Source organism: Neobacillus sp. MER 74 (genome assembly GCF_023714155.1).
This window is the reverse complement of sequence record NZ_JAMAUV010000029.1, coordinates 1-48,814: the sequence shown is the minus strand read 5'-3', so window position 1 is coordinate 48,814 and position 48,814 is coordinate 1. Positions and strand designations below refer to the sequence as shown.

The following is a 48,814-nucleotide window of genomic DNA, read 5'->3' as shown; positions in this document are numbered from 1 at the left end:
ACCTCTTTTCTATTCATGTAATGTTTGTTTGGTCACTTACATTATACAAGAATTTGGGGAGGTACTCCTTTTTTCATGCCTTGAAACGCTTGAGAGACAAGGGATTGGAAATATGAAATTCATTCAATTAATAAAAACTTGTAAGAAACCACTATAGTAAATTTTAGAAACTTGAATGGTATTGTATAAATCTTATAATGAACCTTGGACATCTCTGATGATTATTTTATCATAATCTAATCAAAAGGTAATTAAGCATGAAATGTGCACTTTTCTTAAATACGTGTTTAATGATAAACTGGCTTGTTAAAGAGCGGGTACTACGTCAATATTTTAAAGTAAAATCATACTGTGATTTGAAAGTGGATCCGAAGATTTTAAAACTGAAAATTAAAGAATTAGTTGCCAAAAAATCAATATGAAGGCTCATATGGAGTTGTTTCATCGAGCTCTAGAAGATGATTGTTTATTAGACGAATTTAAAACATTCTAAGAAGCACATAATAGGTGGAATGATTTACGAAGTTCTTTAATGAGTGTCGCAAGCATTCTATTATTCTAAATTTATTTCCAAAAAATTCTATAAAGTAAGGATTCACTAGTAATCAATGATTTTCTAGTTTGGGGTGCTAGGCTATAAATGATCAACAAAAAGTGAAGGGATCGAAATATGAGAACTAAGAATTCAATAAAAAACACTGCATATGGAATTGCCGGCCAATTGATTGGGACTATACTTAGTTTTATAAGTCGAACTTTGTTTATAAATATATTAGGAGCAAGTTACTTAGGTATAAATGGCCTATTTACTAACATACTATCAATGTTATCTTTAGCTGAGTTAGGTGTAGGTAGTGCAATAATTTATACTATGTATAAACCATTAGCAGAAAAAGATCAAACAAAAATTAAAGCTCTTATGAGATTTTATGCTACGGCATATAAGATGATAGGGTGTATTGTTGCGTTACTAGGACTTATATTATTACCATTTTTAGATTACTTAATTAAGGATAAACCTAATATTCCTAATTTAACGGTAATTTATTTGATGTTTCTAACTAATTCAGTAGTTACTTATTTTTTTGCATATAAAAGATCAATCATAACTGCAGATCAAAAAAATTATCTTAATACAATTAACCAAGTTAGATTTATGTTTATTCAAAATATTATTCAAATAACTTTATTAATATTAACAAAGAATTACATTTTGTATTTGTCTGTACAAATAATATGTAGTTTTATATCCAATGTTTCAATTTCAAAAAAAGTTGATAAGATTTATCCCTTTTTAAATATAGGAAAAAAAGAGTATTTAGATAAAGATAATAAAAAAGAGATATTCAAAAATATAAGGGCTATGATGTCACATAAAATAGGTGGCGTTGTGGTTAATGGGACCGATAACCTATTAATATCAACATATGTTGGGGTATATTTTGTTGGCTTATATTCAAATTATATTATGATAATTAGTATAATAAATTCATTTATTTATCAAGCTTTTACGGCAGTCACCGCTAGTATAGGCAACCTGAATGCATTAGAAGGTAAAGAAAAGTCTTACAAGATATTTAATGATGTTTTTTTTATTAATTTTTGGTTATATGGATTTTGTAGTATATCACTATGGATATTACTTAATCCCTTTATAGGAATGTGGATAGGAAATAAATATATTATGGATAATTATATTGTACTTATGATTGTAATAAACTTTTTTATAACTGGTATGAGGCAAACTGTGATTGCATATAACAGTACTTTAGGTTTATTTTGGAATGATAGATTTAAACCTTGGTTTGAGGCCATCATTAACTTAATTGCATCTATTATATTGCTAAATAGATTGGGTATAGTAGGTGTATTTTTAGGTACATTCATAAGTACTATTACAACTTCATTTTGGGTAGAACCATATATACTGTATAAGCATGCCTTCAAAAAAGGACTTAATATATATATGAAAAAGTATGCATTGTATACACTTGTTACAATAATTGCTGCTATATTAACTCAATTGGCATGTTCTGTAATTACTACCTATACATTTATTAGCATAGTTGGAAGAGGGCTAATCTGTTTTATAATTCCAAACTTAATATTTGCAATGTTTTTTTATAGAACAAGTGAGTTTATATATTTAAAGAAAATATTGGTTAGTTTAACTTCCAAATTTGTGGTACGAATAAGGTAGCTCATTCCTAAATTGTTATACTTAGAAATTTACCTCATATTGAAGAGGCTCTATTTTTACATTTAATTATTACGACTTACATTCCATATCTGTTGAGTAAACATATTTACTCAGTTTACCAATCTCTAAAAATGATGAAATAAATCAAAATATAGAGAAAGAGTGATTTTTTTGAAATACAGGATCAAATATATATGGTTATTAATAAACATACCTCGCACTTTCCAGCATTAGTTATGATGTATTTGAGCAAATCAAAAGATAAATATAATTTTTAAAGATATAGAAAGGTGGATAAGCATAAAACAACCTAAAATATCAAATTCGAGGTTGAGTCATCTTAATTGGTTAATGATTACCTATCCTGAATTCCGGAATGTATACTATTTGAGGATTAAGAAACATAATTTTTATTTCACAACTACTAAAAATTTTTTATAAACCATTAAGCTCCTTATATATTTATACTGATGATATAGGTGAGGGACTGTTTATTCAACATGGATTTAGCACAATCATTATAGCAAAAAGGATTGGAAAAAATTGTTCTATAAACCAACAGATAACAATAGGACACGGTAATACAGGAACACCAACTATTGGAGACAATGTTTTGATAGCATCAGGTGCAAAAGTTATCGGTGATATAATCATTAATGGAAATTCTAAAATAGGTGCTAACTGCGTTGTTTCTAAAAACGTACCTTCTAATTGTACTATATTTGGAATTCCAGGAAAGATTGTTAAGAGAAATGGAGAACGCGTTGATATTGCATTATGAAAAGTTTTCAAAGTATGTATTAAAAATAACAATAATCCCTATGAGTATTATATATATATATCCAAATACCCACAATTAGCCCTTTTGAGGGTTGTATTGTAATAAAGCAATATCCTTGAGAAATATGAAAGATAATGGAATTATCGAGGATGTAATGGTATGGGAATTAATGAATTAGCTTTTTAGATACCGATCTGCAACCTCCAATTGTTAACATATCTAACAATTGGAAGAGCCCTTTGTTTAAAACGAACATGGTAGAAAAGACTTTAAGCATTTATGGCTCGAGATTCCTCCCGTGTTTCTAGGTACAAGTTATTCTTTTATAATGTGGAATTCAACCGGCATAACCCATATCAATTAATTTACTTAAGTTGGGAAATATAACTTTTAACCAAATTTTAGTAAGAGGAAAATCATCTATCATTAGTAATATCCAATAATTTGGAATTGGTAGTACGTATATACTATGGTGGAAGTTTGATTTATAATATTATTTGGCACTTAATCATGAATAATAATATAGTAAAAAGTTATAAAATTAAGGACTTTAAAGATTTAATATTAGACTTTAAATAAAATCAGAGTTATAAGATCTAAGTTATTATACTCATTTAAAGGTGGAATAAAAATTGAAAATTGCTGTTGCAGGAACTGGATATGTTGGCTTGGTAACAGGTGTTTGTTTAGCAGAACATGGGCATTCCGTTTCTTGTGTAGATATAGATAGTAGAAAAGTGGCGTTAATGAGTTCAGGGATTTCTCCTATTTATGAACCAGATCTTGAAGAATTAATGGTAAAAAACATGGAAAAGCTGAACTTTACAACAAATTTCAAAGAAGCGTATAGAGATGCAGATGTAATTTTTATTGGAGTCGGAACTCCAGAAAAACATGATGGTTCAGCTAATTTAAAGTATGTCTTTTCAGTTGCTGTGCAGATCGCTCAGAGTATAGAAAAAGATTGTGTAGTTGTTGTGAAATCAACTGTACCCATTGGTACAAATGATAAAGTTGAAGATTTAATAAACACCAATCTTGTTCATAATGTCAAGGTTTCGGTTGCTTCAAACCCTGAATTTTTATCTCAAGGTACAGCGGTAAAAGATACATTACATGCTTCTAGGATTGTGGTCGGTGTAGAAGATCCAGATGCAGGTGAAGTTTTAAAAGATATATATAAAGACTTTGGTGCCCCAATTATAGTAACCAATCGTAAGAGTGCTGAAATGATTAAATATGCATCCAATGACTTTTTGGCTCTAAAAATCTCCTTTATTAATGAAATTGCTAACCTTTGTGAAATTATCGGAGCGGACATCGAGGATGTTGCCCATGGAATGGGATATGATAATCGGATCGGAAACAGGTTCTTAAATTCAGGGATTGGTTACGGCGGTTCTTGTTTTCCTAAAGATACAAAAGCCTTACACTGGTTAGCTAATTTCCATGACCATGAATTAAAGACTATAAAAGCTGCGATTGATGTAAACGAAAACCAAAAGCTAAAATTAATAAAGAAATCTAGAAAGTATTTTGATAGTTTGAAAGGATTGAATGTAGCTGTTCTAGGATTAACTTTTAAACCGGGTACGGATGATTTAAGAGAAGCACCTTCGTTAGTGAATATACCAATCTTACTTGAAGATGGTGCTAATGTAAAAGCCTGGGATCCTGTTGGTATTGAAAATTTCCAGAAATTATACCCTGAGAATATTACTTACTGCACATCTATTGAAGATACTCTAAAGAATGCAGACGTTTGCTTTATCTTTACTGAATGGGAAGAAGTTAAAAATTTCAATTTATCCAATTATGAAAAACTAATGAGAAGTCCAATTATACTCGATGGTAGAAACTGCTATGACCTTTCTAGTGCTAAAAGTGCAAAGGTCATCTATGATTCCATTGGAAGAGAAACTATTATTAGTTTGGAGGTCTCATTAGTCTAGTACCTGTTAATTTTTCGGAGAAATTTTAAGTTATTATAATAGTATTTTATTTTTTACACCCTTGTCTAAATAAAGGCAAGGGTGTTTTTATTCTAATGTGAGGCTTCAACACTAACATTGTTAAAGGTCATGATGATAATAGTTGTTAATAAATTCTTATTTTTATCAACTGCTACTAATAATGGGCTGCAAATGTAAAAGATATTTAAAGAGACAAGCACAACATTTTCGATTATCCTTGCAGTTTTAAAAATTATAAGGGATTGAACATATTTTAAGCTGATTATTTAAACGCTTAAGAAATTATAATATATTGTTCTTCGTTACTTAAATGTAGCAGTGCCCAGTTCAGAAAGAGTAGCTAATGTTACCATCCTGAAACAACTCTAATTCATATTGTGCTCCAAATCTATTGGGTAAGCTCGTTAAAGTGTTTATTTTGGGTCCGAAGTAAATTCAGAATCTTGTAAATGTATAATAGATTACCTCTATGTCACGCCTTAGCTAATTAAGAGTACCACAAAGTATTTATAATAAGGCAAAATTCAATTGACTGAATGTTAGCTTATTCGTAGGATTTCTAAAATGTATAGAATATTAGATATCTTCCACAAAGAGGCATGACAGGAAAGCATAACCTCATACGCCCTTAAAGTGTTGGTAAGTTCTCTCAATCCTTAGCCATATAACATTTCAATATGGAAGGGATAGTAATAAGGAGCTGCTTGGACCATGCACATCTTATGGTAAAATGTTAAGTAGCGATTTACTCCTTTTTTTCACTATCCTGCACCAATCATTAATTATTTGAACTCAATTTATCAAGATTAACTCTATATCATGGGTTATGACAACCTGCAAATAAGCGAGTATTCGTGTGAAAAACGCATAAAAGTAGAATGGAAAAATCTCTATAAACATTAGTAAATACTGATATAATTTTAAAGAATTAAGAAGGGCTTGGTATATTCTCGTGATTAGAAATAAAGAAGATTTATTAAACTTTTTAAACGAAGATAAGAGGGCTTTAGGAAAATCGTGTAAAAAAATGCCTCGTTTATTTGGAGATGATGTATGGAAATTTGAAATTGTGCTGAGAAAACACGAATATTACTCTAATATAACACCTACCATAAGAACGAAAATAATGAAAAAAATCTATGGTTATTTACACAGAAAACTAGGTATTAAACTAGGATTCTCAATACCAATTAATGTTTTTGGACCGGGATTAAGGATAAATCATTATGGTTTAATTGTAGTTAACGATGATGCAAGAATTGGAGCAAACTGTGATATTCATCAAGGAGTAAATATAGGTCAGAATAGGTATAAAGGTGATGTCCCCACAATAGGAGATAATGTATGGATAGGTCCTGGCGCTAAAATATTTGGAAAAATTACAATTGCAAACTCGATTGCGATTGGCGCAAATTCAGTAGTAAATAAAAGTTTTTTTGAAGAAAATATTACTATTGTAGGCAATCCTATAAGAAAAGTTAAAAATACTGGTACTAATTAAAGGAAAACAATAGCAAGTATAAAATACTTTTAGCAGATAAAACAGAAAATCTTAGATTTCATTTTCTACTATTATTAAAACTAACCTATCAATTATCGATAGATAAAAGGTTTGATGACATTCAACTGGATTGAAACTGAATATTGAGAGGATGATTGGATGTTAGGCTTCTTTCAGTTTCGGGAAGGATACGTTCATCCTGGAAAGAGAATCACAACTCCATCAACTTTATATACAAACATCATCTTTTTAGTACAATGGCGATACCATTTTATTTTTTTCACTATAATTATTATCGCTATTCTCTATCCATTCTATAATTGCACTCTAAATGGTTGATGTTCCTCTTGGTAAGTTTATGTTCTTCCCATTCAAAGGGAGAAAATTCAGTGATGCCCCCCTTGCCTACTGAATTAAGAGTAAGGGGAATATTTGTTAATAGGAAGGGAGGTTTAGCTATGAATGTTAGAAGATGGTGGATACTAGCAGCGATTCTATGGATGTCTTTAATCTTTTGCTTCACACAACTTCCTTATTTTACTGGAGAAAAGACTTCCGAAGCTATTCAAACAGTAGTGGTGAAAGAACATAAAACTATTAACACACCAGTTGGTGACAATGAAGATATTAATGTGCTTAACCTTATTGTACGGAAGGCTACGCATGTTACTGTATTCGGCATACTTGCTCTATTATTGTTTAAATTTTTTGAAATTTATCGATACTCTTATATAGTCTCTTGGTTATTAACCTTTATTTATGCCATAACAGATGAATACCATCAATCCTTTATGCCAGGTAGAGTAGCCTCGTTGAGGGACGTATTATTTGATTCAGCTGGAGCATTAATCACTTTATTAATGGTTTATTTCATTATTCGTCAAAAAAGAAATAAGATGATAGGATTTTAAAATTAGCATTTGCATATATTTTTTATTAAAATGTATAGAAAATAAAAAATCCTTAAGGTCCTTTTGATATCATTAGGATCTTAACGATTTAAATAAGCAAGGCATAGTGGAAACTATTAATTGATTATATAGCATTTTAGATATTATCACAAAAGCAAATTAATAACTAATTTAATCCAACCGAAAAACGCAAACCATAATGGAACACTTAAAGACGTTCCCCACAATAATCCTAATAAAAGATTCCCTTGCTTGTCCATGAAATCCACTCCTATTGTTAGTTGTAGATAAATCTGGTGATGCACGGTTCTGTTTTTTAGTATATGTAAACGCTTTCGGTCTTTCTTTTCTATATGTTACCCAAATAAGGATGGATAATAAAGTAGAAATATGCAAATAATAGACAAAATATTTCGACAAATGTATTTGATAAACTTTCCCATAGGGAAGGCAAAACCTATTAATCAAATTAGTATTTATCATAAATAAGACACTGCATTCCTTTAGTGAAAAATTTTACGTAGTATAAAATAGACGATTGCCCATAAAGGAATTGATAAAAGGATCCCCCAAAGGCAGCCCTTACCAAAATTTTTCCCATCTTCTTTTTCTGCCATGTTATCACTCCACTTCGAAACAGGTTGCTTACCACTATTTAACCATGTGTGGGTGAACGGTTATATCTAAATCGTTCGATGATTAGCTACAAATTATTCTTGATCATGTCGAACAGGAATAGGAATTGGAAGGCTGGGTTTTTGTCACATTATTAACATATAAATAGGTTAATAGGTCTATTTATTACTAGAAACAATTGGTATACTATCAATATAAGCACATAGTTCGTACGAAAGGGCAAACCCATTGAAAAGTGGAGGCGCAAAACTAAAGGGGCTAAGGTTTTTACAACTATGCCAGCCAGCTACCGAATATGATCACCTTACTACGGATTATGAATATACTCTGGGAGGTTACACTATGGTTATCTTTATTGCAGGTTTATTTGTTGGATCGTTCTCTATGCTTACAGTAATGAGTCTTATGGTTGCAGCTAAACGGGGAGACCGACTCCTTGAATCACAACAATAATTGAAAGCGTTTTCCAAACAATCTCAACTTAGGGTAAGCGAAATCTCTAATTTAGATGTATTAACATATGTCGGTCAGTTAAAGTGATAAATTTTGTTACAATAACATCTACTAAATACTGAACTATTACACATTAAAAGGAAAAAATGAAGGAGAACTGATATCAGTTCTCCTTCGTTTTTTCCTTTATAGCTTTGTGTAAAATTTTTAAATAGTATATTAAAAATGAGTGGATATTAGATCTTTTATTTTATCCTGATCAATTACCAGTTGATAGTTATTAGCCTTTAAAATGTCATCATACATTCTTTTTCCAACACCAGGAATCTGATGATATTCCAATTGAGTATTCGGTTCAAAGTCTTTTGCTGCGAGTCCAAGACTTAACATATCGGAAGTTGACATATTGCTTGCTATCACAAAATCAGGAATGGATTTTACAAGTGACGGCAAATTATTGATATTACTTGGACTAAGTGCTTTCTTAGCAATTCCTTTTAATGCTTCCTCTTGGAGTTTTTGACGACCATATTCTCCATTTTTTAGAGAATAGCGTTCGTGGACAACCTCAGCGACCATTTTTCCATCAAAAGCATGTATCCCAGTACTTATTACTTTATTTTTATTTTCACCATACCAAGGATGTGTTAATTTGACATCAAATGGGACATTCATATCAATCCCACCAACCGCATCAACCATCGCTTGAAAGCCGCCATAATTGGTTTCTACGTAATAATTGATTGGAACACCGGTTAATTCTCCAACTGCTTTGACAGCAGCTTCTACCCCTTTTTTGGCCCCTTTTGTTGCCTGCATAATATATTGGACACTCGTAATTTTAGTATATCCATAGCCATCTAAATGAACACGGGTATCACGGGGAATGCTTATTGCATCATATTCATGCTTCGTTAAATCAACATGGACAAGCATCATTGAATCCGAATGCCCTATATTTTGACCTTTTCTTTCATCGGAACCAATTAATAACAAATTAAATACAGGTTCTTTTATATCTACACTTTTATTTACCTGCTGTTCATTATTCCCAGAACTTACAACCGGAACTGATGTAAAATGATTACTTGGTTGTAATTGATAATATCCGTACACTACGCCTGCGATAACGAGTAATAGGATACCCAAAAGGCTAAAGCCTACTATTTTCCATTTATTTTTACCTTTTTTTTTCATATTTCCTCCGATATTGGTAGAGAGTTTCCTCTAAATTAACTAGGTTTATAGTCATGAAAATATTTTACTGTTTTTGGATATTGGATTCAATATAAATTATTGGAAGTGTCAGTGCTTCCAATAGTTTACTAGATATACAATACTTAGTACCGCCATATCGTACAACTGTTCCTGTATTTCGGCACCAGTTATCTGCCCTTTCGTACGTGCACTCATTCACTTTAACTTCCTCAGAAAGTGCCTATACCAAGTGAACTAATTAAAGATTGATGAAGAATAGCAGGAGGTATTTTATATGACCGCGAAAGCCTTAAATATTGGTTTGAAAGGTCTTGAAGGTTATCTTGTGCTGGCAGAGGTAAGGATAAATCCTGTTGAGGCAAAATGGTCAAGCAACCGGAATACTTATCCTTGGACCTTGATTCTTTGGGCTTTCAGCTACTTGCGTCGGGATAAAGGCCCGTTGCTCTCATTTTCTTCCGGGTATCCAGCGGGCGTTGAATGAACTCTTGATTTTCAGGGGATGAAAATAGAAGAAAAGGATACCTGTTGTTACCCAAGCTGACTTGAAAAACTAGAAACCATACAAAGGTACCTTTACTTATTAGGCCAGTGGGGTCAGACCCACACCTAACTCAATAAGAGCATTTTTGAATTGCCAAGTACAAACCTTTTAAGAAAACAAAAAGTGCCTTTCATACTTTCTCTAATGAAGAAAGCTCCCCTTCCAATTTTGGAAAAGGAACCTATCTCCAAATTCAGAGGGGGGAGGGGTGGATGATGACAAGTGCACCTACATGACGCCCTACTCACCAGGAACACTTGAAATGCAAAGAAGTTTTACAATCGAATCTGTTTTATTAACCCAATTGTGGGGGGTTGTTGAGTCTAGGAAAATACAGTCAAATGGATTCAATTCATGTTCCTCTTTGTCAAAAAGGATTGTAAGTTTCCCTTCTAGAACGTAAAGAAATTCTTGCCCCGAATGTGAATAAGATTCTTCACTATTAGCGCCTGGATTAAGCATAACTAATATAGGATTAAATAGTGGATTTTCAATGTTACCTGATAAATCCTTGTAAAAAAAAGGGTTCTGAAGGGTGTTAGTTATACTAATTACGTTTCTCATAACAGTTGTTTCTGCTTTCCTATTCCTATCAGATTCTGAAAAGAAGTAGCTTGGATTGACTCCAAGTGCTTCAGAAACTTTTTTCAATGATTCAAGCGTTATGGATGACTTTGAACGCTCCACTTGAGATAAAAAGCTAATTGAAAGATTAGTATGATCTGCTATTTGTTTTAAGGTTAACTTTCGCTCTTTTCGTAAACTCTTTATTTTTACTCCAATATCGTTCACTTTTTCCCACTTCCTTTACTGACATTTGTTAAGATATTTTTCAACTGAAATAAATGTATTTTAATGGTCAATTTGTTAATTTCAGGACAACAAAAATATTATAAAACTCCTTATAATTAGGTTTGGTATTCCTATCCAAATCCCTAATTAAAAGGAGTACGCATCGATAGGATAACACAAAAGCCACAAATAATGAACTATTAAAATTGAAAAATTAAAGTGACACTGTAATGTTAAATTTAGAATGGGAGATTTTTTTTAAAAATATTCAAAAAATTGTATTTACAGAGAATATTAAGCGTGCTATTATCATAAATAATTGAAGTGGTACTTCAATTTTAGATTTTATCAAGTAATCTATTACTAAATAAAATTGTATACGAGGAGAATGAAGATGAATTTTCATGGCATTTTGGTACCTTTAGTTACCCCTTTTAAAAGCGATAAAAGCTTGGATGTAGAAAACTTAAAACAATTGACTAAAGCCTTTATAGAAAAAGGCGTAACAGGCTTGGTGGCGTGTGGAACCACTGGTGAATATTACGCCTTAAACGAGGCAGAACGTGAAAGCGCTCTAAAAACCGTGGCAGAGGTCGCCAAAGGTCGGGTAACTTTGATTGCCGGTATCAATGATTTATCAACCGAAGGAGCGGTTAACCGTGCCAAACAAGCCAAAGAATTGGGCTATGAAGGCTTAATGTTAGCACCTACTCCTTACAGCCTTCCTGACCAAACTGGTGTGATTGCCCATTACGAAACTGTGGCAGCGGCAACTGATTTACCCATTATCATGTACAACTTTCCTGCTCGCATTGGCATTGAAATTGAATACGACACGGTGGTGCATTTGGCAAAAAATCCAAATATTGTTGCGATTAAAGAAAGCAGTGGAGACTTTAGCCGCGCTTTACGCTTGCTGCAAACCCCATTTGAGAATTTTGAGGTGATTTGTGGTTGTGATGATCAACCTGTGGATTTTTTCTTTTGGGGTGCGAAAAGCTGGATTGCTGGTGCAGGTAATGTGTTCCCAGAAGAGCAAGTCGCCCTGTTCGATGCAGCGCAAGCTGGTGACTGGGACACAGCGCGACAAATCATGCGAAATATCTACCCTGCTATTTACTCAATGGAGTCCGGCAACTACAACCAAAAAGCCAAACTAGGCTGTCTCAAAGGTGAAATCGAAGTTGGTTCGGTACGCCTTCCTTTAGCTGATTTATCAGAAGAAGAAAAAGCAGAATTCCTTGCTTTCTTTAAAAAATAATCTGGAGGAGAGACAAATGGCCGTAAAAAAAGAACAAGTCTTTGCCCTCGCCAAAGAAGGCAAACTTTGGGCAGGCAACCTAATTGATGGTTTTACAAGCACAGCTGGAAAGTTAGAAAACCGCACCCCCATCGACAACAGTTTAATTGGCTACATTGCAGATGGTGATGCACGGGATGTTGATGCTGCTGTTAAGGTAGCTAGAGACACATTTGAAGCAGGTATTTGGAGCCAATTATCCCCCAGTGAGCGTAAAAAAGTGATGATTCGCTGGGCACAATTGCTTGAAGATCACAGCGAAGAATTGGCCGCCTTGGATTGTGTGGATGCTGGTAAACCTATTACCGAATGTTTGAATACCGACATGCCGGCAACCATCGATACATTTTATTGGTATGCCGAAGCCATTGATAAACTCTTTGGCAAAGTCGCACCTACGGGTAACGATGCTTTGGGTTTGATTGTCACTGAACCCATCGGCGTGGTCGGTGCAGTGTTACCTTGGAACTTCCCTGCTCAAATGTTTGCATGGAAAGTGGCCCCCGCTTTAGCCACAGGAAATTCTGTGATTGTGAAACCTGCTGAATTAACTTCACTTAGCGCTTTCCGCATGATTGAACTAGCTTATGAAGCTGGCGTGCCTAAAGGCGCTTTAAGCTTAGTGTGTGGTTTGGGCGAGAAAGTAGGCGAACCATTGGGCCGGCACATGGATGTGGACATTGTCTCATTCACGGGTTCAACTGAAGTGGGCAGGTATTTTTTGAAGTACTCAGCAGAAAGTAACCTCAAAGAAATTGTCTTAGAGTGTGGTGGCAAAAGCCCACAAGTGGTGTTTGAAGACGCTGAATTGGATGCGGCTGTTCCGCATATTCTATCTGCCGCCTTCTGGAACATGAGTGAAAACTGCAGCTGCGGTTCACGTTTAATCGTGCATGAATCCATTAAAGATAACTTATTGGAAAAATTAATATCCGGCTTAACAAGCTGGAAAGTGGGTAACCCCATGGATGAGTCGGTTGCTATCGGCCCAATGGTTGAAGAAGCACACTTTATGAAAGTGAAATCATTCTTGGAAATCACGCCTCAAGAAGGTGGCCGACTAGTTACTGGCGGCAAAATTCACAGTGATGTGGGAAGCGGCTGGTACATTGAACCCACTATTTTTGACAATGTGACCGCCAACATGACCCTGTTCCAGAACGAAGTCTTTGGTCCTATTTTAGCGGTTAGCACTTTCAAAACCGAAGAAGAAGCCATTGCCCTTGCCAATAATACCTCTTACGGTTTGGCTGCTTCTTTTTATAGTTCAAATGTACAGCGTACGATGCGCGTGGCACGTGCGATTAAAGCCGGGACAGTTTCTGTGAATGGCTTTAGTGAGGGTGATATCACCACCCCCTTTGGCGGTTTTAAACAATCTGGCTTTGGTGGCAAAGACAACGGTTTAGAAGCTTTTGAACAATATGTTCAGACAAAAGTGATTTGGTATGTTAATTGATCTGAATTAACCTATTAGGAGGCGGAAATATGGTGAAAACAGATAATAAGTTGTTAAAAAAAGTTGTCGCTGCATCTATGGTTGGATCTATAGCAGAATGGTATGAGTTTTTCTTATATGGTACTGCTTCTGCGCTAGTTTTTGGAGAATTATTTTTTCAACAAACCGGAAGTGCTATAGACGGCATCCTGGCTGCATTTGCTCTTTATGCAGTGGGCTTTTTAGCCAGACCAATCGGAGGACTAGTATTTGGTCATTATGGCGATAAAATTGGGCGTAAAAAATTATTACAGCTTAGTTTAATTATCGTTGGAATTACTACCTTCTTAATGGGATGTATTCCAACATTCAATAGTATTGGTTATTGGGCACCTATCTTACTGGTTTCTTTACGTTTAATTCAAGGTTTTGCTTTTGGCGGAGAATGGGGAGGAGCTGTTATTCTAGTATCTGAGCACAGCCCGAATGATAGACGTGGTTATTGGGCAAGTTGGCCGCAGGCAGGAGTGCCATTGGGGAATTTAATAGCCACAATTATCCTTTTAATTTTATCTAAAAACTTAAGTCCCGAGCAATTTATGGGCTGGGGTTGGCGCGTAGCATTTTGGTTCTCTGCTGTTGTAGTACTAATTGGTCTTTGGATTCGTAAAAGTGTAGATGATGCCCCTATTTTCAAAGAGGCACAAGAAAAACAAGCTCAATTGGAAAAACAACAATTAGGAATTATAGAAGTGTTTAAATACCATAAAAAAGCAATTATTGCTGGTATTGGAGCTCGTTTTGCAGAAAATATCTTATATTATATGGTTGTAACTTTCTCCATTAGTTATTTAAAACTAGTGGTCCATAAAGATACTACACAAATTTTATTACTAATGTTTGGTGCCCATGCTATTCACTTTTTCTTTATTCCATTAATGGGACACTTAAGTGATGTTTGGGGACGGAAGCCAATCTATCTTACAGGAGCTGTTTTAACTGCATTCTGGGGATTTATTGGGTTTCCAATGATGGATACAGGAAATGATTGGATCATCATGGCTGCCATAGATCCTGGTGCCTGTCACGCCCCGATATTTGTCGAAGATTGATAGGTTATTATAGTATTAGAGATGGAGTTGCAACAAAGGATTAAGGAGACTTTATAGGCAGCAATAAAAGGAGTAGAAGCTCATTTAATTGAATAACCTCTACTCGGTGAAGCAATCAATCCAATATTGCTGTTGTTATTCCTTGATCCCCCATTAATTCGACCCATTCCTATGGTCCTTTATTAGAGGTAAGGATAATTGAACTTCGTTCATATAAAATGGTTGATTAGATGAAAGAACAGAATAGCTTCCCGTTGATCCATAGCCATGATTACGGTCAAAGGAATTTACCACCTGTGCCATCTCTTGTTCCACTCTTTGACAACGAATTTACCAGGTCGTGCCAATCTCTTTACCAATAGAAAACTCCTCTCATTACTGTTATGCAATGGGGAGGAGTTTTTTTGATTTTAAAACATTAGTTAGGCCCTGAAGAACTCTATTATGATTTTCCTTGTTTCTTCGTTAAATTCGGTGTCTGTCAGGCCCTTCTGTGTACTATTCTTCCTTAAACTCATCAATCATTTGACGCAAATCTTTGACAGCCAGTTTGACACTCTCTTTTTTATCTTGATGAAATCCAGCTCCCGTTAAAGAATCATGGCATAGAAGGGAACTTGTTGCGAAGCTTTTGTAGCCATCAGGAATGGCGAAAATATCTACCGAAATGCTTAACCTCGTGCCGGTGTAAATTTTAATTGTCTCTAGTTCATCACATTTAAACTTTGTTACCACTCTCATTCTAAAATCCCCTCCGCCCTTATGGTAATCAGTTTCATATGCTTCCATGGTCAAGTATACGTTAAATAACTACCTCACGAGGCTTCACAATTTGACAATAATCAAACTCTTTTGGAAGACTAGGGGAAGGCCACGGGGAGGGATCTCGTGGCCGCCGCATTAGTCGAGAGTTGTATAAATTTAGTCAATTATACGCAAAGCATTTTCTAATCTTTGTATGGTTCTTCTTCAAAGATACGTGCGAAATCAATGGTTTTGCCAAGTTCTGCTGAAAAGTCTAAATAAGAAATGCCTAATCCTCCTGCAAGTTTAGTGAGGGTCATTAAGGATGGACTCTTTTTGTTTGTTTCCAGATCACTCATATATGATCGGTCTAATTTGCTGCAATAAGCAAACTCTTCTTGGGACATGCCTGCAGCAATCCGTAAGCGTTTAAGTGGTTCTCCTATGTAAATGGCCTTTTCTTTTTTCAAGGAAATTCTCCTTTTTAAGTCCATTACATAACTAGAAACAAAATCACTCCACGGGCTATAGCCGACAATAACCCGCGAATTAGAAATTTATTTTTAAAAGATAAAACATATCAAAATAATTAATACAGCAGCAGCGGTAAGCATGTAGTTTAATATGATACCTGTATCCCTGCTGTCATTCTTAAGTTGGTCATATTCCGTTTTCAGGATGTTGCTCTATTTCCTTTAACATTTCAGAAGCTTTCATATTCAATCCATGCGCAATCACAACGATAGTGTCGAGGGACGGGTTTTTCAGATTTCTCTCAAGCAGGCTGATATAGGAAGGATGTCGATCACAGCGGTCGGCCAACCTCTCTTGGGAAAGTTTCTGTGCATTTCTTAATTTCCTTAATACATTTCCAAAGCGAGCAGCTGAATTATTATCCAAAGAGTTACTCCCTTTCTATCATTTAGTTGAATAGATTGTAATTTTTATTTTTGGTTATCCTCTAAGTTACTAAAATTATATTTTCCTGTTTTTTCTTTGGTTAACTGATGCCCTTTTGGGGATTCGAAATAGAAAAGGATTGGTCCTGGTTGGTTTCCTCTTTTCATAGATATCTGCATTAATTTATTAGCTTTGTGAATCTTATTATTAAAAGAAGTTAATCTGGAATCAACGATAATGGAGTGACCGTTACTTAATTCGACCTCTGTCTGATTTCTTCCCATCGCTTTTGTTCGTACAATATGCTCGGGGTTGAACCAAATACAATCGGCATTATTTGGTGAATTATTTGGAAACAGGCAAATACCCTGGTAAGGATTGACGATAATTGGACATCTCGACCGCTCACCAAGAATAATCTTAGCACTGCCCATTGCTCCTCTAAGGTCGTATCCTATGTATATTAGAGTGTCATCTAATATTTGTAAGGGTGATCGATTGACCAGGAAAGACGCTCCTCCTGCCATAACTCGTGAACACAGTTTTCCATATCCATCATATTCTCCCGTCAGTAAGATCATTTTCTTTTCAATAAAATAGCTCTTTTGAATAAAAATAGTCTTCCTCCCCTTTAATCTAATAGATTGGAAAAAAGGCTTACCTACTATTGTAACTGTTATATACTGCCTAATGGAAAGGAAGACTGTGCTTGCATCTGTATGGATGGAAAATCCTTGATTACCTTGGCAGCGTGCGGGTAGATTGCTCTCTTAGCAAGTAAGATTCTTTTCCTTATTTGCTCAATTGAGATTCCGTGCAGTCCGTAGTGATCTTGTTTGTCTCTCGTATTCATTAAATAATAAATAGGCCTTTATTACCACGTACTATAGTACGTAAATTCGACGCAATTTGACCATTTTCGTGACAATTAAGTGACAGAGTGGACCATGGGAGCGGCTCTGGTGGCATTCTCCATATACAGTTAATGATTCTTGTTCAAACCTAGACTAAACTCAATTTCCGCATCACATAAATCATACTTTTTATTCCGGTGCCTGTCACGACCCGATATTTGTCGAAGATTGATAGGCTGTTAGATACAAATAAAATGATAGAATGAAGTTGCAGCTGAATATTGTTGGGGTGGTTGGTTGTTACGCTTCTTTCCGTTTCGGGAAGGAGGTGATAATCATGGAAACATTTCTTGAATTTCTACGAGAAGTTCTGAAGGGTGTCATACGTGAAATAAGTGCGTATTTCTTTCGGAAAAATGTTCTAGAAAACAGGAAAACCACCCTACGCCGTCACAAGCCAAAGGGTGGTCCGAAAACATAAAATAACATAAACAACCATCACCCTGACGGTAGCAGTTGCATGGAGAAGTGTTAGAAGCACTTCTCTTTTTTATTATATACCCATTATACATAAAAATATTCCGGATGAGAAGGTGAAAATTCCCTGCAATGAGCCGGCAAATTAATTCCTGTGCCTGTAAATCCAGGTACCTGTCACCGCCCGATATATGTTGAGATTTGTAGAATAAATCCTGTGCCTGTCACGCCCCGGATTTTGTCGAAGATTGATAGGTTTTTAGATAGATATGAAATGATAGAATGAAGTTGCAGCTGAATATTGTTGGGGTGGTTGGTTGTTACGCTTCTTTCCGTTTCGGGAAGGAGGTGATAATCATGGAAACATTTCTTGAAATTCTACGAGAAATTCTGAAGGGTATGATACGTGAAGTTAGTGCGTATTTCTTTCGGAAAAAAATTCTAGAAAACAGGAAAACCACCCTACGCCGTCGCAAGCTAAAGGATGGTTCAGATAAAAAATAAACTTAAACAACCATCACTCTGACGGTGGAAGTTGCAATGGAGAAGTGTTAGCGCACTTCTCTTTTTTATTATATATCCATTATACATAAAAGTATTCCTATAGAGAAGGAGAAAGTCCCCTGTCAAGCCGCCACACTGTCTGAATGCAAAAATGCAATCATCCTTTTGCAAACAACTAGGGGGAATAATTTTTTGTCTATTTTTCTTATGGATTTGAAGGGTTTTCGATTTTTTTGTAGAAATTTAGTATTTATTAACCCTTATTTTCGACTTCGACTAACTACTGTTTATCCGCCAAACTTTACTTCTTATAATTAATCTCTTGATCTACTGCTTTTAACATTAATTCTAATTATTCTCTTTTTAAGGTCTTTTATATAAATATCTCGCTTATTGGAGGTTTTTTTTATGACGGTAAAAGTATCAAGTATCGGTTTAAAAGGATTGGAAGGCTATCGCGTGCAGGTTGAAGTCAGAATCAGGACTGGTACGGAGTCGATGGTGATTGTTGGGCTGCCGGATGCCTCGGTAAAAGAGTCGAGGGAGCGGGTGGTAGCGGCACTTGGTCATTTTAATGTCGATGTTACTGACCAGAAGGTGGTAGTGAATCTCTCCCCATCAGAACAAAAGAAAAACGGACCTCTTTTTGATTTGGCAATTGCCATTGCTGCCTTGAAGGAGCTTAATATGATTAATGGGGAAATTCCAATCGATGCCGCGTTTATTGGTGCCCTGTCTCTTGACGGCATGGTGGTAAAGGCAGAAGGGATGCTCCCAGCGCTAATCTCAGCTAAAGGGCTTGGTTTAAAGAAAATTTATCTCCCCTTTGATCCTACATTACCAATCGATATGCTGAAGGATTTGGAATGTATTGTGGTTCAGCACATTGAAGATGTAGTTCAGCATTTAGAAGGTCAAGAATTGCTGCCTTTCCATATTAATCTCCCTATAAATGAAACCATGCCTCTCTTTTCTAACTCACCTCAAAAGGACTTCCAACATGTTATTGGCCATGAACAGGCCAAACGAGCGCTTGAAATTGCTGCTGCTGGTGAACATAATGTGCTTATGAGTGGACCGCCTGGATGTGGGAAAAGTTTGCTGGCTGAAACCTTTCCTTCAATATTACCTACGCTTACGAATCAAGCCCAATTAGAAGTCATGAGTTTATATCAGCTTGCCGGAGAGAGGAGAAGCCTCCATCAAAATGCCCCATATCGACACCCGCATCATTCCGCATCGTCGGTTGCTATTATTGGAGGTGGTTCTTCACCAAGGCCAGGGGAAATTTCACTCGCGCATCGAGGCGTATTGTTTCTTGATGAAATTGCCGAGTTCACGAAAAAGACAATCGATATGTTAAGGCAGCCGCTTGAAACCAGCCAAGTAACCATCAGCAGAGCACATTCCACCGTGACGTACCCTTCGAATTTTATCCTCATCGGTGCCATGAATCCATGTCCGTGTGGGTATTTCGGTTCCAATCATCATTACTGCACCTGTTCACAAAAGCAAATTCAAACCTATCGAAATAGAATATCGGGACCTGTGTATGATCGGCTAGATATTCTTTTATCGTTACAGACGATTAACTTAGACCAATCAACGATGGGCCAGGAATCTTCCATTGATATTCGTCAGCGGGTTGAAAAGGCACGTCAACTTCAATATCATCGCTACCAAATGGAGATCACGAACGCCAAGGCCCCGTTTGAAGTCATTACTGCCACAAGTCCGTTAACAAGTGACCAGCAGAGGATGCTAACAAACGTGGCTATTAAGAAGAACTGGAGCAATCGTATGCAAATCAAAATTATTCGACTGGCGAGAACCATTTCTGATTTGGCGGGGGAAGAACATATAACGGATACATCGATTTGGGAAGCCATGACACTAAGGCGCCAAGGTCTTCATAAACAACAATCTATCGCGAGGGAAACGTAAATGTCACGCGAGAAAAGAATCTGGATACCCAATCGTTTTTATCATATCGACTGCAGGGGCAACCGGCGTGATCCACTATTTCGAAATGCAACTGATTTTCATGCTTTTTTGCACATCCTCGATCAACTTCATGAAAAAACACCTTTTGAAATTGCCTCTTATTGTTTAATGACCAATCATTATCACCTACAGATACGTTCACCAGAAATCCCTTTTTCAAAGCTGATGTCCCTACTCAACAAACGGTATGCAAACTATTATAATACCAAGTACCGTTTAACAGGGCATGTGTATGAAAAACGCTATTATGATAAAGTGATTGAAGATAAAGAAGGGATGCTTGCGGTCAGCCGCTACATCCATTTAAATCCTGTTGAGGCAAAAATGGTTAAACAGCCTGAATACTACCCTTGGAGCAGCTTTTATCTCTATAGGTATCAGAGCACGGTGCCGCTACGATTTATGAAAATGGATTGCCTCTTAGACTATTACGAAGGAACATTAGAACAGAAGAGGGAGAAGTATTGTAAAAGTTTATTTAATAAATAAATTTGTTGCCCTCTTAACACCCGATATTGGGGATTCCATAAACAACAAACGAATGCGATGAAGCCATGAAAGCCTATGTACAGTTTTTGTGTTAACCCAATAAAAGGGTCATTCCTCCTCTGTTTTAACTTGATGGCTAGGGGGACAGATTCCAACTCAAGCAGTGATGCTCCGTTTCGGAATAGTGCCAGTGAATACTAAATGGTAAAATAGAAGAAAACAATGTAGGTGAGGAAATGAATTTGTGTGAAAGCTGTAATTCGGCTGATGCGAAAATAGTACTTAGTCTGGAACCGATAAGCATGCATTTATGTACCAATTGTTATAATGAGCTCATGGCAAAAGATCTTGATTTGAAATTAGGGCAGCTGCCGGAGACTTTTTCATTGAAGGATTATCAGCGGATTACTCGCATATTTCATGTGGAAAGACGAATTGATCCATTAGGGATCTACATGGAAGCATCAGAACTCATTGAATTTGGCTATAAATTTGCGGTACATGGTGAATTAGGATGTGATCAGCAAGAACTACTAACCAAATTAATAGACAAGACGCGAAAAGGAATCTCAAAGCAACAAGTGAAAACCGAAGTTTTTCCCAATGGACAGATCTACAATTCCATCATCGATGATCAAATTACAGGGATGATTGAGTATGATGAGACTTCTGAAGATACGCCACTTGTTATTATTGATGGAAAGCCCTTCACCTGGGAGGAAGTTGGGAAGATACTAATGTCATACGAAGGCTTTCAGATAAAGTTCAAGATGTTCGATATGACAGACGATATTGAAAAGTAAAGTTCTTTCTAGTTCCTTAACAACTAACTGTGCAAAGTTTTCCGTTGCGATCGAGCTGACCCACCATATAAAAAAATTGCTTGTGGAATGGTGAAAAGGCGGGGTAATTACAGGAATTATGTATATCAATGAGAAACCCCTCTAATTTTGTAGAATAGAGGGTTATTTCCTGCGAAATTGATACTTTCCTCACGACAAATTTTGTGTTCACTTTGTAAGAGAAATTCTTATTAATCAATCTCTGTGGCTGTTTCAACCAAACGTTTGATTAGTATAGCCTTTTTGTTATTTCGTCGAAAGGGTGTCGCAACTTGACTTTTCGATAAGAAACGACTAATTTTTTGTTACTTTTCTACAAATTATTTTTGGCTTATTTAGCTTCGGGACATATGTACCAAGTGATGAAGCTGTTTTAATCAAACGTTTGGTTAATAGAGAAATTTGCTGAAAAATAGGTAAGGATTGCTTTTTGTGTTCATCTCTAACTATGAGAAACATCCCTCTGTTTCACAAAATTCCACTCCAATAAAAAGCACCAACTAGGTGTACTTCAGAGAAACAATGATATGTCATTCTTCCTCTTCGAACTCTCCAAAAAATATTTTTATCCCCTGTCCTTTTTCATTAATAAGCTAATTAGTTTTGATAAGATGGAAACGAGTGTAGTTGATCCTGTGGATGTTGTTCTGCTTTAATAGGTTAAACAATTGGACAAAATCATATTTTATTGGATATTAACCCTTTTATGAAAACGCTATAATTATTCCTGAAGATAAAGGAGGGGTTAGTATGCAAATGAAAACTAAAATAAATGTGAGAAGAAATGAGCAAAATCCTCTAATTACACCACAGGATGTGAAGCCTTCTCGGAGTGATTTTACAATTGAATGCGTTTTCAATGCTGGCGTGGCGAGATATAAAGATGAAGTGATCCTGCTGATCCGTGTGGCTGAGAGGCCGGTGCAGGTAAATCCTGAGGTTTTACGAGTTCCAGTTTTAGTGGAGAAAGATGGAGAGTATGTTGTGGATGTTTTAGATATTGATAGAAATAATCCTGCCTATGATTTTTCTGATCCACGTAAAGTGAAACAAATTGACATCGATACGTATGTATTTTTAACATCAATGTCGCATTTACGAATGGCTAGAAGTAAAAATGGTGTGGATTTTGTGGTGGAAGAAAAGCCATTTTTATTCCCAAGCAATCGCTATGAAGGTTTTGGATGCGAGGACCCGCGTATCACCTTAATTGATGAGACTTACTATATTAACTATACAGCTGTTTCTGAAAAAGGGATTACCACTGCTTTAGCGAAAACGGAGGATTTTGAGACGGTTGAAAGAATGGGAATTATTTTTGCCACTGAAAACCGTGACGTAACGATTTTTCCAGAGAAGATTAACGGGAACTACTTTGCCTTACAACGCCCAGTTCCAAAGCAAATTGGCCGTGCTGAGATGTGGACGGCGACGTCGCCTAATCTCAAACATTGGGGCGAGCACAAGTTTCTAATGGGGGTTGAGGAAGGCTGGCAATCGCTGAAAATTGGCGGTGGAGCGGTTCCATTCAAAACGGAAAAAGGCTGGGTTGAAATCTATCATGGTGCCGACCGAAACAATCGTTACACCCTTGGTGCGGTGTTGTTAGATTTAGAAGATCCAAATAAGGTTTTGGCAAAAACGAAAGATCCGATTCTTGCTCCTGAAGAGAGTTATGAAGTGGAGGGATTCTTTGGCAATGTCGTCTTTACATGTGGTGTCTTATTTGAAGATGAAATCGTGAAGATTTATTACGGTGGAGCCGATAATGTGATGGCATTGGCAGAGGTTCATATTGATGAAATCTATCGTGCATTAGAAATCTAAAAGTGAAAGCCTTTTTACAGAAGTCCTCTGTGAAAGGGTTTTTTTCTATAAATCGTAATTTTGTTCGCTGCTACTAAAATTCTATCCTTTCACACAAAATATCTACGATGGAAATTTATTCTTTAATATTTTTTAGATATTATCTTAAATTTTTCGGATTTTGAAAATGAATGAGAAATTTATAATTAAGTAAGAAACGTAGAAAATGTTTTCAAAGGAAGATTTATACGGGGAGGAATAAAAATGGTATCAAAGTGGTTAAAAAAGGGTTTTGCTCTTTCGATTGTTCTATCCATCCTTTTACTAGCTGCTTGTGGAGGTAATTCTGACAAGCAAGAATCATCAGATGGTTCGGTGGAGCTTACATTTTGGAATTCATGGTCTGAGGATAGCCCAGAGAATGATGTCATGCTAGAACGAGTAGAAGCATTCAAAAAAGCACATCCAGAAATAAAGTTAAAAATGGAATCTATTCCGCCGGATCAATATAAAACAAAGTTGAAAACACAAGCTGCAGGTAAGCAATTACCTGACATGATTCAAACATGGCCGGGTGCTGAGCTTAAACCATTAGTAGAAGGCGGCGTGTTAATGCCAATCGATGATATCGTTGACCACTGGAAGGATAAAACCATTCCAGCTGATACACTAAAGGATTATGCCGTTGATGGTAAGCAATATGCGATTCCTGGAAACAAAGTCTTCACAAGCATTATTTACTATGACAAAGATGTGGTAGCAAAAGCTGGGTTCAATGAATTCCCAACTACGTATGCTGATTTCAAAACATTAGTTAACAAGTTAAATGATCAAGATATTACCCCGATTGCTTTAGGTGTAATTGTCAATATTAATTTGAGCCAGAGTGATCACTTCAAAAGTGAGCCACTTTAATTTGTGTTATTTCCATATTTGCTAACCGGGGCGATTGCACTTGGTGTAACAGCGTATCAGGAAAAAATATCGTAACTTATCATCGTTCCTCATACCTAAGATGAAATATTTTTTGTATGCTAAATCCTCCCGCTTTATGGTGGATTTTTTGAAAACCTAGCATAAAACGGGAATAGCGAACTGGAATCTAGTACATTAAAACGTATTATATTATATTGATATGTACACTATTAATGAATCATTTGAATAACTAATTTAATCCAACCGAAAAACGCAAACCATAATGGAACACTTAAAGACGTCCCCCACAATAATCCTAATAAAAGATTCCCTTGCTTGTCCATGAAATCCACTCCTAGTGTTAGTTGTAGATAAATCTGGTAATGCACGGTTCCGTTTTTTAGTATATTTGTAAACGCTTTCAGTTTTCTTTTTTATATGATAACCAAATATTGATGGAGAATAAAGTAGAAATATGCAAATAACATGCAAAATATTTCGACAGATTCACTTATTAGACTTTTTATGTCAAGGGGGGGACCAATCTATTATTTACTATTTTTCAATTGGAACGAGAGTGCCTCTCCTTAGTGAAAGATTTTACGTAGGATAAAATAGACGATTCCCCATAAAGGAATGGATAAAAGAATCCCCCAAAGGCAGCCCCTGCCGAAATTTCTCCCATCTTCTTTCTCTGCCATATGTATCACTCCACTTCCGAAACAGGTTGCTTATCACTATTTAACCATGTATGGATGAACGGTTATATTTAATTCGTTCGATGAATAGTTACAAATTTTATGGCATTGTCGAACAGAATCATGTGTGAAAGGGTTTGCAATTGCCAGATTATTAACATATAAATAGGTTAATTGCTCTATTTATTACTAGAAACAATTAGTATATTATCAATAAAAACACATAGTTCGTACGAAAGGGCAAATCCATTGAAAAGTGGAGGCGCAAAACTAAAGGGGCTAAGGTTCTAAAACTATGCCAGCCAGCTGCCGAATATGATCACCTTACGACGGATTATGAATATACTCTGGGAGGTTACACTATGGTTATCTTTATTGCAGGCTTATTTGTTGGATCGTTCTCTATGCTTACAGTAATGAGTCTTATGGTTGCAGCTAAACGGGGAGATCGACTCCTTGAATCACAACGATAATTTGAAAGCGTTTTCTAAACAACCTCAACTTTTGGGGTTGTTTTTTATTTTTCGAAATAAGTTAATTACATATAGTGAAACAAAACGGAAGGGGAGAACGGGTCCAGCACTAGATTTATATTATGTTCATCCTGTCACTCACTTCATTTCCGAAAAACACTTCATCTTGTTTACGATTTAACTGAATATGTCGATAGAACTACAATGATACTATCGAAATATGTTGGAAAGTTTTTTTCGTAGGACTAATAGACTGATGCTATAATACTATTATCCTCGCTATATACTAAAATACCCAAATGAGGAAAAATCATGGAAATATCTATTGGAAATAAGTTTAGAGAGGAGGACCTAACATTTAATATTTTAAGGGAGAAAATACTATGTTACATATGAGTAGATGAAGTTGTTGTAAGTGAGAATCTCAAATAGGGTTGGGGTGGAATAATTGAAAAGATTTAAAAAAAGTATTTCGAAGGTAATTGTTGCGGGTATGTGTACCTTCACATTAATTCCAGGCAGTATCGGGTTCATTCAAGTAGTCCAGGCAGAAACGGTATCTGCAAATTGGCAGACAGTAGGAACTCCTGGTTTCTCTGCTGGATCAGTTAACAATACCAAACTTTTGATGGATGGAGAAGGTACGCTTTATGTAGGTTATCAGGATGGAGGAAATGACTACAAACCTACGCTTATGAAATACACAAACCAAGCGTGGCAAGCAGTAGGGAATCCAGGCTTCTCCAAAGGGTCTGCAAGTTTTGTATCCTTTGCACTGGATCCAGCAGGGACTCCTTATGTTTCTTATCAAGATGGAGCAAACAATTATAACGCTACTGTGATGAAGTATACCAGTGAGGGGTGGCAAGAGGTAGGAAAACCCGCCACTGGATGGGTGAACTCTACTTCCCTCGCGATTAATGCAAATGGGACCCCTTATATCGCTTATCGGGATTATGCCGAAAGTGAGAAAGTCACTGTGATGAAGTATACCACCGATGGGGGGTGGCAAGTAGTAGGAACACCTGGCTTTACACCAGGCTCAGCAAGGAATGCCACCATTTTATTGGATCCAGAAGGAACTCCATATGTCGCCTATCAGGATTATACAAACGGAGATAAACTCACGGTTATGAAGTATACCGGTCAGAAATGGGAAGTGGTGGGTTCAACTGATCCAACTGGTGAAACAGATTGGTTCTCTTTCGTATTGGATCAACAAGGGACTCCTTACCTAGCTTATGGAGATATTGATAACGGGTACAAAGCTACAGTGAAGAAATACACGGATGGTAGTTGGGAACTGGTAGGAACGCCTCTATCCAATGGTAGAATATCAGGTATTTCGATTGCTTTCAATCAACAAGGAATTCCTTATGTTGCCTATGGGGAAGGGACCAATGGATATAAAGCTTCGGTTAAGAAATTTTCAAATGGAACTTGGCAAACGGTAGGCACTTCAAACTTTTCTAATGATCAAATATATTATCCCTCCATTGGATTTGACAATAATGGTGCTACATTAGTTGCTTATCAGGATAGGGCAAATGGCGGGAAAGCTACTGTGATGAAGTTCATAGATCAGCAGCCATCTTCTGCTCCACATGTCAGCAATGTTACAGTGTCCAATAATCCTTCAAGTATCCCTGATACCGTAACAGTAAACGGGCTATCTGAAGGTGATGTGGTTAAGGTATATAATTCAGAAACCAATGGAACACAGCTAGGTCAATCTCAGCCAGTTACAGCAGGTTCAACCTCCGCTACCGTTACTATTAACCAATTAGGCAGCAATGGTGGAACGATCTATGTTTCAGTGACAGGTACAGGGAAATTGGAAAGTTCAAGAGTTGCCGTATCCTACAGTGAGGAAGATGCAACAGCCCCATCGACATCGATTTCCGTTGATCCTGCAACTCCTAATGGGAATAATGGCTGGTATAATACGCCAGTTTCGATTTCGTTAAAGGCTGAAGATAATCCTAACGGCTCAGGAGTTTCTAGCACAGAATACAAGATTAATAGTGAAGGTGCCTGGAATGAATATAATGGTACATTTGGATTATCCAATGATGGAGAATATAAAATTAATTATCAAAGTAAGGACAAAGCCGGTAATGCAGAGGAAGTTCAAACGCTTGATTTGAAACTAGACACTACGGCTCCGGAAACAACTGCTTCCATTAGAGAAAGTGAAAGCAGAAAAAATTTCTTCAATGCAGATGTTCATGTAACTCTTGCAGCTAATGACAACCTATCTAAAGTAACAGATACCCAGTATAGTCTAGATAATGGGAAGACATGGAACACCCACAACGGAGAAATTACTATTTCTGCAGAAGGTAAGAATACGTTGTTATATCGAAGCAGTGATTTAGCAGGAAACATGGAACAACCGAAGTCCCTAGAAATTAATATTGATAAAACAGATCCAACTTTAGATGTAACCCTGGATAAGACGGTTCTATGGTCCCCAAATCACAAAATGGTTACCATCAATGCTGCCATTACATCAGATGACTTCGTTTCTGGTTTAGAATCATTGGTACTAACATCTATTACAAGTAATGAATCTCTCCAACCAGATGATATTCAGAATGCCAATTACCAAGTTCCTATTAAAGATTCAAAGGACTCTTTTGATCTTCGGGCAGAACGCTTAGGAAATGGCAACGGACGCGTTTATACGATTACTTATACCGCCACAGACAAGGCTGGGAATATTGCAACCAAAACAGTAACTGTAACCGTTCCGCATGATAAATCTAATAAGTAAAACATGAAAAAATCCTCTAAGGGACATCTTCCTTAGAGGATTTTTTAGGAATGTGGGGGTCGGACCCTCTAAGCTAAAATTTAATGCGTTAAGGTCAAACCACAGGTTATTGCAGACAAACCCCCTCGAATTTGGAAGTGGTAAAAACGATCATTCGTACCTTAGAGAGGTCGAGGATTTAATTGAATTTGTGACGGATCGGTTGGGGCATAATAAACGTATGCTATTGATCCTGCGAAGATAGAGAAGCTAGAGTGGAAGCCTGCATATAGTTTTGAAGATGGGATTGCTCAAACTATTGGCTGGTATGTAAGATGGTGGTGGGAATAGATAGAAAGGTAAGGAGGGTTAAGGCTGTCGACAAGTCGGCAGCCTTTTTGTTGTGCCTGTAAGGTGAGAGATTCACCCATAGATATTTGTTAAGAAAAGGGTATATCATAACATAAAGTAAGACTAAAAGTAGAAAATATTTTTTCTGCATTTCCTTTGCCTTTACATTTATATATATAAAGGATAGAGGTTAATATTTGGAAATTAAACTAATTTTGCTGGATTCGAATCATTTCTTAGTAAGAACATATGCGGGAATTGGATATAAATTTATTAATTTACTCTTGTAAAACTCCTAAAGCATCAAAGATGAAAGGAGCCTATAGAAAATATTAAGCAAAAAGGTATCACTTGATACTTTTTTGTTTTTGTTTTATTATTTATATATGGTATCATTTGATACTTTTATGTAAATGATAACAAATGAGGGATGCAGCAATGTATGTTGATAATTCAGAGCAGTTTATTAAAACAATGCATGCATTGGTCCGTAATGGTAAACGGTATTTTGTTAAACGGAACAGGAAAGGTGTTTCCTACATTCAACAATTAGCCGATCTAGGTTTATATAGTGTGGAAGAAGCGTGGGTGTGTTTGTTTATCCTTCCATGAAGATGAACAGTAGGAATGGGGGAGATTTAATCTCCCCATTCAATCTATAAATGGAGTGAGAAATATGAGCCAAAAGCGTTACTGTGAAACTTGTGGTTGTGAACGTGATGTTGTTATTTTGGAACGGAATGCTAATTATACTTTCAGAAAAGAACCCTTTGAAATTGTAGAAAGATATATGGAGTGCTCCGTCTGTCATGATGATGTTTATGATGAAGAGACAGCAAATGAAACTTTACAACAATTAAGCCAACTATATCAGAATAAGCATTCCTTTACGTTTGAAGAAATAAAAAAAATTAGAAAGGCCACAGGATTAACACAATCCCAATTTGCTAAGGTTCTAAAAATGGGCGAAGCAACTATTAAAAGATATGAATCTGGGGCATCTATGCCTGACGGTACGCAACTTGGAATTCTAAAGATGTTAAAAAAAAGTCCAAATCTAATACTAAGATTTTTTGAAGAAAATAAAGATGGACTAACTAAACAAGAACAACATATAATTCAAAAAAAACTACAAGTATTAACCTCTGATAATATTGAAAAATCAACATTCGAAATACTAAGATTGCTGTATTCCAAATATGAAAATAAGATTGAGAATGGAAATTCCATATTTAAACCAGAAAAGCTATTTAACATGATTTTATATTTTGCTCGGGATGGAGTATTAAAAACTAAATTAATGAAGCTATTGTGGTACACTGACTTTCTTATGTTTAAAAGATATAATCATTCAATGAGTGGTACACCATATTGGCATAAGGAATTTGGACCAGTTCCTGTTGAACATGATACAGTTTTGGGCTGTGGAACAGGGATGGATTTGATATCCATAAATGAAAAAGAAGACACTTCTTCCGGATATACAAAGATGATTGTAAAGTCAAAACGCCCTTTTGAAGAATCTATTTTTTGTAAAGAAGAACTCGAGATCATTTATTTTATTGAGGAGTTTTTTAATTCATATGGATCACGAGCTATAAGTGAATTTTCTCATAAAGAACAGGGGTGGAAAATGACCACTGAGGGACAAATAATTGAATATCTATATTCGATGAATCTACAGTTGGATTAATAATAAATAACGAACAGATGAAAAGTTGAGGAAGGAGGAATGTTGTATGCCAAGTAAAAATCAACATGTAACACCCCACCCTAGTGGAGGATGGCAAGTAAAAGGTGCTGGAAATCAAAGAGCCACGCAGATAACTCAGACTAAAAAACAGGCAATCAATATTGCGAGAGAAATTTCTGCTAACCAGGGATCTGAGTTATTTATACACGGTAAGAATGGTCAGATTCAATCAAGAGATAGCCATGGTAAAGATCCACATCCACCAAAAGGATAAGTGGAAATGCTAATACAAAAAAATAGATATAATCTAGAGAACAATTACAAACCGAGGGAAAGTCCCTTGGTTTTTTTGTGCAACGTACAGTTATACTATTGGAGTAATTATTGCTTGTATTAACTGTAAAGGTTGGGTTAAGTTGATAAAGAAGTAAGTTTGGTCATTTTCTATCAAAAGAGAGGTTAATAGAATTGGAAATTGAGTGGCTCATTTTATGTGATCAAATCGTATAAAAGTGGCTCAAATTTATATTATCAATAACACACGGGGGGCTGGGTTCTCTTGAAGAACCATAACTGCTTACGCTTATGGAGTTAACACTTCGCAAATTATGCTCCCATCTAATCAGTAGTAACGGAGGAGATTTCTATGGACACTATCACATTAAAGCAGTTAAAAAATAATTATGTTTTAACTATTACAGATAATAATGGTAATAGAGTTCGCCAAGTTTCTTTAGTTAATGATCACGAATATGTTCTCAACCCGATTAATAAAAGATATGAAAAAAATCGCGGTAGAAGGGTTATTATAAAATCTATTGAGCAAAATAGAGATGGTGCAATTGCTAAAGTAACATACCTCGATACATTAAGGCCAGGTAAAGTGCAGATTGATAGTTTAGACAACATTACATCCGATATGCATAAAAACCATAATCCGACTGAAAATAAAATTGAAGCCTTTGTCTACAAAGAAATGGTGCCGATGTTTCAAATATATTTAGATGTCGTATAAAGAACAATCAACAATTTTACATGTATCATTAGATGATGTTTCGCAAGCATGGTCATTCATTAATATGAAGTAAATTACATCATTAATCAAATAGATGATCTAGAATCATTTCAATCTTTCTTATTTACTGACTGGGACTTCTTAGATGTTGACTCATACGTAGACATGTATTTTAATTCCCCGAGATCGTTAGAATCTTTCAATATTGATCTTGATGAATATATGGAATTAATGCCATATGATATTCGAGAAAGATATCTTCAAAAGCGTATTATTAACCATTTACATAGTGAAGTTAAGTGAAAATATAGAAGAACTAATTGTAAGATTAATTTATTCCGCGATTAAGCAAAAGGAATTAAATTCCAGGAGATTATTAGAGACGAAAGAAAATCAATTAAGCGATGACATTGCACATATATTACAAAGGAATTTATCTGATAAAGGAGTTATTGTTGCTAGAGAACAACCAGGTGGATTTTCTCGGAAAAGTGCAGGAGAATTAGATTTTTTTATTTATACACAAACAAATCATACGTTCAAACCTATAGCCATAGGAGAAAACAAAGAATGGGGAAACTTTTTAAATCAATTTAAGCAGTTAATTGCTTATATGAAAGAGGACATTCCTTTTGGATTTACGATCCTTTTTAATAAAACAACGAATCTTCAGACTGTATTGAATAGAAGAGAAAAGATACTTAGGGATTTCCTTCTGGATTTTAATGGAAAGAAACACTTTGAGGCGTTGGAGGTAACAAAAGGGTTTCAAGAAATAAAGGATGTACTTATTACAACGCACCAAAATCCAGAGAATCAAACTCGGTTTAAAATATATCATTTTATTGTAAATGCATATAGGCCGGAACGAGAAGCAGCAGCTAAACAAGCGAGACGTTAGGATTCGTAGAACGATATAGAAGTAAGGTACCACTTTATTATCTTGATTTATTAACCTATGCAGTTGATTTAACGAAGTATCGTGGTATGGAGGAGAGACGAAACTATCATTTTGTTAAGGTTGAAATTACGGAGCGGGAGGGGATAATTTCGCTGTTTGAACAAGAGAAAATTGAGTTATGTGATTCATTTTGCAGCGGAAAGTCATCTCGATTGGTCGATTATTGCTCCAAGTATCTTGGTTAGTACCGATGTTTTAGGAAATCAAGTGTTAGATGCTGCTCTGCATGTTGGTATTAAACATTTTGTCCATGTTTCAGCCAATGAAGTATATGGTGAATTTGATTTTTATCCAACTACTTTCTTCATAGAAGAATAAAGCAAAAGAGAACTGAAAACAGTTCTCCTTTGCTTTAAACTTTATAGCTAAATCATATTTTAAAAGTGAGTGGTTATCAAATCTTTGATTTTATCCTGGTCAATTACCAGTTGATAGTTATTTGCCTTTAAAATGTCATCATACATTCTTTTTCCAACACCAGGAATCTGATGATATTCCAATTGTGTATTTGGTTCGAAGTCCTTTGCTGCAAGTCCCAGACTTAACATATCGGAAGTTGACATATTGCTTGCTATGACAAAGTTAGGAATGGATTTTACGAGTGAAGGCAGATTATTGATATTACTTGGGCTAAGAGCTTTCTTAGCAATTCCCTTTAAGGCTTCCTCTTGGAGTTTTTGACGACCATACTCTCCGCTTTTTAGAGAATAGCGTTCGTGGACAACCTCTGCGACCATTTTTCCATCTAAAGCATGTGTACCTGCACTTATTACTTTATTTTTATTTTCCTTATACCAAGGATGGGTTAATTTAACATCAAATGGGACATTCATATCAATACCACCAACGGCATCTACCATCGCTTGAAAGCCGCCATAATTGGTTTCTACATAATAATTGATAGGAACGCCGGTTAATTCTCCAACTGCGTTGACAGCAGCCTCTATCCCTTTTTTGGCCCCTTTTGTTGCCTGCATAATATATTGGACACTCGTAATTTTCGTATATCCATAGCCCTCTAAATGGACACGGGTATCACGTGGAATGCTTATTGCATCATATTCATGCTTCGTTAAATCCACATGAACAAGCATCATTGAATCAGAATGCCCTATCTTTTGACCTTTTCTTTCATCGGAACCGATTAATAACAAATTAAAAACAGGTTCTTTTATCTCTACATTCTTATTTACTTGCTGTTCATTGGCCCCAGAATTTACAACGGGAACGGATGTAAAATGTTTATTTGGCTGTAATTGATAATATCCGTATCCTACGCCAGCAATAACGAGTAAAAGAATACCCAAAAAGCTAAATCCTACGATTTTCCATTTATTTTTTTTGCCTTTTTCTTTCATATTTCCTCCGATATTGGTAGAGAGTTTCCTCTAAATTAACTAGGTTAATAGTCATGAAAATATTTTACTGTTTTTGGATATTGGATTCAATATAAATTATTGGAAGGAATACTGTTGTATTTATCAATTTTGTAAACTATATTCACGTTGAATGGTGCAATCATGGTCTATAGATGATTGTATTTGTATAAGCCTAGCACCAGATGCTGGATTTATAGTGAATCTAGATTTTAGCTCTAAATTTTGCCATTTTTTTATAGGAATGTTCATTTAATTAGATATAATAGGAATATAGTCTTATTTTTTAATAGAAGTTTGTGTTACGGGTACCTTTAAGAGTGCCTTAATTTAGAAGTACAATGGGGATTTTACCTAACCAGTAGGTATATCGTATAGAATATGACACAAGAAAATAATTAGATGGATTATTTGTGAGTGATCAGGTTTTCATACAAGAATTTATTTTGAGGCAGAAGTAACGAATGCCAGCGGTGATTATGGAGCAGATCTATTGCTTAATAAGGACGGAAAAAAGATGGTTGTTCAAGCAAAGCGCTATTCGAAAGATGTAGGCATAAAGGCAGTTCAAGAAGTTATGGGGGCCAAATCTTATTACAAGGCAGATGAGGCTTGGGTTGTTTCTAATAGCTATTTTACCAAAGCGGCTAAAGAACTAGCTCAAAAAGGCAATGTTATTTTGGTGGACAGAGACACATTAATAGAATATATTCTGGTATTAAATGCTGGTAGTGTTAAGCCAGAAACATTAAAGCTAGCATCTTCTTCTGTCTCTAGCAAAAATGGGACATGTAGTAAATGTGGCAGTCCGATGGTCTTAAGGGCAGGAAAAAGAGGGGAGTTCTTAGGGTGCAGTGGTTTTCCTAAGTGCCGATTTACAACTTATAATCTTTTAAAATAGTACCGATATTGTAATGGAGTTCACCACATTTAACCAATTCATCTAATTTAGATTTAGGGACATATTTTATTAAATTTCGAGCAGTGTTTATGTCTCCTATAATCTGCAATTCTTCTTTTGTCGGTGAGTACTTTTGCGTGTTCATTTTATGAATTAAATAAATTATATCTCTTATTTTATTCTTAAAAAGGTTATGTATTATCTCAGCAGCAACTTTATTTGTTATTACCAACTCATTTATTTTTTCTTTTGACCACTTATCTAACAATAAAGAAACTTTAACTCCTCTTGGGTCATCATTATCTAAGTAAGCCAAAAGAAAACAAGCATCAATAGCAATAGATGCTTGATTAAAGTCCACAAATGTGGCATCAGTAGAATCTATAATAAATTCATACATAGGTATTTATTTACCTTCTTTACTCAGTTCAGCTAATCGCTTTCCTGCTAATGTACGAACTCCACGTTTCTTTCTAATTTCCATCGCTGACTTTTCCGTTGAGTGACCTTGTTTTTCAACTTGTATTACAGGTGCCGCCACTGGTACCAATTTAATCACTCCTTTATTACATTTGGTAATATTATATAAATTTATTGTTTTTTTGTCCATAATTTTCCATCACTTAATTCCAAAATTGCATATCATCATTCTTGCCAATTATTTAGAATTTAAATCCTGGCAAGTGGGGCCGGACTACAACTCACACAATGATGATTCCGTTTTGGAATAAAAAAGAGCTAATTATACCATTGTTTTTCCATTTTCTAACATGGCGTCAAACTTTTTCTCGTCAACTTCAATTTTCTTAAATTCAGGTGCCTGTCACTCCCCGATATTTGTCGAAGGTTGATAAGGTTTTATTTTATTAGATAATGATAGAATGGAGTTGCAGCTGAATATTGTGAGGGTGGCGGGTTGTTGATCATCTTTTCCTTTATTAAGGAAGGAGGTGATACTTCCTGGAAACTTTTCTTGAAATTCTACGAGAGATTCTAAAAGGAATTTTGCGTGAAGTTAGTGCGTATTTCTTTCGGAAAACCGTTCTAGAAAACAAGAAAACCACCCTGCGCCGTAAGCAAAAGGGTGGTTCGCTCAAATAACCAACTTTAACAACCATCACCCTAACGGTAGAGGTTGCATGGAGAAGTGTTAGCAGCACTTCTTTTTTTTATTGTATGTCTATTATATACAAAAAAATCCCTAAATAAAAGTAATTCCGGTGGTGGAAGCCGAAGGGCTAAGAAGAACAAAGGTTTTCTAGAGGCTATTATAAAGACAATCTTTTTTCACCCCCCCTTTTATATAATATACCGGATGCCCTCTAAGATTGTTTTTTGAACAGTCTTGAGGGCTATTTTTTTGGTGACCATTGGAACAGTACTTGTGGTGGATTCTAGCCTCTTTAAAGGTCATGAAGAGAAATAAAATCCATCGTCCCTTTAACATGAAAAGTAAAAACTCTCATAATCTAGGGAATAGGAACCTTGCTATATTGATTTGTAATGGACCATAAAGGGAGTGAGAGGATGAAATTAAAGTGGATCATGGCCGTTGCATTGGTTGTTTTCTTTGCTGCAGGATGCAGCGGTATGGAAAAAAGAACTGTTTCAGAAGAACCGAAGGTAACGGAGGAAAAGGAACCAGACAAAACTGCCGGTGAAACAGAAAAACCAAACACCCAGGAAGAAAAACCTTCTGTTCAGCCGGGAAAAAATACTAATGATGATGTAAAACCTAATAATCAACCGGGAACTACCCATCTAACGATTACCATTCACGATGAGTCCATTGTGAAAGAAACCCCCATTATCAACATTATTTATCCACAAATCAATGGCATGAAAGACAAAATCGCACAAGCAAAAATTAATGATATCTTAAAGAAAAAAGCGACCGCAGCTGCCGAAAGCGAAATGACTAATTATGATCCAAGTGCGCCGTCATCGTTTGATTCAAAATACAAAATCACTTATCAGAATGACCACCTTATCAGCTTTGTGTATGATCAATATTATTATCCTAGTGGCGCTGCACATGGGATGCCAGCACGCATTCCGATCTTGGTTGACTTGGATAAGGGCAGGATTGTGGAGCCAAAGGAATTGTTTAATGGTTCGCCACAAACCAAACAAATCATTAGCGAAATCGTCCTAAAACAAGATGTTTTGCATACGCTTGAAGTGATGGGAGCATTTAAACAAATTAGTTCCGAGGATTTAGAACAGGTTTATTTAATGAAGGAAGGCTTAATGATTTACTTTCCCCCTTATGAATATGCCTCTTACGCTGATGGGACGCTTCAATATCATCTTTCTTTTTCGGATATTCAAAGTGTATTAAACACTGCATTTTTCAAGAGTCATGGGATTAATATTTCACAACCGGTTGATTCCACTATCCTTTATGTTTCTGAAGGCTATCATTTTTCAGTCCCTAAAGTATGGATGGGTCGATTGATATTTGAAAGAGCCGAATACTCGGAGAATCATAATTGGATGTCTGAAATCAATGTATATTTTAATTCTGCTGATAAACAATTATTGTTTAGTTTCCATATGTACGAAAAACAAATTTGGGATTCATTAAATGCTGGAACGGAGGTAAAACTAACTCAAAAAAGTGAGATTGTTTTTTCGTATTCCGTTGCAGATATCCCGCCCAATAATTTACAGGCCAATGAATTCATCAAGAATGTTGTTCCTAAAATCATAAAGACATTTCATATTGATTTTTAACAAATGAAGTAGACCCTAATAAGTAGGCAAAAAAACAGTCCCTGCGAAGGCTTCATGCAGGGACTTTTCCATTTGTGGGTATTGAGGGATCACTCTGGTCTTTCAATTTATGGATGGCTCAACTCCTATTTATTTATTAAGCTGATTGCTTTTTGTTTCTTCTTCTTCTTGTACCATGGGGACCGTTCTTCTGGCACTAACCCCATTAAGACCGTGAGAACCGTCCCCTTTTAGAGGCACGACTAGTTCAGATGCCCAGTAAGGTTCCCTTTTTAAAAGAGGTAGGGTTTGATGACATTTGTTGGGATAAATTCAGTAATAGTGCGCAACGAGGTCACTTTTAACCGAACGTTTGTGTAGTATCGAAATTGTGGGAGTTTAATAGAATCGTGTAAGAAGGTGCATTCCATCGCAACCGCTTGATGACATCTATTATTACCTTAATCACGGGTGGATCTAGAAAAATCTATCAGATTTTGTGAAATCGTGTAATATTTCCTGCGAAATTTTCAAACGCGTTTTGACAATCTTCTTGCTTCCTATGCAGGGGAATTCGTATCATTCAGTACTTGCAGCTGTTTCAATTAAACGTTTGATTAGTATAGCCTTTTTGTTATTTCGTCGAAAGGGTGTCGTATCTTGACTTTCTGCTAAGAAGCGACTAATTTTTTGTAAATTTTCTACAAATTATTTTTGGCCTAAGCAGCTTCGAGACATATGTACCAAGTGATAAAGATGTTTTAATCAAACGTTTGGTTAATAAGGAAATTTGCTGAAAAATAGAGAAGGATTGTTCAAATGGACGAAGGGTTTCAGAAAAAAACCATGCTAGTTTTCCAGCATGGTTTTAAGGAAAGGAAAATAGAAATTTAAATTTATGTAAATATGGAACTTTTTGGTTTTTGTGTCGTACTAATGTTAGACCATTTTTTAAAATGGCTATAAAGAAGATTTTCTTTTTACAAGAAAGAGGAGGAACGTATGGGGGTAAATTCTTTAGAAGTACGATCGTTAACGAAGCTAATAGGCAAGAAGAAGATAGTAGATGATGTTAGCTTCAGTATAAAAAAAGGGGAAATCTTTGGTCTTTTGGGTCCAAATGGAGCGGGTAAAACAACCATTATCCGTATGATTGTCAGCTTGATCAAACGGACAGATGGAGAAGTTCGTATAAATGGCCATAACCTCGATGGACAATTTAAAAATGCAATGAGTGAAATTGGGGCGATTGTTGAAAATCCTGAATTTTACAAGTATATGAGTGGGTACAAGAATTTAAAGTATTATGCAAATATGGCCATTAAAGAAGTGTCAGATGAGCGAATTATGGAAGTTGCTAGGTTAGTAAAATTAGAAGATGCTATTAACCAAAAGGTTAAGACCTATTCTCTTGGAATGAGACAAAGGCTAGGAGTGGCCCAAGCGTTATTACATAACCCGTCACTGCTTATTCTCGATGAGCCTACAAATGGATTAGACCCTCAAGGAATTAGAGAATTTAGAGATTACTTACACACTCTTGCAAACGAGGGAATTTCAGTTCTGGTATCCTCCCATCTTTTAGCTGAAATGCAACTGATGTGTGATCGTTTTGCCATTATTGAAAAGGGTAAACTAATCCATATTTCTTCCATGAAAGAAACGATGGAAGAAGACGAAAAGACAGAAGTCATTTTTGAGGTAAGCAGCAGCAAAAAAGCAATAGATGTGCTGAGAGAAGAAGTAGCTGATACCGATATCAAGATTCTTGCAGACGACCAATTCTCAGTCCATATAGAAAAAGCTACTATTAGTACCATTAATAAGCTGTTAATCTCAAAGGATATCGATGTCTATGGCATTAGCAGGGTAGCTATTTCACTGGAAGACCGATTCTTAGAAATAACAAACAAAGAAGTTAGAGAGAGTGAAGGTGTCATGCAATGATTGCTTTAATTCGTAATGAACTTATGAAATTGTTTCAAAGAAAATCGAGCTGGATTTATCCAATCATCGTAGTACTCGCAGTCATTGTGGGGGGAATTATCTACAATAAAGTATCAGGTGAACCCGATCCGAATTGGCAAGCGGGTATGAAGGCTGAGATTGCTGAGTTGCAGCAGAATGCAAAAACGGCAGAAGATGAAGAAAAACAGTTTATTACTGATGAAATTGAACAAAAGCAGAAATATCTGGATGAAAACGTTAACCCAAATTCCGTCAGTAATTGGCATTTTATGAATAATGTTGTATTTGGCGTGACGACATTGGTGACGTTGCTGGCGGTGATTGTATGCAGTGCCAGTGTGTCCTCTGAATTTGCAGATGGAACGATTAAGCAGCTGTTAATCAGACCGCATCAGAGATGGGCCATCCTTATGTCCAAATATCTATCATTAATTATCTATTCGCTTATTCTTGTAACGACACTTATTACTGCTGGATATCTTGTTGGTACCATTATATTTGGTAATGGGGACTTTACTGCGAAAATCTTTGAGATGGCAATAGATGGGCAGAAGGTGGCAGAAGTCGGTCCACAGTTCTTCCTTAAGATTGCCTACTACCTTCCAAGTTTGTTGGTTATAACGGCCATTGCCTTTATGCTTTCCACTTTATTTAAAAGTCAGGCATTGGCGGTGGGAATTGGTATCTTTGTCCTGTTTATATCTTCCACCTTGGGCGGATTAATTGTGCTTCTTGCAGAAAAATACGAGTGGGCAAAATATTTAATTTTCCCGCATCTCGATTTAACCATTTATGCGTTGCAGGATAAGATTTTGGGGGACATTACCCTACCGATTTCACTGGTGATCTTGGCTGTGTATTATGCGATTTTTATGATCCTGACTTTCGTATTTTTCCAGAAGAGAGATATTAGTATATAAGAGATTCAAAGACTGTTGAAAAGATGGGATTAGAACTAAAAACTCTCCTCCTTGTAGTATCAAAATGCTTGGTGTTAGTTGATTATTTAAAAGGGACTGTGTTATGATGTCGTTTAAATGACTAATTGAAAGGGCGTATTTCTCAAAAAGGGAAATGCGCTTGTTTTTTTGGGGGAAACAGAGCCTTTATTAATGATTCTTGAGAAAATAAGAAACTACAAATTTACTTGATACAATGGGAGAGGGAAAAGGTACAGAGCAAATGGATAATTTAAATCTGAAAAATACAACCACCGACATTGTTTTTATCATTATTGGTGCATTTCTTTTTGCGTTAGGTGTTAATTTATTTGTTATTCCGAATGAGCTTGGGGAAGGTGGAGTAACTGGTATCACAATTATTGCCTACTATTTATTCGGGTGGTCCCCAGGTTTAGTCAGCTTCATTTTGAACGCCTTTTTGTTAATAGTTGGTTATAAATTTTTGAATAAGATCACAACGGTTTATACGATTATTGCTGTAGTCCTTAATTCGCTTTTTCTACATCTAACAGAAAGCTGGAGTATTGCTTCTAATGAATTGATGGTGAATGCAATTTTTGGCGGAGTATTTGTAGGTGTTGGAATTGGTTTAATCATTCGAGTGGGCGGAACAACAGCAGGTACGACTATTTTGGCAAGGATTACCCAAAAGTATTTAGGATGGAGCATTAGTTATGGCCTATTGTTTTTTGATCTAATTGTTGCCTTCTCATCTTATTTTATCATTGGTGCAGAAAAGCTGATGTTAACCATTATTATGCTTTATGTAGGAACGAAAGTGATGGAATTTGTTATAGAAGGCTTAAATCCAAAGAAGGCCATTACGATTATTTCTGATAAACCGAATGATATTGCCAAACAGGTGACAACATCAATGGATAGAGGGGTGACTGTATACTCGGGTCATGGTTATTACACAAAAACCCCAAAGGAAATTCTTTATATTGTTATAAGTAAGCAAGAAGTAATAAAGCTGAAACGTATTGTTCAAGCTACAGATCCGACTGCTTTCATCGCTATCCATGATGTTCGAGATGTGTTTGGAGAAGGATTTATTGATATTTCTAAATCATAATCATGCGAAAAACCAGCTAATATCATGGCAAGATAAAACTAAACTCTTAGAGTAAAATCCCCTTCACGCAATGTGGAGGGGATTTTCACTGAATTTACCGGGTTAATTCCTCATATTTAATATTAAACTCCTTAATTATTTTATTAAACTTGTCCCTATCGCTTTTTTGAGGCACTATTATTGGTGTAAAAGTTCCATTTACTAAATTAGTACTTCCGCACATCTGGCATTTTGTTGCTGAATGACTGCATAAATAATCACAATCATCACATATCTTCAAATTTATCGTCATCGTCATTCATATCAGTCTCCAATTTAAGTCTTAATAGTATCTCAATCTCAATAGCTATAGGTGAACATTATGCACCTTTTCGAGGGTCCTTCTTAAAGGAAAAGGGATTCTGTTCTAAACCAAGCATCATTTTCCTGAATTGGTCGGCCGTTTGCAGTTTATGGTTAAAAGAATAAAGTTTCATAGGAACTGTTATTGTTAGTCCATTCGCAAACTCTACCATTGCTTGTTGATTTGAGTTGAGTGTTCTTGTGATATGAATGGGATTAAACCATATCGCATCGTTATGTTTTGATGACTTATCAGGAAAAACACAAATTCTATGTATGGGATTAACCATGATCGGACACATATATTTATTACCAAGAAGAAATTTGGCTGTTTCCATGGCACCCCGTAAATCAAAGCCAATGCATCTAATACTATCATTTAGAATTTCTAGAGGTGATTTGTCTACGATAAGGGTACTATTCAGTTCCTTAACAATGGTGCAAAGCTTAGCGTTTCGATCATACTGACCAGCCATATACATAAAATGCGGATTGATAATATACTCTTTTTGAATAAACAAGATTTCAACTCCCTAAATTGGTTTGACAGGGCGCCTTCAAAAATAGATTTACAACTATAGGCAGCCTGTGAATATTCTTCACTTTTTTACATTAAACCAGATGTTATCTGATGCGGGACATTCAGAAGTTGGATGATCTGTTGTTTTTTTTAAGAAATAATTCAATCTGTAGTTTATAATGGATTCATTTATCTATTGGAAAATCGTATATTCAAGCCATCATGACTTTTCTAGTGTAGAAAATGTTTATTCATCAATATTTGTTATTTCTACGATTTCACGAATATCGTCTATTCCAAGTGCTTCAGCGATTTGCTCTATATGTTTAAAGTTAATATTTTGTCTCTGGTGATTGGCCAACTCAATAAGTGCCGCTAATCTCACACCTGATCTACGGGATAATTCTCGCATTGAAATGTCCATCTTACTTAGTAAACTATGAAGTTTCACAACAACCTTTTTCCCCATTTGTCTCATTCACCCCCTTATTAATACCTAAACAAAAGCTAACATATATAAATAAACAAGGCGAACACAAAAGCGGTTCATTTTAGCTGTTTTGTGGATAGTGTTGATAACTTTACTAAATTTGTCATATTTAGGGGAATATGCGGGTAATTTGTAGGTGAATTTGGGAATCTAGTCGAAAAAAATTAGGTGTAAGGGGCTAAAAAGTAACTAGAAAAGGTTTCTTACTATAATAAATTCGAACTAATTATATATGGATAGGACAGGACTAACCCACATTGGGGACTGTCACATAATGATTTAAATAAGTGGGGACTTAGATTAATAGGGCTTTTATAGTTTTTTAGACGCCCTTAGGATATTTCTGTGGGGGATCTATCCTTCTTTAAATCTATGGGAAGACCTAGAGAATATTTCTTGCGATTCAAAAGTAATATACCAAAACGATATAATCTGGTAGTATATTCCTATAATGATAGATAAATAGGGGGCAGGGGATTTTGCGAAGGATAGTAGTTTTGTTGCTTGTATTACAGCTTTTAGTTTTACCATGGAAAGGTTATGCGCAAGGGGGAGAAGTGGTCTCGCCCCAACTAGAGAAGAGTTTGGATGCGAAGGTTTCAGTTGGAAAAGAGCCTAAGCAGGCCAATGAAAAAGAAGCCGATTATCGTGATCCATCCAATTATCCGTTAGTAGCTGAAGGCGGAGGATATATTGCTTCATTATTGGATAGCTATTCCAACTATCAAACGATCTATTATATGGATTCAACCACTTCACCATATAGTTCTGATGACATGAAGATTCGATTATTGTATAGTTCGCAAAGTTCTTATACAAAAGATAGTATTTTAACCATTGAATATTTTAAAGAAGAGGGAAATACCCTAAATTATGATTTTTCTAGTCAATTTAATACCACAGGATATAGTGCCGTTTATCTAAATTCCTATTTGTCAAAAAGTGATTATGCAAATCAACCATACATTTATATGAGAATAGGAGTTTCACGATCTTACTGGGATGCTTATTATGCAGGAGTTACTACTTTTAAAGTGGTGAATCCTTTTTATTCAGGCAGTGCCGAATCAGATGCTGCATATGCAGTCATTAGCAATGAATCTACTAATGGGGATTCAACAGAGCCAACGGGAACGTTTAACTTTAATAGTATGAAGAAGAGTATGGATAAAAGTACGAAGGCGGGTACATATGAGATAGAAGTCAATAAACCGTTTGATATTCAAAGTAATAAAGGGAAACTGGTACAAAAGAGTACAAAATCCATTCAAAAGTCATACAATGTAGGAGATTCTAAGTATTTTTGGGTTTCTAATTTAGAAACGAATGCAGACTACCAAATCAGTGCCAGATTAGCTTATCGTGGGACGAAAGCAAATGTGTGGGTGAACAACAATCAAATCACGGATTATGATGCCCAAAAATTGGGGGAAGAATTTGACCATAGCATTTATTCCACGGTGACTAATAATTTTGGAGTCCCATCTGATGTAGATGGTGATGGGAAAGTCAATATTTTGACGTATGATATCCAAGATGGATTTACAGGAAGCGGTGGTTATGTAGCGGGGTATTTCTGGGCCGGTGATCTATATAATCTAACCATTTCCAATAAATCGGAAATATTTTATATCGATACATACCCAACGATGGGAAGCAGCCTCACGAAGGATGTAACAAAGGCCTATGACACATTGGCTCATGAGTTCCAGCATATGGTTAACTTTAATGAGAATGTATTACTAGAGGGATCTAGCAATATGGATACATGGCTAAATGAAGGTTTGTCAATGGCGGCTGAACAAATTTATTCCGGTTCAGGACTACAGGATCGTGTTGATTATTATAATCAATCTTCATCTGTCCAAAATGGACATTCTCTATTATATTGGGATGATTATGGGGATACGTTATCCAATTATTCTTTGTCCTACTTATTTGTTCAATATGTGAAACAGCAGGCAAATCAAGGGGATCGAATTTTTAAAGAAATATTAACAGATAAAGATAACAACTATAAGGCGATCGAAGATGTCGCAAAAAAGTATATCAGTCCTGATATGACTTTTGGAAAGTTGATGACCAATTTTAGAATAGCGCTCCTTTTAAAAGAATCGACCGGTTTATATGGATTTAAAGGGGATCCATTCTTTGACTCCCTTCAGAAGAAGGTTTTTACTGGAAAATCAACCAATTTACGTGGCGGGGGATCGATTGTTACTACCTATAATCCTACGGAGGGTTTAGCGGAGCCTGCTGATAAGGGGCAAGATGTGACCTATACGTTATTAGGTACAGACCAAGGAGCGGGGAATGTGGACCAGACACCCCCAGATCAACCTGTCGTTAATGGGTTAAGCGATGTAGATACTCAAATTACAGGAAATGCAGAGCCTAATGCAACGGTATATGCGATGGTGGGACAGAGTGAAATTGGCAGAACTACCAGTGATTCCTCAGGGGCTTTTACCATGACGATTCCACTACAATCCGCAGGGACGATGGTTAATGTCTATGTTAGTGATGCGGCAGGAAACGTGAGTGAGGCTACAACTATTGTGGTAACAGATGCAACGGCACCAGCAAAACCATTGGTAAATGAAGTAACCGACAAAGATACTATTGTAACAGGTCAAGCGGAAGCCGAATCGAAAATCGAAGTGAAGGTAAAGGGTTCAGTAATTGGCTTTGGAACTACTGGTGAAGATGGTCAATATCAAGTGACGATTTCCGCCCAAAAAGCAGGTATAGAATTGGTGATAACTGCTACTGATAAGGCTGGTAATGTAAGTGAAACAACGGCTGTGGAGATAAAAGATGCAACAGCCCCTGGAAAACCAGTAGTAAGTCTAGTAAGCGATAAAGATACAACCATAACTGGTGAAGCAGAAGCAGGATCCAGAATCGAAGTGAAGGTAAATGGTTCAGTTATCGCAACAGGAACAGCAGGAGAAGATGGCAAATATAAAGTGACGATTCGAGTTCAAAGGGCTGGCACTCTATTAGTGATCATCGCAACAGATGCTGCTGGAAATGAAAGTGAAGGAACCACAATTAAAGTTATAGACAAAACAGCTCCTTCAGTATTAACTGTAAATACAGTTTCAGATAAGTCAAAGGAAGTAACCGGCAAGACGGAGGCGGGAGCAACTGTATCAGTCAAAATTGGCACAAAGGTTTATGCGGCTAAAGCTGATCCAATTGGAAACTACAAAGTCATTATCCTAGCCCAAAAAGCTGGCACAAAATTAGTTGTAACTGCTAAGGATGCAGCTGGTAATATAAGTGTCGCAAAGAGTATCACCGTTATTGATAAAACGGCACCGGTTACTCCAACGGTTTACACTGTTTCAACTCTATCAAAAGTAGTTACTGGTAAAGCAGAAGCAGGAGCGATTGTTACGGTTACAATCGGAACGAAAAAGTACATCGCTAAGGCGGATGTTAAGGGGAACTTCAAAGTAACAATTCCTGTGCAAAAAGCAGGCACAAAGGTAGTTGTGACAGCGAAAGACAAAGCAGGAAATGTAAGTGTAGCTAAGAGTGTGATTGTTATTGATAAAACCGCCCCAGCTGCACCGAAAATCAAAACAGCAGTGAAAAGTACCACAAAAGAGGTAACTGGAACGGCTGAAGCCTACTCAACCATAACCATTAAAGTAGGTAAAAAAGTTATTGGTACAGCCAAAACAGATTCCAGAGGGAAATTTAAAGTGAAAATTAAAGCTCAAAAGAAGAAAACAGTGCTAAGCGTGACAGCAACTGATAAGGCGAAGAATGTTAGTAAGGCTGCGACAGTCAAAGTAAAATAATAGTATAAAAGAAATCCTCTTCGCTTTTAGTGAAGGGGATTTCTTTTAGAAACTTATTTGGCAGTAATATCTTATTGGCTTTTTCTTGAATAATTGGGGGAGTTACATTACAACTTCTGTCACTGAGTCAATCAATTGGAAAGCCTGAGGATCCCATCAGTATCTATAGTTCTTGGCTTAATCCTTATAAAGAAGGATGAGATTTCCTCATAATTCAGGTGTCTATCACACTTATCGACAGTTTTCTCAGGTAATTAGAGGAGGAAATCTAGGAATAACGCGGGCTGAGGTCAATTTTAACTAAACGTTTGTGTAATAGTGAAAAGGAGGGCATTTACAAGAATTATGTAAGTTAAAGAGAAACTCAGCTGATTTTGTTGAATAGAGGGCTATTTCCTGTGAAATGGTTTCATTCCTCTCGACATTTTTTGTGCTAACTTTCCTAGGGGGATTCTTATACATCAATCCTTGTGGCGGTTTCAATCAAACGTTTGATTAGTATAGCCTTTTTGTTATTTAGTCGAAACAGTGTCACATATTGACGTTTCGCTAGTAAGCTACATATTTTTTGTTATTTTTCTACAATTTATTTTTGGAGCATGCAGGATTAAGGCATATGTAACAAGGGGCGAAGCAGTTTTAATCAAACGTTTGATTAATAGGGAAATTTGCTGATAAATGCTAATTCGTTTCATATAAAGAGAAGGTTTGTTCAATTTTGTTGATGAATGAATAATTAATTTGCCTTTGGTATATCAATAAAATTATGTCTTTACAAAGGAGAGAAAAATAATGAATAAGGAAAGAACTTCGAATGGAGTCAAAGGTGAACAACAAAAGGTAATTGCAGCTCAAAATCAAGCCAATCAATTTAATAAAGGTGATACAGAATTTTCATTAGATGAAAATGTACAAGAAGGTTTAGCAAAGAGTCAACAATACCAGGCAGAAAATCAGCAGCCCTCATACGAACCCAATAAACCATTTTAAGTTTCATCTAAAAGAAGACTTAACCGATCAACTTAGAGAGCCTTCTCAACAATGAAGCGGTTCTTATATTCGTACCGGTGCCTGACACCGCATTCGATGGTCAGCTTGAACAAACACCCCTTTGATCTAATTGGGTTTCAGAGGGGGCTCTATACGTACTAATTGGAATAACTGCGGAAATCCCCCCAATTCTCTTGTCCAGCAAATTGAGGATAGACCGACATGAAATTCACGATTATGGAAGCATGATCTAGATGAGGAGCTGCGTCGAATAAGAAACGATCGCCGTATCGAATCGCTGTTAAGGCAAGCGGTAACTCACGCCTAAATATTTCCGTGCGCTTGGCTGATACATTTTCGTTCAGTTGTCCTTGATCTATATATAGATAAACACAGTAGTATAAGGAAATTCCGTTTGTTTTCCATTCCCCTAATACCTCATCCGCAAAGGATTGATTTTATCCCAGGCATACTGCTTTCCAATGGCTAAAAATAGCTCACCCGTTAAATCAGAGTGGGTTAGTGTGTAATATCTTGGCATCACAGGTTCCGTAGCAGTAACATCATCTAGGTATACAACAGATAGTTTTTCTGGAATGAAAGTGGCCAAGCCATCAACTCCCATCAGTTTTTTTATCATTATGCACATTGGAATTTATTCATTCCTCTGTTATTATTCATTGTTGATTCTTGTGTAGGGATGAGATGAGAGTTCATAGGCGGAGAATTTCCGGCTATTGTATATAGAGGTGGCTTAAGAAGCAGATATAAGCGGAGATATTCCGCTTATCGGCTCTAAATTAGACCAAAATCCAAGGATTTGGTCATTTAAGCGGAAAAAGTTCCGTTATTTTCAAGAAAATATGGGTATTTCTCAATTTAAACGGAATTTTTCCGCTTATTATTCAAACACAGTGAAACTACATTCAGTTATAACAGGACCTTTAAAAAAAGATAAAATTTTTGTTGTATAAGTAAACAGAAGGTGTTATGATATAAAAGTTGCTTTTAGCGGTGGCTTAATCAGTTGAAAGTGATAACAAAAAAACGAATTATTATGTTGACATAATAATAGCGTTTAGATATAATAATAAATGTCGCTTCTGACAAACGAAATTGTTCTTTGAAAACTAAACAAACAAAATCGTGCAAACAAACAATATTAATCGTGTTTCTTCTATTAATATGAAGAACACGAGCCAACGTAACTTTTATGAGCTAATCAACTTTCTTGGAGAGTTTGATCCTGGCTCAGGACGAACGCTGGCGGCGTGCCTAATACATGCAAGTCGAGCGAGACTCTTCGGAGTCTAGCGGCGGACG

42 protein-coding genes, 1 rRNA gene, 4 pseudogenes and 2 riboswitches are annotated in these 48,814 nt (G+C 36.1%); of the genes and pseudogenes, 34 read left to right on the top strand and 13 right to left on the bottom strand.

Annotated features, from left to right (window positions below; genetic code table 11):
* Positions 1-670 precede the first annotated feature (670 nt).
* The 6 genes from M3610_RS24965 to M3610_RS24940 all read left to right on the top strand — a co-directional run bounded on the left by M3610_RS24965 (position 671) and on the right by M3610_RS24940 (position 8,455).
* The gene (locus M3610_RS24965) at positions 671-2,200 is read left to right on the top strand and encodes a lipopolysaccharide biosynthesis protein (RefSeq protein WP_251463280.1); all 1,530 of its coding nucleotides are present in this window, start codon (positions 671-673) and stop codon (positions 2,198-2,200) included.
* Between the two features lie 403 nt (positions 2,201-2,603).
* The gene (locus M3610_RS28375; protein WP_311315858.1) at positions 2,604-2,981 is read left to right on the top strand and encodes a serine O-acetyltransferase; all 378 of its coding nucleotides are present in this window, start codon (positions 2,604-2,606) and stop codon (positions 2,979-2,981) included.
* Between the two features lie 632 nt (positions 2,982-3,613).
* Positions 3,614-4,933 (top strand): UDP-glucose dehydrogenase family protein, encoded by a 1,320-nt coding sequence (locus M3610_RS24955; protein ID WP_251463279.1) that lies wholly within the window; start codon positions 3,614-3,616, stop codon positions 4,931-4,933.
* Positions 4,934-5,906: 973 nt separating this feature from the next.
* Positions 5,907-6,455, top strand: coding sequence for a serine O-acetyltransferase (locus M3610_RS24950; protein WP_251463278.1), 549 nt, complete (start codon positions 5,907-5,909; stop codon positions 6,453-6,455).
* 458 nt (positions 6,456-6,913) lie between these two features.
* Positions 6,914-7,366 (top strand): VanZ family protein, encoded by a 453-nt coding sequence (locus M3610_RS24945; RefSeq protein ID WP_251463277.1) that lies wholly within the window; start codon positions 6,914-6,916, stop codon positions 7,364-7,366.
* Positions 7,367-8,210: 844 nt separating this feature from the next.
* A riboswitch (cyclic di-GMP riboswitch) is annotated at positions 8,211-8,296 on the top strand.
* Between the two features lie 48 nt (positions 8,297-8,344).
* Positions 8,345-8,455 (top strand): DUF3789 domain-containing protein, encoded by a 111-nt coding sequence (locus tag M3610_RS24940; protein ID WP_251463276.1) that lies wholly within the window; start codon positions 8,345-8,347, stop codon positions 8,453-8,455.
* A 219-nt stretch (positions 8,456-8,674) separates the two neighbouring features.
* Here M3610_RS24940 and M3610_RS24935 read toward each other — a convergent pair whose 3' ends face one another.
* On the bottom strand, positions 8,675-9,652 hold the full coding sequence (locus tag M3610_RS24935; protein WP_251463275.1) for an LCP family protein: 978 nt from the start codon (positions 9,650-9,652) through the stop codon (positions 8,675-8,677).
* A 295-nt stretch (positions 9,653-9,947) separates the two neighbouring features.
* Here M3610_RS24935 and M3610_RS24925 point away from each other — a divergent pair, with 295 nt between their 5' ends.
* Positions 9,948-10,157: a hypothetical protein gene (locus M3610_RS24925; RefSeq protein WP_251463274.1), complete on the top strand. Its 210-nt coding sequence runs from the start codon at positions 9,948-9,950 to the stop codon at positions 10,155-10,157.
* Between the two features lie 300 nt (positions 10,158-10,457).
* Here the strand turns inward: M3610_RS24925 and M3610_RS24920 are convergent, their stop codons facing one another.
* Entirely contained in the window at positions 10,458-11,009 is a 552-nt protein-coding gene (locus M3610_RS24920; RefSeq protein WP_251463273.1) for a helix-turn-helix domain-containing protein, read from the bottom strand.
* 394 nt (positions 11,010-11,403) lie between these two features.
* Between M3610_RS24920 and dapA the strand changes: the two genes are divergently transcribed.
* The 3 genes and pseudogenes from dapA to M3610_RS24905 all read left to right on the top strand — a co-directional run.
* Entirely contained in the window at positions 11,404-12,270 is an 867-nt protein-coding gene (gene dapA, locus M3610_RS24915; RefSeq protein ID WP_251463272.1) for a 4-hydroxy-tetrahydrodipicolinate synthase, read from the top strand.
* A 16-nt stretch (positions 12,271-12,286) separates the two neighbouring features.
* Positions 12,287-13,768: an aldehyde dehydrogenase gene (locus M3610_RS24910; RefSeq protein ID WP_251463271.1), complete on the top strand. Its 1,482-nt coding sequence runs from the start codon at positions 12,287-12,289 to the stop codon at positions 13,766-13,768.
* Positions 13,769-13,797: 29 nt separating this feature from the next.
* Positions 13,798-14,817, top strand: a pseudogene (locus M3610_RS24905) (MFS transporter); the annotation flags it as partial.
* 160 nt (positions 14,818-14,977) lie between these two features.
* On the opposite strand, the pseudogene M3610_RS24900 reads toward M3610_RS24905, so the two are convergent.
* The 5 genes and pseudogenes from M3610_RS24900 to M3610_RS24880 all read right to left on the bottom strand — a co-directional run.
* Positions 14,978-15,128: pseudogene (locus M3610_RS24900) on the bottom strand (ATP-binding protein); the annotation flags it as partial.
* 229 nt (positions 15,129-15,357) lie between these two features.
* Positions 15,358-15,600: a hypothetical protein gene (locus M3610_RS24895; protein WP_251463270.1), complete on the bottom strand. Its 243-nt coding sequence runs from the start codon at positions 15,598-15,600 to the stop codon at positions 15,358-15,360.
* Positions 15,601-15,806: 206 nt separating this feature from the next.
* Positions 15,807-16,073: a helix-turn-helix domain-containing protein gene (locus M3610_RS24890; RefSeq protein WP_251463269.1), complete on the bottom strand. Its 267-nt coding sequence runs from the start codon at positions 16,071-16,073 to the stop codon at positions 15,807-15,809.
* 190 nt (positions 16,074-16,263) lie between these two features.
* On the bottom strand, positions 16,264-16,503 hold the full coding sequence (locus tag M3610_RS24885) for a helix-turn-helix domain-containing protein (protein WP_251463268.1): 240 nt from the start codon (positions 16,501-16,503) through the stop codon (positions 16,264-16,266).
* A gap of 44 nt (positions 16,504-16,547) precedes the next feature.
* Entirely contained in the window at positions 16,548-17,096 is a 549-nt protein-coding gene (locus M3610_RS24880) for a competence protein ComK (protein ID WP_311315857.1), read from the bottom strand.
* A 598-nt stretch (positions 17,097-17,694) separates the two neighbouring features.
* Between M3610_RS24880 and M3610_RS24875 the strand changes: the two genes are divergently transcribed.
* The 16 genes and pseudogenes from M3610_RS24875 (at position 17,695) to M3610_RS28370 (ending at position 32,658) form a co-directional block, all read left to right on the top strand.
* A complete protein-coding gene (locus tag M3610_RS24875) occupies positions 17,695-17,838 on the top strand; it encodes a hypothetical protein (RefSeq protein ID WP_251463266.1) in 144 nt (47 codons plus the stop codon).
* Positions 17,839-18,191: 353 nt separating this feature from the next.
* Positions 18,192-18,338 (top strand): hypothetical protein, encoded by a 147-nt coding sequence (locus M3610_RS24870; protein ID WP_251463265.1) that lies wholly within the window; start codon positions 18,192-18,194, stop codon positions 18,336-18,338.
* Positions 18,339-18,746: 408 nt separating this feature from the next.
* Positions 18,747-20,282, top strand: a complete 1,536-nt coding sequence (locus M3610_RS24865; RefSeq protein ID WP_251463264.1) for a YifB family Mg chelatase-like AAA ATPase — start codon at positions 18,747-18,749, stop codon at positions 20,280-20,282.
* The gene (locus M3610_RS24860) at positions 20,283-20,831 is read left to right on the top strand and encodes an REP-associated tyrosine transposase (RefSeq protein ID WP_251463263.1); all 549 of its coding nucleotides are present in this window, start codon (positions 20,283-20,285) and stop codon (positions 20,829-20,831) included.
* 236 nt (positions 20,832-21,067) lie between these two features.
* Positions 21,068-21,634 (top strand): DUF7713 domain-containing protein, encoded by a 567-nt coding sequence (locus M3610_RS24855; protein ID WP_251463262.1) that lies wholly within the window; start codon positions 21,068-21,070, stop codon positions 21,632-21,634.
* 789 nt (positions 21,635-22,423) lie between these two features.
* A complete protein-coding gene (locus M3610_RS24850; RefSeq protein ID WP_251463261.1) occupies positions 22,424-23,500 on the top strand; it encodes a glycoside hydrolase family 130 protein in 1,077 nt (358 codons plus the stop codon).
* Between the two features lie 243 nt (positions 23,501-23,743).
* Complete coding sequence (locus tag M3610_RS24845; protein ID WP_251463260.1) at positions 23,744-24,394, top strand: ABC transporter substrate-binding protein; 651 nt, start codon at positions 23,744-23,746, stop codon at positions 24,392-24,394.
* Between the two features lie 927 nt (positions 24,395-25,321).
* Positions 25,322-25,406, top strand: a riboswitch (cyclic di-GMP riboswitch).
* 48 nt (positions 25,407-25,454) lie between these two features.
* Entirely contained in the window at positions 25,455-25,565 is a 111-nt protein-coding gene (locus M3610_RS24840; protein WP_251463259.1) for a DUF3789 domain-containing protein, read from the top strand.
* A 448-nt stretch (positions 25,566-26,013) separates the two neighbouring features.
* Positions 26,014-28,341, top strand: coding sequence for an OmpL47-type beta-barrel domain-containing protein (locus M3610_RS24835; protein WP_251463258.1), 2,328 nt, complete (start codon positions 26,014-26,016; stop codon positions 28,339-28,341).
* Positions 28,342-28,466: 125 nt separating this feature from the next.
* Positions 28,467-28,671, top strand: a pseudogene (locus tag M3610_RS24830) (dTDP-glucose 4,6-dehydratase); the annotation flags it as partial.
* A gap of 438 nt (positions 28,672-29,109) precedes the next feature.
* The gene (locus M3610_RS24825; RefSeq protein ID WP_251463257.1) at positions 29,110-29,283 is read left to right on the top strand and encodes a hypothetical protein; all 174 of its coding nucleotides are present in this window, start codon (positions 29,110-29,112) and stop codon (positions 29,281-29,283) included.
* A gap of 64 nt (positions 29,284-29,347) precedes the next feature.
* Positions 29,348-30,364 carry a type II TA system antitoxin MqsA family protein gene (locus M3610_RS24820; RefSeq protein ID WP_251463256.1) on the top strand — a complete coding sequence of 339 codons (1,017 nt, stop codon included), beginning with the start codon at positions 29,348-29,350 and terminating at the stop codon, positions 30,362-30,364.
* A gap of 46 nt (positions 30,365-30,410) precedes the next feature.
* Positions 30,411-30,638, top strand: coding sequence for a DUF2188 domain-containing protein (locus M3610_RS24815; RefSeq protein WP_251463255.1), 228 nt, complete (start codon positions 30,411-30,413; stop codon positions 30,636-30,638).
* A 372-nt stretch (positions 30,639-31,010) separates the two neighbouring features.
* A complete protein-coding gene (locus M3610_RS24810) occupies positions 31,011-31,379 on the top strand; it encodes a hypothetical protein (protein WP_251463254.1) in 369 nt (122 codons plus the stop codon).
* 238 nt (positions 31,380-31,617) lie between these two features.
* Positions 31,618-32,280 (top strand): hypothetical protein, encoded by a 663-nt coding sequence (locus M3610_RS24805; protein ID WP_251463253.1) that lies wholly within the window; start codon positions 31,618-31,620, stop codon positions 32,278-32,280.
* 156 nt (positions 32,281-32,436) lie between these two features.
* The gene (locus M3610_RS28370) at positions 32,437-32,658 is read left to right on the top strand and encodes a GDP-mannose 4,6-dehydratase (RefSeq protein WP_311315855.1); all 222 of its coding nucleotides are present in this window, start codon (positions 32,437-32,439) and stop codon (positions 32,656-32,658) included.
* Positions 32,659-32,717: 59 nt separating this feature from the next.
* On the opposite strand, the gene M3610_RS24795 is transcribed toward M3610_RS28370, so the two are convergent.
* Entirely contained in the window at positions 32,718-33,698 is a 981-nt protein-coding gene (locus tag M3610_RS24795; protein ID WP_251463252.1) for an LCP family protein, read from the bottom strand.
* A 511-nt stretch (positions 33,699-34,209) separates the two neighbouring features.
* Here M3610_RS24795 and M3610_RS28365 point away from each other — a divergent pair.
* Positions 34,210-34,617, top strand: coding sequence for a restriction endonuclease (locus M3610_RS28365; protein WP_251463251.1), 408 nt, complete (start codon positions 34,210-34,212; stop codon positions 34,615-34,617).
* Here M3610_RS28365 and M3610_RS24785 read toward each other — a convergent pair.
* Together M3610_RS24785 and M3610_RS24780 are read right to left on the bottom strand one after the other, a co-directional pair.
* On the bottom strand, positions 34,592-35,017 hold the full coding sequence (locus tag M3610_RS24785) for a hypothetical protein (RefSeq protein WP_251463250.1): 426 nt from the start codon (positions 35,015-35,017) through the stop codon (positions 34,592-34,594). The two genes, M3610_RS28365 and M3610_RS24785, sit on opposite strands and share 26 nt — an antisense overlap.
* A gap of 6 nt (positions 35,018-35,023) precedes the next feature.
* Complete coding sequence (locus tag M3610_RS24780) at positions 35,024-35,167, bottom strand: hypothetical protein (protein ID WP_251463249.1); 144 nt, start codon at positions 35,165-35,167, stop codon at positions 35,024-35,026.
* Positions 35,168-36,144: 977 nt separating this feature from the next.
* On the opposite strand from M3610_RS24780, the gene M3610_RS24775 reads away from it, so the two are divergent.
* The 4 genes from M3610_RS24775 (at position 36,145) to M3610_RS24760 (ending at position 41,337) form a co-directional block, all read left to right on the top strand.
* Complete coding sequence (locus tag M3610_RS24775; protein WP_251463248.1) at positions 36,145-37,353, top strand: DUF3298 and DUF4163 domain-containing protein; 1,209 nt, start codon at positions 36,145-36,147, stop codon at positions 37,351-37,353.
* A gap of 981 nt (positions 37,354-38,334) precedes the next feature.
* Positions 38,335-39,279, top strand: coding sequence for an ABC transporter ATP-binding protein (locus M3610_RS24770; protein WP_251463247.1), 945 nt, complete (start codon positions 38,335-38,337; stop codon positions 39,277-39,279).
* Positions 39,276-40,220: an ABC transporter permease gene (locus M3610_RS24765; protein ID WP_251463246.1), complete on the top strand. Its 945-nt coding sequence runs from the start codon at positions 39,276-39,278 to the stop codon at positions 40,218-40,220. Before M3610_RS24770 ends, M3610_RS24765 begins: the two co-directional genes overlap by 4 nt.
* Before the next feature lie 277 nt (positions 40,221-40,497).
* Positions 40,498-41,337 (top strand): YitT family protein, encoded by an 840-nt coding sequence (locus tag M3610_RS24760; protein ID WP_251463282.1) that lies wholly within the window; start codon positions 40,498-40,500, stop codon positions 41,335-41,337.
* A gap of 359 nt (positions 41,338-41,696) precedes the next feature.
* Here M3610_RS24760 and M3610_RS24755 read toward each other — a convergent pair whose 3' ends face one another.
* Positions 41,697-42,200, bottom strand: coding sequence for a competence protein ComK (locus M3610_RS24755; protein WP_251463245.1), 504 nt, complete (start codon positions 42,198-42,200; stop codon positions 41,697-41,699).
* A gap of 246 nt (positions 42,201-42,446) precedes the next feature.
* Positions 42,447-42,668: a helix-turn-helix domain-containing protein gene (locus M3610_RS24750; protein ID WP_251463281.1), complete on the bottom strand. Its 222-nt coding sequence runs from the start codon at positions 42,666-42,668 to the stop codon at positions 42,447-42,449.
* 500 nt (positions 42,669-43,168) lie between these two features.
* On the opposite strand from M3610_RS24750, the gene M3610_RS24745 reads away from it, so the two are divergent.
* Positions 43,169-46,501, top strand: coding sequence for an Ig-like domain-containing protein (locus M3610_RS24745; protein ID WP_251463244.1), 3,333 nt, complete (start codon positions 43,169-43,171; stop codon positions 46,499-46,501).
* Between the two features lie 792 nt (positions 46,502-47,293).
* Positions 47,294-47,491: a hypothetical protein gene (locus M3610_RS24740; protein ID WP_251463243.1), complete on the top strand. Its 198-nt coding sequence runs from the start codon at positions 47,294-47,296 to the stop codon at positions 47,489-47,491.
* Positions 47,492-47,649: 158 nt separating this feature from the next.
* Here the strand turns inward: M3610_RS24740 and M3610_RS24735 are convergent.
* Positions 47,650-48,032: pseudogene (locus M3610_RS24735) on the bottom strand (staygreen family protein).
* Between the two features lie 687 nt (positions 48,033-48,719).
* Between M3610_RS24735 and M3610_RS24730 the strand changes: the two are divergent.
* Positions 48,720-48,814, top strand: a 16S ribosomal RNA gene (locus M3610_RS24730); the annotation flags it as partial.

Bases quoted from the DNA above. Each gene is read 5' to 3' on its own strand.
- M3610_RS24795 (WP_251463252.1), bottom strand. From the start codon at position 33,698: ATGAAAGAAAAAGGCAAAAAAAATAAATGGAAAATCGTAGGATTTAGC.
- M3610_RS24785 (WP_251463250.1), bottom strand. From the start codon at position 35,017: ATGTATGAATTTATTATAGATTCTACTGATGCCACATTTGTGGACTTT.
- M3610_RS24860 (WP_251463263.1), top strand. From the start codon at position 20,283: ATGTCACGCGAGAAAAGAATCTGGATACCCAATCGTTTTTATCATATC.
- M3610_RS24895 (WP_251463270.1), bottom strand. From the start codon at position 15,600: ATGAGAGTGGTAACAAAGTTTAAATGTGATGAACTAGAGACAATTAAA.
- M3610_RS24910 (WP_251463271.1), top strand. From the start codon at position 12,287: ATGGCCGTAAAAAAAGAACAAGTCTTTGCCCTCGCCAAAGAAGGCAAA.
- M3610_RS24940 (WP_251463276.1), top strand. From the start codon at position 8,345: ATGGTTATCTTTATTGCAGGTTTATTTGTTGGATCGTTCTCTATGCTT.
- dapA (WP_251463272.1), top strand. From the start codon at position 11,404: ATGAATTTTCATGGCATTTTGGTACCTTTAGTTACCCCTTTTAAAAGC.
- M3610_RS24770 (WP_251463247.1), top strand. From the start codon at position 38,335: ATGGGGGTAAATTCTTTAGAAGTACGATCGTTAACGAAGCTAATAGGC.
- M3610_RS24870 (WP_251463265.1), top strand. From the start codon at position 18,192: ATGGAAACATTTCTTGAAATTCTACGAGAAATTCTGAAGGGTATGATA.
- M3610_RS24935 (WP_251463275.1), bottom strand. From the start codon at position 9,652: ATGAAAAAAAAAGGTAAAAATAAATGGAAAATAGTAGGCTTTAGCCTT.
- M3610_RS24740 (WP_251463243.1), top strand. From the start codon at position 47,294: ATGAATAAGGAAAGAACTTCGAATGGAGTCAAAGGTGAACAACAAAAG.
- M3610_RS24765 (WP_251463246.1), top strand. From the start codon at position 39,276: ATGATTGCTTTAATTCGTAATGAACTTATGAAATTGTTTCAAAGAAAA.
- M3610_RS24845 (WP_251463260.1), top strand. From the start codon at position 23,744: ATGGTATCAAAGTGGTTAAAAAAGGGTTTTGCTCTTTCGATTGTTCTA.
- M3610_RS24805 (WP_251463253.1), top strand. From the start codon at position 31,618: ATGATATTCGAGAAAGATATCTTCAAAAGCGTATTATTAACCATTTAC.
- M3610_RS24775 (WP_251463248.1), top strand. From the start codon at position 36,145: ATGAAATTAAAGTGGATCATGGCCGTTGCATTGGTTGTTTTCTTTGCT.
- M3610_RS24810 (WP_251463254.1), top strand. From the start codon at position 31,011: ATGGACACTATCACATTAAAGCAGTTAAAAAATAATTATGTTTTAACT.
- M3610_RS24750 (WP_251463281.1), bottom strand. From the start codon at position 42,668: ATGGGGAAAAAGGTTGTTGTGAAACTTCATAGTTTACTAAGTAAGATG.
- M3610_RS24875 (WP_251463266.1), top strand. From the start codon at position 17,695: ATGGAAACATTTCTTGAATTTCTACGAGAAGTTCTGAAGGGTGTCATA.
- M3610_RS24865 (WP_251463264.1), top strand. From the start codon at position 18,747: ATGACGGTAAAAGTATCAAGTATCGGTTTAAAAGGATTGGAAGGCTAT.
- M3610_RS24815 (WP_251463255.1), top strand. From the start codon at position 30,411: ATGCCAAGTAAAAATCAACATGTAACACCCCACCCTAGTGGAGGATGG.
- M3610_RS24855 (WP_251463262.1), top strand. From the start codon at position 21,068: ATGAATTTGTGTGAAAGCTGTAATTCGGCTGATGCGAAAATAGTACTT.
- M3610_RS24925 (WP_251463274.1), top strand. From the start codon at position 9,948: ATGACCGCGAAAGCCTTAAATATTGGTTTGAAAGGTCTTGAAGGTTAT.
- M3610_RS24825 (WP_251463257.1), top strand. From the start codon at position 29,110: ATGTATGTTGATAATTCAGAGCAGTTTATTAAAACAATGCATGCATTG.
- M3610_RS24840 (WP_251463259.1), top strand. From the start codon at position 25,455: ATGGTTATCTTTATTGCAGGCTTATTTGTTGGATCGTTCTCTATGCTT.
- M3610_RS24965 (WP_251463280.1), top strand. From the start codon at position 671: ATGAGAACTAAGAATTCAATAAAAAACACTGCATATGGAATTGCCGGC.
- M3610_RS24850 (WP_251463261.1), top strand. From the start codon at position 22,424: ATGCAAATGAAAACTAAAATAAATGTGAGAAGAAATGAGCAAAATCCT.
- M3610_RS24820 (WP_251463256.1), top strand. From the start codon at position 29,348: ATGAGCCAAAAGCGTTACTGTGAAACTTGTGGTTGTGAACGTGATGTT.
- M3610_RS24945 (WP_251463277.1), top strand. From the start codon at position 6,914: ATGAATGTTAGAAGATGGTGGATACTAGCAGCGATTCTATGGATGTCT.